Annotated in this window: 42 protein-coding genes (2 of these 42 running past the window's edge); 26 read left to right on the forward strand and 16 right to left on the reverse strand. The window is 64.0% G+C overall.

Annotated elements, in window-relative coordinates:
- The 3 genes in view from LXM55_RS00465 to LXM55_RS00475 are tightly spaced (at most 43 nt apart) and all read right to left on the reverse strand, a layout consistent with a single transcriptional unit that may run on beyond the window.
- On the reverse strand, positions 1-2,316 hold the 5' portion of the coding sequence (locus LXM55_RS00465) for an RHS repeat-associated core domain-containing protein (RefSeq protein WP_233317569.1). It extends 1,914 nt beyond the left edge of the window; 2,316 of the gene's 4,230 nt are visible here — the first part of the coding sequence; it begins with the start codon at positions 2,314-2,316; its stop codon lies beyond the left edge, outside the window.
- A gap of 43 nt (positions 2,317-2,359) precedes the next feature.
- The gene (locus tag LXM55_RS00470) at positions 2,360-2,809 is read right to left on the reverse strand and encodes a DcrB-related protein (RefSeq protein ID WP_233317571.1); all 450 of its coding nucleotides are present in this window, start codon (positions 2,807-2,809) and stop codon (positions 2,360-2,362) included.
- Positions 2,810-2,835: 26 nt separating this feature from the next.
- Entirely contained in the window at positions 2,836-4,824 is a 1,989-nt protein-coding gene (locus LXM55_RS00475) for a type VI secretion system Vgr family protein (protein WP_233317573.1), read from the reverse strand.
- 1,973 nt (positions 4,825-6,797) lie between these two features.
- Here LXM55_RS00475 and LXM55_RS32570 point away from each other — a divergent pair.
- The 7 genes from LXM55_RS32570 (at position 6,798) to LXM55_RS00510 (ending at position 13,209) form a co-directional block, all read left to right on the forward strand.
- Positions 6,798-7,445: a methyl-accepting chemotaxis protein gene (locus LXM55_RS32570; protein ID WP_442799729.1), complete on the forward strand. Its 648-nt coding sequence runs from the start codon at positions 6,798-6,800 to the stop codon at positions 7,443-7,445.
- Positions 7,446-7,591: 146 nt separating this feature from the next.
- Positions 7,592-8,653 (forward strand): glycosyltransferase, encoded by a 1,062-nt coding sequence (locus LXM55_RS00485; protein ID WP_233317578.1) that lies wholly within the window; start codon positions 7,592-7,594, stop codon positions 8,651-8,653.
- Positions 8,654-8,706: 53 nt separating this feature from the next.
- Positions 8,707-9,756, forward strand: coding sequence for a hypothetical protein (locus tag LXM55_RS00490; protein WP_233317579.1), 1,050 nt, complete (start codon positions 8,707-8,709; stop codon positions 9,754-9,756).
- Complete coding sequence (locus tag LXM55_RS00495; RefSeq protein WP_233317581.1) at positions 9,753-10,484, forward strand: diiron oxygenase; 732 nt, start codon at positions 9,753-9,755, stop codon at positions 10,482-10,484. Before LXM55_RS00490 ends, LXM55_RS00495 begins: the two co-directional genes overlap by 4 nt.
- Positions 10,481-11,572 carry a hypothetical protein gene (locus LXM55_RS00500; RefSeq protein WP_233317583.1) on the forward strand — a complete coding sequence of 364 codons (1,092 nt, stop codon included), beginning with the start codon at positions 10,481-10,483 and terminating at the stop codon, positions 11,570-11,572. Before LXM55_RS00495 ends, LXM55_RS00500 begins: the two co-directional genes overlap by 4 nt.
- Positions 11,573-11,609: 37 nt before the next feature.
- Positions 11,610-12,257, forward strand: coding sequence for a phosphatase PAP2 family protein (locus tag LXM55_RS00505; RefSeq protein ID WP_442799730.1), 648 nt, complete (start codon positions 11,610-11,612; stop codon positions 12,255-12,257).
- Positions 12,235-13,209, forward strand: a complete 975-nt coding sequence (locus LXM55_RS00510; RefSeq protein WP_233317585.1) for a fatty acid desaturase family protein — start codon at positions 12,235-12,237, stop codon at positions 13,207-13,209. The genes LXM55_RS00505 and LXM55_RS00510 overlap by 23 nt, the downstream gene beginning before the upstream one ends.
- A gap of 50 nt (positions 13,210-13,259) precedes the next feature.
- Here the strand turns inward: LXM55_RS00510 and LXM55_RS00515 are convergent, their stop codons facing one another.
- The 4 genes from LXM55_RS00515 to LXM55_RS00530 all read right to left on the reverse strand — a co-directional run bounded on the left by LXM55_RS00515 (position 13,260) and on the right by LXM55_RS00530 (position 17,935).
- Positions 13,260-14,999: a dipeptidase gene (locus LXM55_RS00515; protein WP_233317587.1), complete on the reverse strand. Its 1,740-nt coding sequence runs from the start codon at positions 14,997-14,999 to the stop codon at positions 13,260-13,262.
- Between the two features lie 210 nt (positions 15,000-15,209).
- Positions 15,210-16,454, reverse strand: coding sequence for a saccharopine dehydrogenase family protein (locus tag LXM55_RS00520; RefSeq protein ID WP_233317588.1), 1,245 nt, complete (start codon positions 16,452-16,454; stop codon positions 15,210-15,212).
- A 30-nt stretch (positions 16,455-16,484) separates the two neighbouring features.
- Positions 16,485-17,582 carry a carboxynorspermidine decarboxylase gene (locus LXM55_RS00525; protein WP_233317590.1) on the reverse strand — a complete coding sequence of 366 codons (1,098 nt, stop codon included), beginning with the start codon at positions 17,580-17,582 and terminating at the stop codon, positions 16,485-16,487.
- Positions 17,579-17,935, reverse strand: a complete 357-nt coding sequence (locus tag LXM55_RS00530) for a hypothetical protein (RefSeq protein WP_233317592.1) — start codon at positions 17,933-17,935, stop codon at positions 17,579-17,581. The genes LXM55_RS00525 and LXM55_RS00530 overlap by 4 nt, the downstream gene beginning before the upstream one ends.
- On the opposite strand from LXM55_RS00530, the gene LXM55_RS00535 reads away from it, so the two are divergent.
- From LXM55_RS00535 to LXM55_RS00565, 7 genes are all read left to right on the forward strand, one after another.
- Positions 17,934-19,250 (forward strand): flavin-containing monooxygenase, encoded by a 1,317-nt coding sequence (locus LXM55_RS00535; protein ID WP_233317594.1) that lies wholly within the window; start codon positions 17,934-17,936, stop codon positions 19,248-19,250. The genes LXM55_RS00530 and LXM55_RS00535 overlap by 2 nt on opposite strands.
- Positions 19,250-19,660: a RidA family protein gene (locus tag LXM55_RS00540; RefSeq protein ID WP_233317597.1), complete on the forward strand. Its 411-nt coding sequence runs from the start codon at positions 19,250-19,252 to the stop codon at positions 19,658-19,660. The genes LXM55_RS00535 and LXM55_RS00540 overlap by 1 nt, the downstream gene beginning before the upstream one ends.
- A 70-nt stretch (positions 19,661-19,730) precedes the next feature.
- A complete protein-coding gene (locus tag LXM55_RS00545; RefSeq protein ID WP_233317601.1) occupies positions 19,731-20,408 on the forward strand; it encodes a DUF1028 domain-containing protein in 678 nt (225 codons plus the stop codon).
- A complete protein-coding gene (gene argE / locus LXM55_RS00550; RefSeq protein ID WP_233317603.1) occupies positions 20,401-21,570 on the forward strand; it encodes an acetylornithine deacetylase in 1,170 nt (389 codons plus the stop codon). Before LXM55_RS00545 ends, argE begins: the two co-directional genes overlap by 8 nt.
- A 386-nt stretch (positions 21,571-21,956) precedes the next feature.
- Entirely contained in the window at positions 21,957-23,447 is a 1,491-nt protein-coding gene (locus LXM55_RS00555) for an aldehyde dehydrogenase (protein ID WP_233317605.1), read from the forward strand.
- Between the two features lie 90 nt (positions 23,448-23,537).
- Positions 23,538-24,986, forward strand: coding sequence for an APC family permease (locus LXM55_RS00560; RefSeq protein WP_233317608.1), 1,449 nt, complete (start codon positions 23,538-23,540; stop codon positions 24,984-24,986).
- Between the two features lie 2 nt (positions 24,987-24,988).
- Positions 24,989-26,401, forward strand: a complete 1,413-nt coding sequence (locus LXM55_RS00565; RefSeq protein WP_233317610.1) for an aspartate aminotransferase family protein — start codon at positions 24,989-24,991, stop codon at positions 26,399-26,401.
- A gap of 135 nt (positions 26,402-26,536) precedes the next feature.
- On the opposite strand, the gene LXM55_RS00570 is transcribed toward LXM55_RS00565, so the two are convergent.
- Positions 26,537-27,670: a branched-chain amino acid ABC transporter substrate-binding protein gene (locus tag LXM55_RS00570; RefSeq protein ID WP_233317612.1), complete on the reverse strand. Its 1,134-nt coding sequence runs from the start codon at positions 27,668-27,670 to the stop codon at positions 26,537-26,539.
- A gap of 120 nt (positions 27,671-27,790) precedes the next feature.
- Positions 27,791-29,047, reverse strand: a complete 1,257-nt coding sequence (locus LXM55_RS00575; protein ID WP_233317616.1) for a methionine gamma-lyase — start codon at positions 29,045-29,047, stop codon at positions 27,791-27,793.
- A gap of 124 nt (positions 29,048-29,171) precedes the next feature.
- On the opposite strand from LXM55_RS00575, the gene LXM55_RS00580 reads away from it, so the two are divergent.
- The 11 genes from LXM55_RS00580 (at position 29,172) to LXM55_RS00630 (ending at position 47,501) form a co-directional block, all read left to right on the forward strand.
- Positions 29,172-29,651, forward strand: coding sequence for an Lrp/AsnC family transcriptional regulator (locus tag LXM55_RS00580; RefSeq protein ID WP_233317618.1), 480 nt, complete (start codon positions 29,172-29,174; stop codon positions 29,649-29,651).
- Positions 29,652-30,043: 392 nt separating this feature from the next.
- Positions 30,044-31,426 (forward strand): TolC family outer membrane protein, encoded by a 1,383-nt coding sequence (locus LXM55_RS00585; RefSeq protein WP_233319004.1) that lies wholly within the window; start codon positions 30,044-30,046, stop codon positions 31,424-31,426.
- A gap of 76 nt (positions 31,427-31,502) precedes the next feature.
- Positions 31,503-33,653 carry a type I secretion system permease/ATPase gene (locus LXM55_RS00590; protein WP_233317620.1) on the forward strand — a complete coding sequence of 717 codons (2,151 nt, stop codon included), beginning with the start codon at positions 31,503-31,505 and terminating at the stop codon, positions 33,651-33,653.
- Between the two features lie 45 nt (positions 33,654-33,698).
- Complete coding sequence (locus LXM55_RS00595; RefSeq protein ID WP_233317622.1) at positions 33,699-35,111, forward strand: HlyD family type I secretion periplasmic adaptor subunit; 1,413 nt, start codon at positions 33,699-33,701, stop codon at positions 35,109-35,111.
- A 329-nt stretch (positions 35,112-35,440) separates the two neighbouring features.
- Positions 35,441-35,740, forward strand: a complete 300-nt coding sequence (locus LXM55_RS00600; protein WP_233319006.1) for a DUF5625 family protein — start codon at positions 35,441-35,443, stop codon at positions 35,738-35,740.
- Positions 35,741-35,874: 134 nt separating this feature from the next.
- Complete coding sequence (locus tag LXM55_RS00605) at positions 35,875-36,411, forward strand: DUF5625 family protein (protein ID WP_233317624.1); 537 nt, start codon at positions 35,875-35,877, stop codon at positions 36,409-36,411.
- Positions 36,412-36,615: 204 nt separating this feature from the next.
- Positions 36,616-43,269, forward strand: a complete 6,654-nt coding sequence (locus LXM55_RS00610; RefSeq protein ID WP_233317626.1) for a S8 family serine peptidase — start codon at positions 36,616-36,618, stop codon at positions 43,267-43,269.
- Between the two features lie 212 nt (positions 43,270-43,481).
- Positions 43,482-44,537: a sugar phosphate isomerase/epimerase family protein gene (locus tag LXM55_RS00615; protein WP_233317628.1), complete on the forward strand. Its 1,056-nt coding sequence runs from the start codon at positions 43,482-43,484 to the stop codon at positions 44,535-44,537.
- A gap of 21 nt (positions 44,538-44,558) precedes the next feature.
- A complete protein-coding gene (locus LXM55_RS00620; protein ID WP_233317630.1) occupies positions 44,559-45,446 on the forward strand; it encodes an alpha/beta fold hydrolase in 888 nt (295 codons plus the stop codon).
- Between the two features lie 144 nt (positions 45,447-45,590).
- Positions 45,591-46,190: a TetR/AcrR family transcriptional regulator gene (locus LXM55_RS00625; RefSeq protein ID WP_233317632.1), complete on the forward strand. Its 600-nt coding sequence runs from the start codon at positions 45,591-45,593 to the stop codon at positions 46,188-46,190.
- Between the two features lie 132 nt (positions 46,191-46,322).
- The gene (locus tag LXM55_RS00630; RefSeq protein ID WP_233317634.1) at positions 46,323-47,501 is read left to right on the forward strand and encodes a sugar transporter; all 1,179 of its coding nucleotides are present in this window, start codon (positions 46,323-46,325) and stop codon (positions 47,499-47,501) included.
- A gap of 176 nt (positions 47,502-47,677) precedes the next feature.
- On the opposite strand, the gene LXM55_RS00635 is transcribed toward LXM55_RS00630, so the two are convergent.
- The 7 genes from LXM55_RS00635 to LXM55_RS00665 all read right to left on the reverse strand — a co-directional run bounded on the left by LXM55_RS00635 (position 47,678) and on the right by LXM55_RS00665 (position 56,131).
- Positions 47,678-48,892: an MFS transporter gene (locus tag LXM55_RS00635; protein WP_233317635.1), complete on the reverse strand. Its 1,215-nt coding sequence runs from the start codon at positions 48,890-48,892 to the stop codon at positions 47,678-47,680.
- 3 nt (positions 48,893-48,895) lie between these two features.
- Complete coding sequence (locus LXM55_RS00640) at positions 48,896-49,675, reverse strand: ABC transporter ATP-binding protein (RefSeq protein ID WP_267924104.1); 780 nt, start codon at positions 49,673-49,675, stop codon at positions 48,896-48,898.
- Between the two features lie 47 nt (positions 49,676-49,722).
- Entirely contained in the window at positions 49,723-50,790 is a 1,068-nt protein-coding gene (locus LXM55_RS00645) for a FecCD family ABC transporter permease (protein WP_233317639.1), read from the reverse strand.
- Complete coding sequence (locus LXM55_RS00650) at positions 50,787-51,920, reverse strand: ABC transporter substrate-binding protein (RefSeq protein WP_233317640.1); 1,134 nt, start codon at positions 51,918-51,920, stop codon at positions 50,787-50,789. Before LXM55_RS00650 ends, LXM55_RS00645 begins: the two co-directional genes overlap by 4 nt.
- On the reverse strand, positions 51,907-52,788 hold the full coding sequence (locus LXM55_RS00655; RefSeq protein ID WP_233317642.1) for a PepSY domain-containing protein: 882 nt from the start codon (positions 52,786-52,788) through the stop codon (positions 51,907-51,909). Before LXM55_RS00655 ends, LXM55_RS00650 begins: the two co-directional genes overlap by 14 nt.
- 6 nt (positions 52,789-52,794) lie before the next feature.
- A complete protein-coding gene (locus LXM55_RS00660) occupies positions 52,795-55,026 on the reverse strand; it encodes a TonB-dependent siderophore receptor (protein WP_233317644.1) in 2,232 nt (743 codons plus the stop codon).
- A 202-nt stretch (positions 55,027-55,228) separates the two neighbouring features.
- Positions 55,229-56,131, reverse strand: coding sequence for an AraC family transcriptional regulator (locus LXM55_RS00665; RefSeq protein WP_233317646.1), 903 nt, complete (start codon positions 56,129-56,131; stop codon positions 55,229-55,231).
- Positions 56,132-56,506: 375 nt separating this feature from the next.
- Between LXM55_RS00665 and LXM55_RS00670 the strand changes: the two genes are divergently transcribed.
- On the forward strand, positions 56,507-57,671 hold the 5' portion of the coding sequence (locus LXM55_RS00670; RefSeq protein ID WP_233317648.1) for a (2,3-dihydroxybenzoyl)adenylate synthase. Its footprint extends 503 nt past the window's final position; the window shows 1,165 of its 1,668 coding nt (coding positions 1-1,165); its start codon is at positions 56,507-56,509; its stop codon lies off the right edge, out of view.

Consider the following 57,671-nt stretch of genomic DNA (forward strand, 5'->3'; position numbering starts at 1 on the left):
TACTTCTTCCAGCAGGCGGTCGCTGGCGTCGTAGCTGAAGCGGTAGGCCGCCTTGTTTTCGTTGAGCAGGGCCACCAGGCGCTGGGCTTTGTCGTACTGATAGTGAACCTGCTGGCCACGCGGGTCCTTGCGCTTGCTGGGCAGGCCGCGGGGCGTGCGCGCCAGGCTGGTGGTGTGGCCGTCGGCATTGGTGTGGCTGAGCAACTGGCCGAGGGCGTTGTAACGGTACTGGTCATGGGTACCGCCTGGGTGGTCGATGCGCAGCACTTCACCGTTGGCCTTGCGGGAGAGGCGCGTGGTGCTCTGCAGCGCATCGGTGATGCTCGCCAGGTGCAGGTGGGCGTCGTAGCCATAGCGTGTCAGTTGCCCGGAACAGTCCTGGTACTGCTCGATCTGCCCCAGGTCGTTCCACAGCAGCCGGGTGCTGTTGCCCAGCGGATCGATGCGGGTGTGGGGCAGGCCGGCGTCGGTGTTGAAAAACTGGCTCACCCGACCCAGCGGGTCGGTGCTGTCGAGCAGGTTGCCGCGGCGGTCATAGGTCCAGCGCTGGCAGCTGCCGTCGGCGCGCTCGATGGCGGTGATCAGGTCGGTGTCCAGGTGATAGCTGTAGCGGATCGAGCGGCCCAGTGGATCGGTTTCCTCCTCCAGTCGCGAGAGCTTGTCGTAGCTGAAGCTCAGGGTGCTGCCGTCGGGCAACTCCAGGCCGGTCATGTTGCCGGACTCATCGAGCTGGAAACGGTACTGCTCGCCGCCAAAGTCACGGCTGGCGATAACCCGCCGACCTTCGTTGTAGTCGATGCGTGCACTACGTCCGAGCACGTCTTTGATGTGGGTCTGGCGTTGTTTCAGGTCGTAGTGGAAGAGGTAGCGCTCACCGTCGCTGGTCCAGTGCTCGGCGACCCTGGGCCGGCCGTCGTTGAGGGTTTCCCAGCGGTAGTGACAGCGCAGGCCAAGGGCGTTTTCGTGGGCGACCATCAGGCCCTGGTCGTAGGCGAAGTTGCGCACCCGTTCGCCGTTGCGGTTGATGACTCGGCGCAACTGGCCGTTGGCGTCGTACTGGTAGTGCACCAGGGTCTCGACGGGCAGGTTGTCGACCACTCGTTCGACCCGACTCAGGCGCTGTTCATGCTGCTCGTAGCACAGGTGCAGGCGCATGCCGCCGGTGGCGCACAAATCGCTCAGACGCCGCTGATGGTCATAGCTGAAATTGAGGAAGTGGCCGAGGGCGTTTTCGATGCGCCGCAAGGGCGCTGGCTGGCCGTCGTTGGCCAGCTCACCGAAATAGAAGAAGGTGTTGTCCAGGCTTTGCAGCAGGTAGTGCCCACCTTCGGAGCGCACCACGAACAGTTGCTCGTCCGTCAGGTAGGCGCGTTCGCCGGGTTCCAGTTGTGGCAACGGCAGGTCACGCCCCTGGTTGTCGCGCAGGTACAGCTGTTGATCTTCCAGGCGCAGGCTCTGCTCCCAGGGCAGCACCCAGCCACGACCAAGCAAACCTTCATGGGTAATGTCACTGGCATAGAAGCGCGCCCAGGTGATGGGCATCAGCCCTGGCAGGCTGAAGTCGGTTTCACTTTCCTCCAGCAGCAGTTTGCGGCCACTGATGGCGTCCACCGGATTGCCAATCAGGCCGCCGGCCACGCGGCCAATGGCCGGGCCGATGACGAAGCGTCCCGCCAGCTCCCCGGCGACGAACCCGGCCGCGAATTTCAATGCACAAGGGGCGACCGCCTTCAGGCCGATCTTGCCGGCGGTCAGCGCCAGTTTCAGCAGCCCGCCAGCGGCGCCGGCCACGGCCATGAGGATATCGACCGTGGTGCGCAGCCACTCTGGAATCTCGTCTTCGATCTCCAGGTACTGCTCTTTTTCGGCCCCGATGAAAACGCTGTCCGAGCCGCTGTCGATCACGCTGCCACAGGTCAGCTTGTCGCCCTTGCGCGCCGCCGGCAGGCCGTTGATAAACACCTTGGCCGAGCCCTCCGCCACCATCGGCGGCACCGGATGCTTGGTGCAGATACCCAGGCTGTCCTGCACTTGCGCGGCATTCAGGCCATTGATGAAGACGTCCGGCGATCCGCTGGTGATGCCCCCGGCGGGGGCCTTGGACATTCGCCCTATGGCTTCGCCAGCGGAGGTCAGCGCCATGCCGCCGACACCCGCCAGCACCCCGGCCAGCAAGGCGGTGCCAAATCCGCAGGTGGCGACGGTGAGCACGGCTACCGCTGCAATCAAGGCGATCCCCAATGCCGCCCCCACCAGAAACCCCACCAGCGCGTTGCTGTGGGCCAGTTCGTCGTTTAACCGTGCCGCTTCAAACATGCTGGGCCTCCCAGGCCTCTCGTTCCTTGGGTGCGCAATGGCGTTAGGGCTTGGACGGGAGCGGAGGGTGGGCTTCAAAGCTCTCCAGGACCTCGGCCCACAGCTGATTCAACTGAGTGTCGAAGGGCTGCTGGCTGGTGGCCGAAAACACCAGCACACGCTGCGGCGTGACGATGAAGCCGGCCTGGCGCTGGTACACCGGACGGCCGTCGCTCTGGTAATGGGCGTCGACTTGCAGGCCCGGCACCGGGGACTGCTTCGAAAGCCAGACCTCTTGCAGGGCCTGGCGCTTGTATTTGCGCAACTTGGCGGCGATCAGGCCGACCTGGCGCTCGACGTACTCCGCCAGGCTTTCCCCGGGCAAGGTGATGTCCCGGGACAGGGTCAGACTGAAGGGCGCGGGCAGGGCGACGCCCGGGACGAACAGGTTGACGCTGCGGTCTTGAAAACCGCTGGGCAAGGTGAGTTTTCCTTCCTGGATCAGGTAGTCCATGGGTGTTTGCTCTGGGGAAGTGAAGGTCAGGAGGCGGCGGCTGGCGGTGGCGAGAAGGCGGACTCGACTCCGGCCTCGATGCTGCCTTTGACGCCATCCGCTTCGGGGCTCGTGGCGGCGGCGCCACCGGGCATGTTGATGTCCAGCTGGCCGCCGGTATTGATCTGCGCGTCGCCGGTCACCGAGAAGTTGAAGGCGCTGCCGTAGAGGTTGATTTCCCCCGTGGCCAGCATTTCGATCACGCTCTGGCCGCAGACCAGGCGTATTTTTTCCCCGGCCTCGATCAGGTACTGGGTGCCGATGCTGTCTTTCTTGGTGGCGCCGACTTGCAGGGTGTCGTCGACCTTGACCGTTCTCAGGCTGTTCTGGCCGACGCTGATGGTTTCGTCCTGGCCTACCGAGTGCACGCGATCGACGCCGACCCAATGGCTTTCGTTGTGCTTGACGGTGCAGTCCTGATCGCGCTGGGCGTGGATGTAGATTTGCTCCTGGCCGGCGCGGTCCTCGATGCGCAGCTCGTTGGAGCCATTGCCGCCCAGGCTGCTACGGGTCTTGAACACGCTGCGGGTCTTGTTCGCCGGCAGCGGGTAGGGCACGGGGGTGTGCTGGTTCGGCACGCAGCCGGTCACCAGCGGCTGCTCGGGGTCGCCACCGATAAAGCTGACCAGCACTTCCATGCCGATCCTCGGGATGATCACGTGACCAAAACCCTCACCGGCCCAGCTGGTGGCCACCCGCACCCAGCAACTGGAGAAGTCGTTGCGCTCGCCTTCGCGGTCCCAATGAAACTGAATTTTTATGCGTGAGAATTCGTCACACCAGATTTCCTCGCCGGCAGGCCCGGTCACCAGCGCGGTCTGGCTGCTCAGCCGAGGTTTGGGGGCCGGCTCGTCGGGCCGGAAGAAGGTCTCGCTGGGGATGGCGCTGAAACGGTTGCGGTAACCCTGGGTGAAACCGTCGCCTTTGCTGTCGTCGCTGGTGACCGACTCTTCCAGCACCTGCGGTTGGCGGCCTTCATGCTCAACGCTGACCAGCAGCCACATCTGGTTGTAGTCGCTGCGCGGGTGCTCGCTCAGGCTCACCAGATGGCCGCAGCGAAAGGTCGGCAGGTCACTCTGACCCTTGGCCAGCTGGTAATCGGTGCGATGGCCTTCAAGGGCGATCTGGCTCAGTTGCTTGCCTACTGCGCCGGTGCTGTAGCGGCCCGGGTAGCGATAGTCCTCCAGCACCGGAGTGGCCTCGCTGCGCACAGAGCTGTGCAGGGTACTGGGCACCGGGTCGAGCTGGGCACCGCTGGACGCGCTGCGCGGATCGGGCTTCTTCAGGTCGTAGTCGCGCCGGGCGACCTGGCTGGTGCGGGTGCTGAAACGCACCGCGAAATGGCTGACCACCGGGTCTTCGGCGGCCAGGCCGCTGCCTTGCTGATAGCGCGCGGTGGCCAGGATCGGGTAGTCGGTCTGGTTGTCGGAGAACACCAGCAGGTGCCGGTCGAGACTGTGTTCGTGGTGCCAGTGAATGCCGTCTTCGAAGCACAGGCGTTGCAGGAACTCAAAATCCGTTTCGCCGTATTGCACGCAATACACGCGGGGCAACGAGGGCTTGGGGGCAATATTGAAGCGGTACTGGTCGGCAAGAATGCCGTGCTCCTTGAGCACCTTGGCGATGATCTGCGGCACCGTCAGGTTCTGGTAGACGCGCTGGTTGTGGCGGTGCTGCAACTGGTAGAGATGGGGGCGCAGGATCAGTTGGTAGCGGGTCATGCGCTTGCCGCTGTCGCCGACCTCGATGTCGTCGATCAGGCCGTGAATGCCTTCGCCGTTGAGGCCGAACTGCAAACATGCAGGTTGGTTGAGCAGGCTTTCCAGGTCGACATGGGGGTTGTCCGAGACCAGTTCGACATGGATGGCATACAGCTCGCTGATGGCTTCGCGCCCCTCGAAGGCCAGCACCTTGAAGTCGTGGCGAACGGCAGGGATGGACAGCACAAAATGCGCGGTGTCGGCCGGCGCGAACATAGGCTCATCCTTAAGCTTGAGAGAGGCCAGGCCCGTGTCATACCCGACCCGGACTGAAGGTGGCGCTCAAACTAGCAAAGGCTGCGCAAAAAATAATATGAGACAAATCCGGAAAATAAACAGAATTTTCAGGGCTAGTTGTGAGGCTTTTCGAGGAAGTTCGTCGTGTGCCTCACCCACGGGACGTGATAGTGCGCCCAGGGGCCACGTTGCCCTCTTAGTGAGCACGCAGCACCTGGTGCACTTGTTCGGAACGCCAGCCGGCGCTCGGAGAATGTGTGAACAACCTCTGGCACCCGCAATGCCTGCCGGTAGCCGAAACGCTTCAGCCTCTTGAGGCGCTTGCAGGCCAACCCTGAACCCAGGTTTTCAAGCCGCGGCAATGGATAGCAAGCTTTCGAATTGGCGTAGTAATTGCCTTCAAGTTGGCTATCCGAATGTCGTACTTGGGGAAGTGAATGTCGCTATCAAGCAATTGCATGCCGTTGTCCTCCGCCGAAAAGCATTGGCTGCCCTGGTTTGGCAAGACCGGAAAACTGGCAATGGGCTGGTCCTGCCGACTCAATCGGTCTGCCTATCCGGTGATGGAACAGACCTTCGAGGCGATTGCCGACACTCGGGTAAAACTGTTGCAAAACTGGGCGCGGGAGCAGTGGGAACACCTGGCAGAGCTGGGAGCGGCCCTCAGCCGCGATGTCGCCCAACTCGCCCCCTGCGCACTGCTGGACAAGCTCGCCCAGGCCGAGGATTTTTCCGAGCTCTTTGTCGTGGATACAGAAGGCGCCATCATCGCTTCGACTTGGGGAGGGCATGGCCAAGGCCGTCCCTGCAATCCCAGGGCACTGGCCGAAGGTTTGAAGGCGCCGTTTCTCCACGGGCCCTACAGCGACCCGCTGACCCTGCAGATAGGCCCCTCATCCTCGCGCTTTCACGATGAAGTGACGCTGATGTTCTACCAGCCCCTGGAAGCTGACGGCAAAGCCCTTGGCTGCCTCTGCGGACGGGTGCCCAATGATGTCCTGGGTGACTTGATCCAACGTGAGGCCGGGCATATTTTCGCCGAGTCGGGGGACAACTACCTGTTCATGGTGCAGTCGCGTTTCGATCCGCAGGTCCTGCCCGGCATCGCGCTGTCACGCTCGCGCTTCGAGGACGGTACGTTTACCCGGGGCGAGAACCTCAAGACGGGGGTGCGCACGCCCTGGAAGACCGTGCAGGTGCTGCGCCACACTGAACTGGAATTGCGCTTCACCGACCCTGCGACCGAGCAACTGCACCCAGGCGTGCGGGAAACCATTCGCATGGGCTCCAATCTGTTCGTCACCTACCCAGGCTACTCGGACTACCGGCACGTTCCGGTGGTCGGCAAGGGCGTGACCTTGCAACTGCCGGGTTCGCCCGACCGCTGGGGCATGATGTGCGAAGCCGATCTGGAGGAGGTCTATCGACGGCGGTCGCTGGGGTACGGGCTGATGAAACCTTACCTGGCAACCATGGCTGGCTTGTTCGCGTGCAATTTCCTGGTCCAGCATTACAGCGGCCTGGAGCAGGGCCTGATCGATGCCGGCGAAAGCTTGAGCATGCTGGCGGCTGCGTTCTTGTTCAGCATCTTTGGCCCGAAGCGCCTGGCGGCGCGGCTGAATGAAATGACCGGGGTGATCAGGGCGATCGCCGAAGGCGAGGGCAATCTGCGTCAGCGCCTGGATACCCGGCGCATGGCCAACGACGAGACCGGTGACATGGGGCGCTGGATCAACAGCTTCATCGACCATCTGGATGCCGTCGTCGGGCAGGTGATCAAGGCCAGCCACAGCGTGGGCAAGACCAATCAACTGATGCTCGGGCGCAGCCAGGAAGCCAGCCTCACCAGCGGCGCAGTCGCCGATGCGGTGCATCGCATGATGCTCATCGTCGAAGAGCAACTGGGCGAGATCCAGCAGGCCTCGGCCAGCGCCGAACAGATGAAGCAGGCGATGGACGAAGTGGTCAGCCGGGCCCGCGAGCAGTTTCTCGCGGTGCAGGCGGGGACTCAGTCGATTCGCGATGTGGTGCAGCGTTCCTCTTCGAGCGTGCAACGGCTGGATAGCCGGATGGCACAGATCGGCAATATCACCGGCCTGATCAGCGACATTACCCAGCAGACCAACCTGCTGGCGCTGAACGCGGCCATCGAGGCCGCCCGCGCGGGCGAGCATGGCCGTGGTTTCGCGGTGGTGGCCGATGAAGTCCGAACCCTGGCGGCGCGCACATCGCGCGCCGCCGACGACATCCGGCAGATGGTCGAAGGCCTGCAGAGCGAAACGCAAAATGCCGTGAGTTTCATGGAAGGTGGCGTCACGGATGTCGATAGCAGCCTGCGTCTGGCTGAAGAGGCGTCTTCGGAAAACGTGCAGCTGCATCAGGCCGTGGAAAGCCTGTTCAGCATCATTCAGCAGCTCAACCAACGCAGCCTCGACTATGGCAGGACGATACGGCAGGTCGACCAGTCGTCCGCCCAGATGCGCCAGACGGTGATCGTGCTGCAGACCAGTGCCGAAACGGTCAGGCTGGACGCCAACAAATTGCAGAAGCTGGTGGGGTTGTTCGAGGTGAGCAACAACGCCCGGCAAACTGCAGCCTGAGCCGACTGCGCAAGCGATCACAGCGAATGCAACCGGCGTTTGAATAATCCCCGGAATAATGCTGTGATTGCGCCCCTCACGCCCCTGGGCGGCCCTGCTTTTTTTCGAGACACAGCGAAATGGATAGCCAAGAGACGACAACCGGGATGTCGCAGTTGCCTCCCGCCAGCCAATGGCGCGAGCGCCTGGAGGGCATCGCTGCCACCACCGCGCTGGTGTTGGAAACCAACAACCTGCGCGGCGGCAAGGATGCACAGGAAGCCCTGAACAGCCTTGAGCGCCTGATTGCCCGGCTGGCCCGGCAGAGCCTTTCACCCCAGTCTTTTGCCCAGTGGGTGATTACCCATGACGGCCTTGACCCCGCGGCGCGCCAGGCGTTGTGCGTGCTGGCCGGGCGCAGCGTGGATTTTGTCGAGATCGACGCCAGCACCGGCTATTACGACGCCAAGAATGTCGGCTTCGATGCGGTCGACCAGGAACGTTGCCAGTACGTGGTGTTCGCCGATGCCGACTGCCTGCCCGATGCCCGCTGGCTGGAACAGTTGCTCGTGCCTTTCGCGGCGGCTGATGCACCGGAGGCGGTAGCCGGGCGCACCAGCTACGCGCCCAGCGTCGCCGGCAGCGCGCTGACCGCCATCGACTTCATGTATTTCCCCAGCCCCTTGCGCCACGGTGCCACGCGTAATTTCTACGCCAACAACGTGGCCTTTCGCTGTGCCACCTTCGAGCAGTACCGCTACGAGCCCCTGGATGGCATCTACCGCGCCCACTGTCAGGTCATGGGCCTGCGCCTGCAGGCCGCAGGGGTGGCGGTGGCCTATGCGCCGGCGGCGCATACCGAGCACCGCCTGCCCGACCGCCAGGGCGAAGTGTTCAAGCTGCGCTGGCTGAGGGGCGGCGACAGCGTCGGCCTGACGCCGTACCTGGTGCGCGCCTACCTGCCGGGCTGGCTGCAGTGGCTCGGACGCAGCGGGCCGATCGGCCCCTTGTGCGTGATGGTCGGGCGCCTGGGCTACAGCTTGCGCGCCCTCAACCACCAGGACCTGCCGCCCCTGCGCGGGGCCCGGCGCCTGGGGGCGATGGCCATGGTCACCGCCATCTCCTTGCTCGACACCGCCGGTGCCGTGGTCCGTGGTTGTGGGTTGTCCATTGGCCGCTCCAGTGCCCGGCACAGTGAAGCGCTGTCCTACCACCGCCACCTGGACTGATCCACGTCGCGCCGTATCGTTGCACGCCGTTCGCGTGCCCGGAGGAAACCCCCATGCAGAACCTTTCGCTCGCCTCATTCGGCCGTTCCCTGGTGTGCCTGGCCGTGCTGGCATTGACGGCGCAGGCCCAGGCCACACCCGCTGAATTCAGCGGCCGCGGGGTGTATCACTTCGCCTCGCAAAGCGGTTGCGCGAGCGCCGCGCCCGACAGCGCTGCCCCCGGCAGCACCGGGCAGGACTGCAACCGCGTCGCCCTGGACGTCAGCGACGCGCGCGCCAGTGTCGATCCGCACACCCACGCCATCGTGATCGATGCCGACAGCACCCACGACAGCAAGACCGTGATCGGCGACATTCTGCTGCACGGCAGCGGCATCGCCAGCGATGGCCGGCGCGTGCCCCTGAGCCTGCAGGTGCTGTTGCGCCGTTCCGGCAGCGTGTGGAAAACCGACACCTACGTGCATGCGCCGGTGCGTGGCAAGTTCCGTGACATCAGCCTCGACCCTTATCAGATCAGTGTGCGCGAAGGCAGCGGCGAGCGGTTGCTGTTCAGCCCCGAGCAGGCGCGCAACGTATTGGCCCAGCCCTCGATTGCCGCGCGGCTGGCCAGCTATTTCGTGGTGGTGCGCCCCAGCGATGCGCAGAACCCGGCGGCCGACGACATCACCATCGGCCTGGGTGTCGGTCGCGTGTCGAAGTCGCTGATGCGCGCCAGCTTCAGCTCGAAGCAGCCGGGCACTGCAGCGCTGGATGAGGTGCTGGAGCAGGGCACCTGGAACCTGGACTTGCAGGCGCTGAGCGGGCAGATCCCGTTGTGGGTGGTGCGGCGCCAGCTGTTCGTCTTCGGCCTGGAGGACAGCCCGCTGCTCAAGGACGTGCGCCAGCGCGGCTTGAACAAGCACGACAGCCTGGAATTGGGCGCGGTCAACGGTCAGGGCTACCTGCGCTACAACGGTCAGGAAGAGCGCTTTCCCGGCGCCGCCGCCAGTGGCACGGCCTTCATGCGTGACAGCTTCATCGGCCTGATCCTGGCCTGGCACCGCCATTCGCATGCGGCCAAGGCCGCCACTGAGCGCGCCCGCGCCGCGCAGCCCGCGCAATGAGTGTGGGGGAAGCGCTCGGCCCGGCCGACTTCAGTTGCCTGAGCATGCCCGCGCCCCAGGGGCTGGGGGCCGTGCAGGCACGCTGGGTCGACCGCATCAAGCGCGCCGCGCTGCTGCGCCTGCACCGCAGCCCGCGAGGCGAGCGCCTGCTGTTGCGCATCTACCTGGCCGGTGAGGACGCCACCGAGCGGGCGCTGCTGGATGAGTTGCTGCCGCAATCACCGCCCTGGCTCGAACGCCAGGTGCAACAGCATCTGGCCGACGAGCAACGCCATGTGACCCTGTTTGCCGAGGCCCTGCGCGAGCGCGGCGACGATGCCCAGGCGCGCCTGGAGCCGGACTGGCTGAGCCGCCGCAAGATCCTGCGCTGGCAGCGCCTGGCCCATCGCTACGCGGGCCATTTCGAGCATGGCCTGCTGGTGCCGGCCTACGCCACCGGGCTGTGTGCCGAGCAGATGGCCGAACGGGTATTGAGCCGCCATTGCTCGGTATTGAGCAGCGGGCACGGCCTGTATCCGTTGTTGTCGCGGGTACTGGCGGACGAGAAGGCCCACGTGCGCCTGTGCGAGAACACCCTGCGGCGCATCGTGGCGCCCCATGAAGCGCCGCATCTGGCGCGTTTGCTCAAGGACATTCGTCGTGTCGATGCGAGCTTTGGCATCAGCGGCGCGCTGGCGATGTATGGCGCCGGCTGGCTGCTGGGTGGCCGGGGCAGCGCCGGTCGATGAGTTCACGGATTCTTTACCTGGCGACCGCCGACGCCCGCGGCCACCTGATGCGCGCGCAACTGCTGGTGCATGCCCTGCGCGCGGCCGGGGCCCAGGTCGAGGTGCTGACCACCTCGGACCAGGGGCGGGACTTTCTGCAACGCTTCGGCATTCAGGCGCAGATCCTCTCGCGCCACTATGCGGTGCAGTTCGACCGCGAGCAGAACATGCTGCGCCAGGCCACCAACCGCAATGTCGCCCATTACCTGTTCCGCCCCGGGCGCATGCTGCGCGATATCCTTGCCCTGCGGCGCCGGCTGCGCAGCGTGGACCTGGTGATCAACGACTCGTTTCACCCGGCGTTGCTGTACATGGGCATGCTGCCGGGCTGGCGGCGCCAGGTGGTGCACGTGTACGGGGCGAGCCTCAAGGTGGCGCTGCTGAACAATTTCAGCGGCCTGTGGCCGCGCCAGTTCGGGCGCTTGTTCGGCTGGATTGTCGGGCGCCAGATCAATGCCGCGCGGGCGCGCATCGAGCACGATTTCGCCTATGAAGTCGACGATGCCCGGGCCCCGGCGCTGTACCGTCTGCCGACCCCGGTGGCCCTGGCCGAGGCCTTGCCGGAGGCGGCCGCCGTGGGCGCCGCGGTGTACCTCAACCCGCACTTTCGCGAGCCGGCCCTGGCCGACGCCTTGAGCGCCGGCCTGGACGATGCCGGCCTGGAGGCCCACCGGGTGGGCGAGGGCTACGCCGGGCACGGCGGCTGGATGGGGGTCGACCCGCTCTGGGCCAGCCGCGCCGCGGGGGCGCAACTCTTGGTGTCGGCGCCGGGCATGGCGGCCCTGTCCATCGCCCGGGTCTACCAGCGGCCGATCATCCTGGTGGTCAGCGACCAGCCGGAACAGACCCGCAACGCCGCCCGGGCCGAGCAATTGCAGTTGCTGCACCGGGTGGTGACCTGGCGCGGCGACGCTGCCGACTTCCGGCGCCAGGTGGCCGAGGCCGCGCGGCAATTGAGCGCGACTGCGCCAGCGCCTGACAGGGCGTTGGGCAACCAGCGCGCCCAGGCGCGGATCGACGCCTGGGTCAGCCGCTTGCTCGGCGTGTGAGGGCGCCGTCTTGAAGCCTCAACTTCCCCCCGCCGCGATCAAGCGGGCCGCCACGACCCGCCCCTTGCGACGGCTGATCGCGGCCGTCCACTTTCGCCAGGCCCTGGCGGCGTTGGGCGGCCTGCTGCTGGGGTTGACGGTGTTCATCGGCCTGCAGCGCCTGGTTACGCCGCGCTACAACTGGGTCACGCCGCTGGATGAGCTGATTCCCTTCGTGCCTGTGTCCTGGTGTGTGTACGTGCTGTTCTTTCCCTTTGTGCTGCTGGCGGCGGCCTGCGCCAGCACGGCGGGCTTCAGGGCGCTGCGCAACGCCACCGGGATGGCTTTTGCCGTCGCGCTGCTGTGCTTCTGGCTGTTCCCCGAGGGGCTGCCCCGACCGGATATCGACGCCCTCGAGCCTGGCTTCCTGCAACAGCGGCTGAGCCGCATGTGGCAGCTGGACCTGGCGCGCAACGGCTTCCCCAGCCTGCATGTGGCGGTCACGTGCCTGGCGTGCCTGGCGTGCCGGGCGCTCTGGGAGCGCCCCTGCAAAGGACTCACCGCGGCCACCGGGCTGCTGATCTGCCTGTCGACCCTGACCCTCAAGCAGCACACGCTGGTCGATGTGCTGGGCGGCCTGTTTCTGGCCCTGGTTTGCGCCCTGGCCACCCAACGACAAGGAAATGCTGCCCGTGTCTCAGCCTGAACCCCGTGCCGGCGGCAATCGCGCGCTGCAGGCCTTCGCCCCTGGCGCCGAGCTGTTCGTACTCAAGCCCTGGATCGGTTGGCTGGCGCTGCTCGGCGACTGGGCGCTGATCGGCGTCGGCTTTGCCTGCGCGGCGCTCTGGCCGCACCCGCTGGTCTACCTGCTGGCCGCGCTGCTGATTGCCCGCAGCCAGTTGGCGCTGGCCGTGCTCATGCACGAAAGCGCCCACGGCCTGCTGCTGCGCGGGCAGACGGCCAATGACCTGGTCGGCCAATGGCTGGCGGCCGGCCCGCTGTTTCTGTCGCTGCGCACCTACCGCGCCGGGCACCTCAAGCATCACCTGCAACCGATGCAGCATGACGATCCCATCGTCGCGGTGTTCGGCCTGGGGGATTACCCGCTGCCCCGGGGCAAGCTGGTCCGGCGCTTGCTGGCCGACCTGTGCGGGGTGGGCTATTGCCTCAGCGCGCTGAGGTTCGCCCGGGGCGACTACCGCGCGGTCATGCCCAAGGTCGACAAGTCACCGCGGCAGGCGCTGGGGGAGGTGTGTTCGATGCTGGTCGGCAATGGCCTGCTGTTCGGCGTGTTGGCCTGGAGCGGCCACCCCTGGCTCTACCTCGGCTTGTGGCTGCTGCCGGCGATTACCCTGCTGCCGCTGCTGGGCCGGGTCCGGGCGATCATGGAACACGCTGGCCTGCCGGCCGCCGCCGACCAGAGCCGCAACGCCCGCAGCATCGTGCGGCCGAATGCGCAGACCTTCCTGTTCGGCCCCCACGCCATCCACTACCACATCGAGCACCACCTTTACGTGCGCGTGCCGTTCTACCACCTGCGCGGCCTGCACCGGCAACTGGCCGCGGCGCAGCTGTTGCCCGAGGGCAATCTCTACCAGGGGTACGGTGGGGTGCTGCGGGATGTCAGCGACCCGAACTGGACGTCCGCGGCGCGCTGAGGTGTGGGAGGAGGAACGGGCCCGCCAGAACGACGGGCCCGCAGTGGCGATCAGAGTGTGGGCAGCTGGCCGATACGGCCCATCATTTCGGTGACGATCTGCAGGTCCAGCAGGAATTGCTCCCGGGTCTTGAACTCGTTGTCGGTGTGGCCGGTGTACTTGACCTCGGGCCGCGCCAGGCCGAACTGCACGCCGTTGGGCAGTTCATGCACCGAGGTGGCGCCGGCGGAGGTGCCAAACTTATGCGCCATGCCCAGGTTCTCGCTGGCCACCGCCAGCAGCGCCTTGACCCATTCACCCTCGGGGTTGCGGTACATCGGTTCGGCAATCTTGGTGTCGATGTTCACCGCCACGCCGGTCTTCTTGCTCCAGGCCGCCAGCTTGTCGCTGATTTCGCCCTGCAGCACCTCCGGGGTCTTGCCCTTGGGCACCCGCAGGTTGACCGCCAGCTTGAGCGCCTTGTCATCCACGCTGACCAGGGTCAGGGAGGTGGTCAGCGGGCCCATGAAGTCATCGGAAAAGCCGATGCCGAGTTGGTTGCCCAGGTAGTCCAGGCCCCAGTTGTCGGCGGCGTAGCGCGCGGCGTCGGTGAAGGCGTTGTGCTTGAAGGCGATCTTGCCGTCCTGGCTGTTGATGAAGCCCAGCATCCGCGCCACCGGGTTGACCCCGGACTCGGGCTCGGAGGAGTGGGCCGAGACGCCGGTGACGGTCAGTAGCACGTTCTTGCCCTGCACCTTGGCCGCGACCTGGAAGTTACCGCCGTGCTGCTTGACGTATTCGGCGCCGGCCTTTTGCAGGCTGGCGGCCAGCGCCGCGGGCTGTTCGCTGACCAGGGTGGCCACCGAGGTCGACGGGATCTGGTTGGTCGCCAGGCCGCCGGTGAGGTGGGTGATCTCGGCGCCTTGGCCTTCAGCGGTGCGCCGGGCAAAGGTTGCCATCACCGTGCCGTAGCCTTTCTCGGCGATCACCACTGGGTAGCCGCCATCCAGCGCCAGGTTGTAGTGGGGCGTCGGGTTGTGCTCGAAGTAGTAGGGAATCGCGTCGCCACTGGTTTCCTCGGTGGTGTCCACCAGCAGCTTGAAGTGGCGCGCCAGGGGCAGTTGCTCTTCCTTGATGATCTTCATCGCGTACAGCGCGACGACGATGCCGTTCTTGTCATCCTCGGTGCCGCGGCCGTACATGCGGTCGCCGATCAGGGTGACCTTGAACGGGTCGAGGCGGGTGCCGTCTTCGAGCACCCAGTTTTCCGGGGTGACCGGCACTACGTCGGCGTGGGCGTGGATGCCGACGACTTCCTGGCCGGCGCCCTCCAGGGATATCTCGTAGACCCGGTTGTCGATGTTGCGAAAGTTCAGGTTGAAGGCCTTGGCCAGGCCCTGGATCTTCTCGGCGATCTTGAGGAACTCGGGGTTCTTGTACTGCGGCACGCCGTCGATGTTGAAGGTGGGGATGGCCACCAGCTCGCGCAGGGTTTCGGTGGCGGCCTTGCCGTACTTGATCCGGGCGTAGAGGCCCAGCAGGCGATGGATTTCGTTCTGCTGTTCGGCGCTCAGGGATTTTTTGTCGAGGAAGGCGGCGATGGCCGGCCCCAGGTTGGCGTTCTTGCCCGTTTCACTCTTGGCCAGGGCGCCGAGGAACTGGCGGAAGTCGCCGGCCGGGGCGTCGCTGAAGGTCTTGAGGATGGCCGCGCTTTGCTGCGGGGTGATGTTGGCTTGGGCACTGCTGGTGAACGCGGACAGGCTGGCGAGCATCAGGGTGGCCGCAGCCAGGTGCTTGAGAGAGAAATCCATTACGTAGGGCATTCCTTTGCAGGGAGTGAGTAGGAAATGTCTGATCGTTCAGACAGAAACCTGCTCAAGCTAACACTACGAAGGAGGAGGGCGGGAGCCCCGCCAGTGAGATCTGTCGCACAGAACGGCAAAAGCGACGCACTCTCGACAATGGCGAAAAGGCTGCCACAGCGGGCGCCGTTGTCGGCGCCCGCTGTGGCTGGAGCTAGATCAGAGGGCGGCGTCCCAAGGACGGTCGCCATGCTCGTCCTTGATGCGGGTCGGCAGGCCCATCTGGTCCAGTGCCTTGAGGAACGGCTTGGCCGGCAGTTCCTCGACGTTGGCCATGCGCTGCACGTCCCACTCGCCACGGGCCACCAGCAGGGCGGCCGCCACGGGCGGCACGCCGGCGGTGTAGGAAATGCCCTGGCTGTCGGTCTCGGCGTAGGCTTCTTCGTGGTCGGCCACGTTGTAGATGAAGACTTCGCGCGGCTGGCCATTCTTGCTGCCCTTGACCAGGTCACCGATGCAGGTCTTGCCGGTGTAGCCCGGGGCCAGGGAAGCCGGATCCGGCAGCACGGCCTTGACCACTTTGAGTGGCACCACTTCCAGGCCTTCGGCGGTCTTCACCGGTTGCTCGGAGAGCAGGCCGAGGTTGCGCAGCACGGTGAACACGTTGATGTAGTGCTCGCCGAAGCTCATCCAGAAACGCACGTTGGGCACGTCGAGGTTCTTCGACAGCGAGTGCACTTCGTCGTGGCCGGTCAGGTACAGGTTTTGCGAGCCGACCACAGGCAGGTCGTCGGTGCGCTTGACTTCGAACATGGTGTTGCTGGTCCACTGGCTGTCCTGCCAGCTCCACACCTGTCCGGTGAATTCGCGGAAGTTGATTTCCGGGTCGAAATTGGTGGCGAAATACTTGCCGTGGGAACCGGCATTGACGTCGAGAATGTCGATCGAGTCGATGCGGTCGAAATGTTCCTGCTGGGCCAGGGCCGCATAGGCGTTGACCACGCCCGGATCGAAGCCCACGCCGAGAATGGCGGTGACGTTCTTCTCCTGGCATTCCTCCAGGTGCTTCCACTCGTAGTTGCCGTACCAGGGCGGCGTCTCGCAGATCTTGCCCGGCTCTTCGTGGATCGCGGTGTCCAGGTAGGCCACGCCGGTATCGATGCAGGCACGCAGCACCGACATGTTGAGGAAGGCGGAACCGACGTTGATGACGATCTGCGACTCGGTCTCGCGGATCAGCGCCTTGGTCGCTTCGATGTCCAGCGCGTTGAGCGCATAGGCTTTTATTTCAGCGGGCTGTTTGAGGCTGCCCTTGGCCTTGACGCTGTCGATGATGGCCTGGCATTTGGAGATGTTGCGCGACGCGATAGCAATACGACCGAGTTCGTCGTTGTGCTGCGCGCACTTGTGGGCCACCACCTTGGCGACACCTCCTGCACCAATGATAAGAACATTCTTCTTCAATTTATTTACTTCTCCTCGTGACCTGTCCGCTCAGGAAAGGCTGGACAGGTAGTCTTCGAAACCAAACTCGCGCACCACGTCGATGCTGCCATCGAGTTGTTTCACGACAATGGACGGCATTTTCAGACCGTTGAACCAGTTTTTCTTGACCATGGTGTAACCCGCCGCATCAATGAACGACAGTCGATCGCCGATGGCCAGCGGACGATCAAATTGGTATTCGCCGAAGATGTCCCCGGCCAGGCAGGACTTGCCGCACACCATGTAGGTATGTTCACCCGCATTCGGTGACAGCTTGGCGTTCAGGCGATAGATCAGCAGGTCGAGCATATGCGCTTCGATGGAGCTGTCGACCACCGCCAGGTGCTTGCCGTTGTACAGGGTGTCGAGCACGGTCACTTCCAGGGACGCGCTCTGGGTGATCGCCGCTTCGCCCGGCTCCAGGTAGACCTGCACGCCGTACTGCTCGGAGAAGGCCTTGAGGCGCGCGCAGAAGGCGTCCAGGGCATAGTCTTCGCCGGTGAAGTGGATGCCGCCGCCAAGGCTGACCCACTCGACCTTGTGCAGCAGGTGGCCGAAGCGTTCCTCGATGGTGGTCAGCATCTGGTCGAACAGGCCGAAGTCGCCGTTCTCGCAGTTGTTGTGGAACATGAAGCCGGAGATCTGCTCGATGACCTGCTCGATCTTCGCCGGGTCCCACTCGCCCAGGCGGCTGAACGGGCGCGCCGGGTCGGCCAGCAGGTAGTCCGAGCTGCTGACCTGGGGGTTGACCCGCAGGCCGCGGACCTTGCCCGTGCTGGCGTCGGCAAAGCGCTGCAGCTGGCTGATGGAGTTGAAGATGATCTTGTCGCAGTTGGCGAGCATGTCCTCGATCTCGTCGTCGGCCCAGGCCACGCTGTAGGCGTGGGTTTCGCCGGCGAATTTCTGCCGGCCGAGCTTGAGCTCGTACAGCGACGAGGAGGTGGTGCCGTCCATGTACTGCTGCATCAGGTCGAACACCGACCAGGTGGCGAAGCACTTGAGGGCCAGCAGGGCCTTGGCGCCGGACTGCTCGCGCACGTAGGCGATCTTCTGCATGTTGCTCAAGAGCTTCTGCTTGTCGATGAGGTAGTACGGCGTCTTGATCATTTCAGGGTCTCCGGCAGGGCCAGCCAAAAAGGTACGCATTGTGCCTTCAGTGCCTCTAGATCGAAAGCTCGGAAATGCTTTTTCGCCGGGTAATCATCTGAAAGGCCCTGCGGACAGGTCTGATCGGCGATGCGCCGTTGCGCAGGGTTCATGCGCCAGGGCGGTGCGGGCCAGGCACGCCTTGCAGGCCCCGGGCTGCCTCGCTTTTTCTTATCCAGCGAGCACATTTTTAATATTTTTCCTTCGCCGACGTCTGTCGCACCATCTGTCGCATCCGACTTATCCCGGGTTCTGAACAGCGCGCGCCTGGCCTTGTGGCCGGTGCCAATCGTCTCGCAGAAGGGCACAGACATGACCGTAGAACAACCAACACAAGTGGACACCCTGGTGGTCGGCGCGGGGCAGGCCGGCGTGGCCATGAGCGAGCACCTGAGCAAGCTTGGGGTGCCGCACCTGGTACTGGAACGCAGCCGCGTGGCCGAGGCCTGGCGCACCGGCCGCTGGGATTCGCTGGTGGCCAACGGGCCGGCCTGGCACGACCGCTTTCCCGGGATGGAATTCGCCACCGCCGCCGATGCCTTTCCGGCCAAGGACCAGGTGGCGGACTATTTCGAAGCCTATGCGCGCCAGTTCAATGCGCCGATCCGCACCGGCGTGGAAGTGCGCAAGGTGCTGCGTAATACCGGGCGCCCCGGCTTCACCGTGGAGACCAGCGAGGGGGTGATCCAGGCCCATCGCGTGGTGGCCGCCACCGGGCCGTTCCAGCGCCCGGTGATCCCGCCGATCGCCCCCGAGAACGGGCGCCTGACACAGATCCACTCCGCCGAGTACCGCAACCCGCAGCAACTGCCCGAGGGCGCGGTGCTGGTGGTGGGGGCGGGGTCGTCCGGGGTGCAGATCGCCGATGAGCTGCAACGTTCGGGGCGTCGTGTGTATCTGTCGGTGGGCGCCCATGACCGGCCGCCGCGCTCCTATCGCAACCGGGATTTCTGCTGGTGGCTCGGGGTGCTCGGCGAGTGGGACGCCGAGATCGCCAAGCCGGGCCGCGAGCATGTGACCATCGCCGTCAGCGGTGCCCGCGGCGGCCAGACCATCGACTTTCGCGCCCTGGCGCACCAGGGCATCACCCTGGTCGGGCTGACCCAGGCCTTTGCCGGCGAGCACGTGACCTTCCGGGCGGACCTGCTGGACAACCTGGCCCGGGGCGACGAGAACTACCTGGCGCTGCTGGACGCGGCGGATGCCTATATCGCCCGCAACGGCCTCGACCTGCCGCTGGAGCCCGAAGCCCGCCGGCGCCTGCCGGACCCGGATTGCGTCAAGCAGCCGATCCTCGAACTCGACCTGCAACAGGCCGGCATCAGCTCGATCATCTGGGCCACCGGCTACGCCGTGGATTTCTCCTGGCTGCAGGTCGACACCTTCAGCGAACAGGGCAAGCCGTTGCACCAGCGCGGCGTGTCCCGCGAGCCGGGCATCTATTTTCTCGGCCTGCCCTGGCTCTCGCGCCGTGGTTCGTCCTTTATCTGGGGGGTGTGGCATGACGCCAAGCACATCGCCGATCACATCGCCACCCAGCGCAAGTACCAAGCCTACAGCGACACGCGCCACGCCTCGGCCCAGGCCGATGCGCCGGCCCTCAACCTCAGCCCCGTGGGAGCCCACTGATGCCTACGCATACTCGCATCCGCATGTTCAACACCAAGGACACCTACCCCAACCAGTCGCTGGACAACGACCTGTGCCAGGCGGTGCGCGCCGGCAACACGGTGTATGTGCGCGGCCAGGTCGGCACCGACTTCGATGGCCGGCTGGTCGGCCTCGGCGACCCGCGGGCCCAGGCCGAACAGGCGATGAAGAACGTCAAGCAACTGCTGGAAGAGGCCGGCAGCGATCTGAGCCACATCGTCAAGACCACCACCTACCTCACCGACCCGCGCTACCGCGAGCCGGTGTACCAGGAGGTGGGCCGGTGGCTCAAGGGCGTGTTTCCGATTTCCACCGGCCTGGTGGTCTCGGCCCTCGGCCAGCCGCAGTGGCTGATGGAGATCGACGTGATCGCGGTGATCCCCGAGTGACCGTTCTGCTCAAGGTTCCAGCGGCGTCGCGCCGCGCCTGCCATCGGGCCCCAGGGGCCAGGGAGTTCGCATGACTTTTTCCATCGTTGGACGCTGCGCCGAAACCGGTCAGTTGGGTATCGCCATCAGCTCTTCAAGCATCGCCGTGGGCGCCCGTTGCCCCTGGGTGCGCGCTGGAGTCGGCGCGGTGGCGACCCAGAACGTGACCCTGCCGGCCCTCGGCCCGCAGATTCTCGACCTGCTGGAAAGCCAGAGGCTCGACCCGGCCGATGCCCTGGAGCGGGCCCTGGGCCGCAACGGCTGGAGCCAGTACCGCCAGGTGACGGTGATCGACAACCAGGGTCGCACCGCGCTGTTCAGCGGCCAGGAAGCCCTGGGCCTGCACAACGCGGTGGCGGGCGAGCAGTGCGTGGCTGCCGGCAACCTGCTGGCGAGCCCCAAGGTGATCGAGGCCATGGTCCAGGCCTTCGAAACCACCCCGGGCCTGTTGGCGGAGCGCCTGCTGGCGGCGATGCAGGCGGCCATGGCCGCCGGTGGCGAGGCGGGGCCGGTGCATTCAGCGGCGCTGAGCGTGGTGGACGACCTGACCTGGCCCATCGTCGACCTGCGGGTGGACTGGGCCGATGCCGACCCCATCGGCCAGCTCGCCGGCCTGTGGCAGGCCTACCGGCCGCAGATGCAGGACTACCTGACCCGCGCCCTGGACCCCACGGCCGCCCCCAGCTACGGAGTGCCGGGCAATGAATGAGCCGTCCAGCCGCGAGCTGTTGGCGCGGCTGGTGGGGTTTGCCACGGTCAGCCGCGACTCCAACCTGGAACTGATCGGCTTTATCCGCGACTACCTGGCGAGCCACGGGGTGGACAGCGAGCTGATCTACAACCCGCAGCGGACCAAGGCCAACCTGTTCGCCAGCATCGGCCCCCGCGATCGCGGCGGGGTGGTGCTGTCCGGGCACACCGACGTGGTGCCGGTGGACGGCCAGGCCTGGAGCGTCGAGCCGTTTGTCCTCAGTGAGCGCGAAGGGCGGCTGTACGGCCGTGGCACCGCCGACATGAAAGGCTTTATCGCCTCGGTGCTGGCGGCGGTGCCGGGCTTTACCCGGCGTCGCCTGCACCTGCCGCTGCACCTGGCGTTTTCCTACGACGAAGAGGTGGGCTGCCTGGGCGTGCGACCGATGCTCGAACGTTTGCGGCAGCGGCCGCATCCGCCGCGGCTGTGCCTGATCGGCGAGCCCACCGAGCTGCGCCCGGTGCTCGGGCACAAGGGCAAGCTGGCGATGCGCTGCCAGGTCCGCGGCGCGGCCTGCCATTCGGCCTATGCGCCTTACGGGGTGAATGCCATCGAGTACGCGGCGCGGCTGATCGGCAAGCTGGGGGACATTGGCGGCCGTCTGGCACAACCCGAGCACCACGACCCGCGTTTCGATCCGCCGTTTTCCACGGTGCAGACTGGCACCATCCAGGGTGGCCGCGCGCTGAACATCGTGCCGGCCGAGTGTCAGTTCGATTTCGAGGTGCGCACCCTGCCGGGCTACGACGCCCAGGCCGTGGTGGAGCAACTGCAAGGCTATGCCGAAGCCGAATTGCTGCCGCAGATGCAGGCGGTACAGGCCGACACCGGAATCGACCTGCACCCCTTGAGCGCCTACCCGGGGCTGGCCACCGCCGCCGACAGCGAGGCCGCCGAACTGCTGGCGCTGCTCAGCGGCTCGCGGGCATTCACCACCGTGGCGTTCGGCACCGAGGGCGGGCTGTTCCATGAGGCGGGCATCCCCACGGTGGTCTGCGGCCCGGGCAGCATGGACCAGGGCCACAAGCCGGACGAGTTCATCAGCCTTGAGCAACTGCATGCCTGCGACGCCCTGTTGCAGCGCCTGGGCGACTGGCTGGAGCATCCCGCCCGAGCCTGATGCGGTTCCTGCACGTCGGCCAACGACGCGCGCGGCGCGGGGGGGCGGCGTAGGGATAGGGGAGGCAAGGCTTCTTGTGGTGAGGGAGCTTGCTCCCGCTCGGGCGCGCAGCGGCCGTAAAGCCTGAGTCCGCGATCCACCTGACAGACCGCGGATTCAGGCTTTGGGAAAGCTGCGCCTTCCAGCGGGAGCAAGCTCCCTCGCCACGGGGTTGTGTTCTTTCGCCGTTACCTAGGCTTTTGGGGGCGCCAAGCCGTCTGGTTGCAGAGCTTTTTCATGGGGCTGGAGCATATTTTTAGTATTTTTCCTCTGGCTCGCCGTGACGCACCATCCCTCAGGACCCAATAACCAACAGGCCGTCGCAACGGCCGACGAGGGAGTGCAGCGTGTTCGATCTCGGTGACTGGCAGCAACGAGCTGCCCAACAGACATTCATTGACCAGGCGCTGATCGGCGGCCAACGGATGGCCGCCCAGTCCGGCGCCACCTTCGATGCCGTCAATCCGGCCACCCATCAGGTGCTGGCCCGGGTCAGTGCCTGCGGCGCGGCCGAGGTCGAGCTGGCAGTGGCCGCCGCGCGCCGGGCCTTCGAGCAGGGGCCCTGGGCGCGCATGGCCCCGGTGGAACGCAAGAAAGTCCTGCTGCGCCTGGCCGAATTGATGCTCGCCCATCGTGAGGAACTGGCGCTGCTGGACTCCCTGAACATGGGCAAGCCGGTGATGGACGCCTGGAACATCGATGTGCCCGGCGCCGCCCACGTCTTCGCCTGGTACGCCGAAAGCCTCGACAAGCTCTACGATCAGATGGCCCCCGGCGCCCACAACAGCCACGCCAGCATTCGCCGCGAGCCGCTGGGGGTGATCGGCGCGGTGGTGCCCTGGAACTTCCCCCTGGACATGGCCGCCTGGAAGCTGGCGCCGGCCCTGGCGGTGGGCAACTCGGTGGTGCTCAAGCCCGCCGAACAGTCGCCGTTCTCGGCCCTGCGCCTGGCCGAGCTGGCCCTGGAGGCCGGCGTGCCGGAAGGGGTGTTCAACGTGGTGCCGGGCCTGGGCACCGAGGCCGGTCGCGCCCTGGGCCTGCACCCGGATGTGGACTGCCTGGTGTTCACCGGCTCCACCGAGGTGGGCAAGTGCTTCATGCAGTATTCAGCGCAATCGAACCTCAAGCAGGTCTGGCTCGAATGCGGTGGCAAGAGCCCGAACCTGGTGTTCGCCGACTGCCAGGACCTGGAGCTGGCCGCCGAAAAGGCCGCCTTCGGCATCTTCTTCAACCAGGGCGAGGTGTGCTCGGCCAACTCGCGGCTGCTGGTGCAGCGCAGCATTCATGACGAGTTCGTCGAGCGCCTCAAGGCCAAGGCCCGGGACTGGCGCCCGGGCAACCCGCTGGACCCGGCCAGCCGCGCCGGGGCCATGGTCGACGCGCGCCAGACCGCCCGCGTCATGGCCTATATCGAGGGCGCCCGGGAGCAGGGCGCGCACCTGGCCTGTGGCGGCCGCCAGTTGCACATCGACGGCAGCGACAACTACATCGAGCCCACCCTCCTTACCGGCGTGAAGCCGCAGATGACCATCGCGCGGGAAGAAGTGTTCGGCCCGGTGCTGGCGGTGACCCCGTTCGACGATGAAGAGCAGGCCATTGCCCTGGCCAACGACAGCGTCTACGGCCTGGCCGCGTCGCTGTGGACGGACGACCTCAACCGTGCCCATCGGGTGGCCCGGCAGTTGCGCGCCGGCACGGTGTCGGTGAACACCGTGGACGCCCTGGACGTGAGCGTGCCCTTTGGCGGCGGCCGGCAATCGGGGTTCGGGCGTGACCTGTCGCTGCATGCCTTCGACAAGTACACGCAACTGAAAACCACCTGGTTCCAGCTGCGCTGAGTGCTGCGCAGCCTCGACGGCGCCACCCGGGCGCCGTTGCACCTGCCGCTGTTGCGGCAGGCCCACAACAATAAGAAAGGAGTGCGTGCCATGACTGCAAATCTCTCCACGGCGGCCTTGAGCCCCGCAAGCAAGGGCGGCCTGCGCCGGGTCCTGGGCCTGGGCTCGCTGGTGTCGGTGGCCGTTGGCCTGGTGGTGTCCCAGGGGGTGATGGTGTTGATGCTGCAAGGGGCGGGGATGGCCGGGCTGGGCTTTTTCATTCCGCTGCTGCTGGCCTACCTGCTGGCGCTGACCTATGCCTTGTCGTTCTCCGAGCTGGCGCTGATGGTGCCCCGGGCCGGCAGCCTGAGCAGCTACACCGAGGTCGCCATCGGCCACTTTCCGGCGATCCTGGCGACCTTTTCCGGCTACATGGTGGTGGCGATGTTCGCCCTGTCCGCCGAGCTGCTGCTCCTGGACCTGATCATCGGCAAGGTCTACCCCGGGGTGTTGCCGCCGATGCTGGTGGCTTATGGGGTGCTCGGGCTCTTCACCTTGCTCAACCTGCTGGGCATCGACGTGTTCGCCAAGCTGCAGACGGTGCTGGCCGTGGTGATGGTGGTGATTTTGCTGACCCTCGGCCTGGGCGCCGTGAGCAGCGCCCAGGCGGACCTGCAACTGCCCCTGGACCAGGGCTGGAACCCCATGCAGGTGGGCGCGCTGGCCCTGGCGGCCATGGCCATCTGGGGCTTTGTCGGCGCCGAGTTCGTCTGCCCGCTGGTGGAGGAAACCCGCAACCCGGAGCGCAACATTCCGCGCTCGATGATCATCGGCCTGAGCGTGATCTTCCTGGTGATCACCCTGTACTGCCTGGGCGCCTTGCTGTGTGTGCCCCGGGCGCAGTTGGCCAGTGATCCGCTGCCGCATTTCCTCTTCGCCACCACGGTGTTCGGCGAGGCCGGCAAGCTGTTCCTGGTGGGCGCGGTGATCACCGCCACCTGCAGCACGGTCAACTCGTCCCTGGCGGCGCTGCCGCGGATGCTCTACGGCATGGCCCAGAACGGCCAGGCTTTCCCCCAGTTCAAACGGCTCAGCCCGCGCGGCCGCACGCCCTGGGTGGCGGTGCTGTTCGTCGCGGCGCTGACCGGCCTGCCAATCCTGCTGCTGGGCCAGGACCCGGACTCCATCAGCCTGCTGCTGTTGGCCGCGGCCCTGGCCTGGCTGCTGGCCTACATCGTCGTGCACATCGACGTGATCGCCTTGCGCCGGCGCTACCCCGATGCGCCACGGCCGTTCCGGTCGCCGTTCTACCCCTGGCCCCAGGTGCTGGGCGTCGTCGGCATGCTGTTCGCGATCTACCACGTGTCCCCGTCCCCGGAGATGACCGCGCGGATCTTCGGCAGCGCCGGCGTGGTGCTTGGCGTGATTTCGCTGATCGCCGTGGTCTGGATCAAATGGGTGATGCGCAAGCCACTGTTTGTTCCCGAGCCGCTGTTGCCCCTCGAACCGGGTCCCGCTGCAACCCCTTCCCTTGAACTCACTTGCCGTGCAGGAGAATGACCATGAGTGCTTCCAACCCTCAGCCAGACAACGCCCCGCAACGCAGTACCCAGGACTATCAGGCCGCCGACGCCGCGCACCATATCCATGCCTTCCTCGACCAGAAGGCGCTGAACGCCGAAGGCCCGCGGGTGATGGTCCGCGGCCAGGGCCTGCACCTGTGGGACAACGACGGCCAGCGCTACCTGGACGGCATGTCCGGGCTGTGGTGCACCAACCTGGGCTACGGTCGCAAGGACCTGGCGGCCGCCGCCAGCGCCCAGCTGGAGCAACTGCCGTACTACAACATGTTCTTCCACACCACCCACCCGGCGGTGGTGGAGCTCTCCGAGCTGCTGTTCAGCCTGTTGCCCGGGCACTACAGCCACGCCATCTACACCAACTCCGGCTCCGAGGCCAACGAAGTGCTGATCCGCAGCGTGCGCCGCTACTGGCAGATCCTCGGCCAGCCGCAGAAGAAGGTGATGATCGGCCGCTGGAACGGCTACCACGGCTCGACCCTGGCGGCCACCGCCCTGGGCGGGATGAAGTTCATGCACGACATGGGCGGGCTGATCCCGGATGTGGCGCACATCGACGAACCCTACTGGTTCGCCCACGAAGGCCACCTGACACCCGAGGAATTCGGCCTGCGCTGCGCCCGCCAGCTGGAAGAGAAGATCCTCGAACTGGGGGCCGAGAACGTCGCCGGCTTCATCGCCGAACCGTTCCAGGGCGCCGGCGGCATGATCTTCCCGCCAGACAGCTACTGGCCGGAGATCCAGCGCATCTGCCGCCAGTACGACGTGCTGCTGTGCGCCGACGAAGTGATCGGCGGCTTCGGCCGTACCGGCGAGTGGTTCGCCCACCAGCACTTCGGCTTCGAGCCCGACACCCTGTCCATCGCCAAGGGCCTGACCTCCGGCTACATCCCCATGGGCGGGTTGGTGCTGAGCAAGCGCATCGCCCAGGTGCTGGTGGAGCAGGGCGGGGTGTTCGCCCACGGCCTGACCTATTCCGGGCACCCGGTGGCCGCCGCCGTGGCCATCGCCAACCTCAAGGCCCTGCGCGACGAAGGGGTGGTGACCCGGGTCAAGCAGGACACCGGCCCCTACCTGCAGCAGTGCCTGCGGGAAGTGTTCGGCAACCACCCGCTGATCGGCGAGATCCAGGGCTGCGGGCTGGTGGCGGCCTTGCAGTTCGCCGAGGACAAGGCCAGCCGCAAGCGCTTCGCCAACGAGAACGACATCGCCTGGCGCTGCCGCACCCTGGGCTTCGAAGAGGGGGTGATCATCCGCTCGACCCTGGGGCGGATGATCATGGCCCCGGCGCTGGTGGCCACCCGTGGCGATATCGACGAGCTGGTGGACAAGACCCGGCGTGCGGTGGAACGCACCGCCGGGGAGATCGAGAACGGGCAGTTGCCGACGGCCTGAGGGCTAGCGCTGGATCGAGTGCGTTAAGTCTGCACTCAAGGGCGTGGTTTAAGCATTGCGCAGCGCCTCTTGCAGGCGTTGCACCTGCAAGGGGTCGGGCGCCGCTGCCCTGGCAGGCGGCGCCCGATGCCCGGCTTAGAGCCCGGCGTTTTCCGCCGCTACGCTCTTGGGCTTGCCGTAGTGCCATTCATAGACCACGAACTTGAAGTCCTTGAGGTCGCCTTTTTCGTCGAAGCTCAGATCGCCGGTCGGGGTCTTGAAGGTGCCCTTGTGGATCGCCTCGGCGACTTTTTCCGGGTCTTCGCTCTTGGCCGCGGCGATGCCCCCGGCAATCACTTCCACGGCCGAGTAGGACGGCAGCACGAACGGGCCGCTGGGGTTTTCCTTCTTGGCTTCGAAGGCTTCCACCAGGGCCTTGTTGGCCGGGTCCTGGTCGAAGGACTTGGGCAGGGTCACCAGCATGCCTTCGGAGGCGTCCTTGGCGATCTGCGAGATCGAGTCGTTGCCCACGCCTTCAGGGCCCATGAAGCGCGCGGTCAGGCCCTTTTCCTTGGCCTGGCGCAGCAGCAGGCCCATTTCCGGGTGGTAGCCGCCGAAGTAGACGAAATCGACGTTGGCCTGCTTGAGCTTGGCCAGGATCGACGAGTAGTCGCGCTCGCCGACGTTGATGCCTTCGAACATCGCGACCTTGATGCCTTCCTTGCCCAGGATGTCCTTGACCGAGCTGGCGATGCCTTCGCCGTATTGCTGCTTGTCGTGCAGCACCGCGACATTGGTTGGCTTGAGTTTGGCGATGTAGTGCGCCGCCGCCGGGCCCTGGGCGTTGTCCAGGCCGATGGTGCGGAACACCATCTTGTAGCCCCGGGCGGTCAGCTCGGGGCTGGTGGCGGCGGGGGTGATCATCACGATGCCTTCGTCTTCGTAGATGTCCGACGCCGGCTGGGTGGAGCTGGAGCACAGGTGCCCGACCACGAACTTGACGCCGTCATTGACCACCTTGTTGGCCACGGCCACGGCTTGCTTGGGGTCGCAGGCATCGTCGTATTCCACGGCCACCAGTTGCTTGCCGTCGACGCCGCCCTTGGCGTTGATCTGCTCGATGGCCATGCGCGCGCCGCTGAACTGCATGTCACCGTATTGCGCCACCGGGCCGGTCTTGGCCCCGGCGATGCCGATGCGGATGCTGTCGGCCGCCAGGGAATGGCAGGCCAGGCCGGCCAGGATCATGGCGCTGAGCAGTTGGGTGGCTTTGTTATTGATACGACTCATGGGTTGTTCCACTCCTGTGGGTTACGGTTCAAAGGGTCTTGCGGGTGTTGCCAGGCCTGCCATCGCCGAGCGCTGGCAGGGTGTTGTAGAGGGCTTGCCGGGTGGCCGTGTTGATCCGGCTCAAGGCAGGGCCTTGCCGGTTCCCGTCACGACCTCCAGGGCCGGGCGGGTGGCGGGTTCGGCGCTGGCGTCCAGGGCCTGGGCGATGTCGGCCAGCAGGTCGGCGATGTCCTCCAGGCCGGCCGACAACCGTACCAGACCTTCGGCGATCGCGTGTTCGGCCCGTTCCTCCGGGGTGTAGGTGGAGTGGGTCATGCTCGCCGGGTGCTGGGCCAGGGATTCGGCGTCCCCCAGGCTGACCGCGCGGCTGAACAGCCCCAGGGCGTTCATGAAGCGTCGGCCGCTGGCCAGCCCGCCCTTGAGCTCGAAGGCAATCATGCCGCCGGGCAGTTTCATCTGCTGCGTGGCCAGGGCGTGTTGCGCGAAGGAGGCCAGCCCGGGGTAGGCGACCGTGGCCACCGCCGGGTGGTCTTCGAGGAACCGGGCAATGGCCTGGGCGTTGGCGCAATGGCGCTCCATGCGCAGGGCCAGGGTCTTGAGGCCGCGCATCAGGAGAAAGGCGTCCTGCGGCGAGAGCACCGCGCCGGTCAGGTCCTTCAAGCCTTGCAGGCGAATGCGCTCGGCCAGGGCCTGGCGGGTGACCACGATGCCGGCGGTGATGTCGCCATGGCCGCTGAGGTATTTGGTGGCCGAATGCAGCACCAGGTCGGCGCCCAGCTCCAGTGGGCGCTGCAGGTAAGGGGTGCAGTAGGTGTTGTCCACCGCCACGATGAGCTGGGGATGCTGGCGCGCGATCTGCGCCACGGCGGAGATGTCCACCAGTTGCATGTTGGGGTTGGCCGGGGATTCGAAATAGATCATCCGCGTCGCCGGGCTGATGGCGGCCCGCAGTTCGCCCAGGTCGGTCAGGTCGACATGGAGCACCTTGACCCCGAATTCGGCGAGGCCGTGGTGCAGCAGGGCGAAGGTGCAGCCGTACAGGGTGCGGCCGACGATGATCTCGTCGCCCGGGCGCAGCAGGGTCCACAAGGTCGCGGCAATCGCACCCATGCCGGAGCCGAAGGCCACGGCCGCTTCGCCGTTTTCCAGGGTCGCCATGCGCGCTTCGAGCAACGCCAGGGTCGGGTTGCCGATGCGCGTGTAGAAGTAGCCGGGTTCTTCACCGGCAAAACAGCCGGCGCCGTATTCGGCGGTGGCGAAGGTGAAGGTGGAGGTCAGGTAGATCGGTGGGATCAGTGCGCCCTGGTGCTCCTGTGGGTTGTAGCCGTGATGGATGGCGCGAGTGGAAAAACCAAGGTCACTGTTTTTATTGTTCATGGTGAACACTCCCGGATTTGCTCTAATGCTATGCTCAAGTCCCGCGCAATAATTTCTAATCTGGCCCCTTAAAAACCGCTTGATTGGAATAAATAACCATAAAAACAAGATTAAGAGGCAAAACATGCCCGCAGCTCTGGATCGCACCGACAAAGCCCTGTTGATCGCCCTGCAAGACAATGCCCGGCTGACCAATGCCGAGCTGGCAGACAGCGTGGCCCTGACCACTTCGCCGTGCTGGCGCCGGGTCAAGCTGCTGGAGGAGAGTGGGGTGATCACCGGTTACCAGGCCATTCTCTCACCCAAGGCGCTGGGCTATGGCGTCACCGCCTTTGTCAGCGTGATGATGGAATCCCACTCCCGGGACACCGCCCGGGCCTTCGAGCAGCGGCTGCTGGAAATCCCGGAAATCATCGCCTGCCACAACGTCTCCGGGCGCTACGACTTTCTTCTCGAAGTGCTGGCCAAGGACCTGGAGTCCTTCGGCGAATTTGCCCGCGAAGTGCTGCAGACCCTGCCGGCGGTGAAAGAGATCTATTCGAGTTTTTCCTTCAAGTCGGTGAAGCCGTTGCGGCAGATTCCGGTGCTGCACCCCGGTGCCTGAGGCTGGGTGCGATCAATGCAGTTGATGTTCAGGGGCGAGTTGCGTTTGCGTCAAAAGGCGCATCGATAACGGGCCGACAGAGTGGGGGGCCAGTGCAACGAGCATGAGCCCGGGCTATGCCCACCCCTGCCACGTCGCGAACAGCAGAGATCTGCTCATCAATGACCCGCGAGGCTAGCTCTGTTGGGGTATATCGCCCGCGGCTGAATATAAGAAACGCCTTAATGCAAACGATTGGCAATCAAGTGCAAAATCTTTCACGTTGAACGTTACGTTATAACTAGTTTTATCAGTGGGTCATCAGGTCAGCACGTTGATCTGTTGAAGGACTTTGTACTTGCCAGTAGACATGGATTGTTATGACTCACTTCATCAAGGTCCGCTTGATCGCGATGGTGCTTTTTGCCGGTTTGAGTACTCAGGCGCTGTCCGCAACATTCTCTGAATCTGCCAGTTTGCTGAGCGTGTATCGATTGGCAACGACCCACGATATGCAGCTCTCGGCCGCACGGCATGATTATCTGGCACGGCGCGAAGCGGTCCCTCAGGCCTACGCTGGGCTGCTGCCACAACTGAGCAGCGGTGTTACCTGGGAGTCCACCCGGCTCAAGCGCGATGAGCCCGGTCTTGCTCGCAACCGCAGCGGTTCGGTGTTTCAGGCCAACTTGAGTCAGCCGCTGTTTCGAGTGGATCGCTGGTTTCAGTTGGAAGCGGCCGAGGCCGATGCGCAACAGGCTGAACTGGAGCTCTCGGCCAAGGAGCAAGAACTGATCCTGACTACCGCACAAACTTATTTTGAAACCCTCAGGGCGAGGGATCTGTTGGCGGTGGCTCATGCCGAAGAGGCGGCCTTGTTGCGCCAGTGCGAGCAAGCCGAAGGACGTTTGCGTAGCGGCGCTTCAAACATTACCGATGTGCTGGATGCTCAGGCAGCGTTCGATAACTCACAGGCCAATCGCCAGTTGGCCCAGCGTAAGCTTGAAGAGGCGTTTGAAGGCCTCTACCGACTGACAAGGCGCGAATATTCGTCGATCGACGGCATTACTCACCATCTACCGATCCAGGTACCGGAGCCCAGGGACGCTGAAGCCTGGGTCAAGCAAGCCCTGCAGCACAATTTATTGCTCCAGGCCCGTCATTTTGCGGTGGCGTCTGCCGAGCACACTCGGCGCCAGCGCAAAGCGCAATATGCGCCCACGGTGGATGCAGTAGCTTCCTATCGCAAGGGCGACAACGACCACTTCGGTTACAGCAATCCCACCGACTTTGGCCGTGATGGCTATCGTGGAAATGTTGCGCAAAGCAGCCTTGGTCTGGAGCTCAGCATCCCGCTGTTTTCAGGTGGCATGACTCGCTCTCAGGTCAGGGAGGCAACTGAGCGGTTGGCGCAAAGTGAAGATGAGCGAGAGCACCAGCGGCGCGAAGTGGTACTCAATACCCGCAACTATCATCGAGGGGTGAACTCTGCTGTCGAGCAGGTTATCGCGCGTCGGCAAACCATCCGTTCCAGTCAAGCTGCGGTACAAGCCAACCAAGTGGGGCGGGAACTGGGCTCGCGCAATATCGCCGATGTACTGAATGCCCAACGTCAGCTCTACAGCGTGGTTCGTGAATACAACCAAGCGCGTTACGACTACATCATCGACACCCTCAAATTGAAGCAGGCGGCCGGCACATTGAGCCCGACGGACTTGCAGAGCCTCTCAGCTTATCTGATTTCCGGGTATGACCCCGAACAGGACTTTCTGCCGCCTGACGAACAGGGCCGTTCCTGATTCAGCGTTCAGGTCGTGTGATCTTTTTTTCCAATAATTTTAATAAACATTCTGAAAAGCTACGCACGGAAGCATTATGAGTAATGACGCAATAAGCGCTGAGGCAGCCGAGCAATCCTCTGTGCTGGATACAGGCCTGATATGCCTGGCGATGCTGGCCCGGTTCTATAACATCGCCGCCTCTGTCGAGCAGCTTGCCCATGAGTTCGCCACCGACAATCGACTTTTTGCCGAACCGGAAATACTGCTTGCCGCCCGCAAGTTGAAACTCAAGGCAAAGTCGGTGAGGACCCGTTCTGTGCGGCTTGAGCACACACCCTTGCCGGCCATTGCCGTGGGGGTTGATGGTGGCTTTTTCATCATCGCGAAAATGGATCAAGGCCAAGTACTGATCCAGGATCCGCGTTCGGCGCGTCCTGAAGTGATAGACCTGCAAACCCTTGAAGAACGCTGGACTGGGCAACTGCTGCTGGTTCGGTCCAGCTCCGGGCTACTGGGCGAAACTTCGCGCTTCGACTTTACCTGGTTCATTCCCGCCATCGTCAAGTACCGCAAGTTACTGGGCGAGGTGTTGCTGGTGTCGTTCGCCTTGCAGCTCTTTGCCCTGATTACGCCGCTGTTCTTCCAGGTGGTCATGGATAAGGTGCTGGTGCATCGAGGCCTGACAACGTTGGATGTGATCGCTTCCGGGCTGCTGGCCATCGTGGTATTCGAGTCACTGTTGAGTGCGTTGCGCAGCTACGTGTTCTCCCATACAGCCAGTCGTATTGACGTGGAGTTGAGTTCCCGGCTGTTCCAGCATCTGATCAACCTGCCCTTGGCGTATTTCCAGGCTCGGCGGGTGGGTGACTCGGTTGCTCGTGTGCGGGAGTTGGAAAACATCCGCACTTTTCTCACTGGCAACGCCATCACCCTGGTGCTGGATGTGCTGTTCTCCCTGGTGTTCATTCTGGTGATGTTTGTCTACAGCGGCTGGCTGACCCTGGTGGTGGTTTTGTCATTGCCGTTGTATGTGTTGGTCTCGATGTTCGTGACTCCGCTGTTGCGTGCCAGGTTGCAGGACAGCTTCAGTCGTGGCGCAGAGAACCAGGCGTTTCTGGTGGAGACGGTCAATGGCATCGACACGGTCAAGTCCATGGCGGTGGAGCCCCAAGTAGCACGTAAGTGGGACAATCAGGTGGCGGCCTATGTATCAGCCGGTTTCAAGACACAGATCCTCTCGACCATCGCCAATGAAAGCGTCTCGCTGATCGGCAAGTTCGTCACCGTGGCCACCCTTTGGTTAGGTGCGCGGCTGGTGATTGAAGGACAGCTTTCGGTTGGAGAGTTGATCGCCTTCAACATGCTGGCAGGTCGGGTCAGTGGCCCCATCATGCGTCTGGCCCAACTCTGGACTAGCTTCCAGCAGACCGGCGTTTCGGTGCAGCGTCTGGGCGACATCCTCAATTCCCGCACCGAGCTTTCCCAGGCTACCCGCAGCGCGTTACCACCGTTGCAAGGACATATCGAATTCGATCAAGTGGACTTCCGCTATCGGGCCGATGGCTCGCAGGTGCTGCGCGGTATCAGCCTGGAGATCTGTGTTGGCGAAGTCATCGGTATCGTCGGGCGTTCCGGTTCTGGCAAAAGCACCCTGACCCGATTGCTGCAACGCCTCTATGTTCCCGAGCGCGGCCGGGTATTGGTGGACGGCATGGACCTGGCGCTGGCCGATGTTTCCTCATTGCGTCGACAGATCGGCGTGGTGCTGCAAGACAACATGCTGTTCAACCGCAGTATCCGTGAAAACATTGCCCTGACTGATCCCGGGGCTCCGCTGGAACTGGTGATGCACGCAGCGACCATGGCCGGGGCCCATGAATTCATCTTGGAGCTGCCAGAGGGCTACGACACCATCGTTGGTGAGCACGGTGCCTCGCTGTCCGGTGGCCAACGTCAGCGAGTGGCCATAGCCCGGGCCTTGATGGGCAACCCACGGATTCTGATTTTCGACGAGGCCACCAGTGCCTTGGACTACGAGTCCGAGCGGGTGATTCAGCAGAACATGCAGGGCATCTGTCAGGGGCGCACGGTGATCATCATCGCCCACCGCCTCTCGGCTGTGCGGGATGCCAACCGGATCCTGGTGGTGGAGCGCGGACAGATCGTCGAGCAAGGCAGTCATGCCCAGTTGCTGACGCTTCAAGACGGACATTATTCGCGTCTGTACTCGATGCAGCAGGGTTGAGGCGACAGGGATGGCATATATTTTGATTCAGGGAATCCGTACCGCATGAGCACCAACCTTTCATTATTGCAGCGCTACCGTGAGGCATGGCGTCAATCCTGGCAGCAGCGTCGATATATGGATGCGCCACGACGGTTGCCCCATGAAGCGCAGTTCCTGCCAGCGGCCCTGGCCCTACAGGAAACCCCGGTACATCCGGCGCCGCGGATCTTTCTCTGGAGCATCCAGGGCTTTGCCTTGCTGACCCTGCTCTGGGCGTGCATGGGCCACATGGAAGTCGTTGCTGTAGCTCCCGGCAAGATCGTGCCCAACGGTAAGAGCAAGCTGATTCAGTCCAGTGATACGGCGGTGGTCAAGGCTATTCATGTCAGCGATGGACAGCGGGTCAATGCTGGGGAGTTACTGCTGGAACTGGATCCGACCTCGTCGGACGCCGAGGTCAAGCGCCTCCAGGGCGACTTGCGGGCGGCACGTATTGATGACGCCCGCAGCACTGCGATGCTGGACGCTATCGTGCAACGGCAGGCACCGACCTTGTCGGGGACGATTAGCCAAGCAAACCCGGAGCAACTGCTCGATGCCCAGCGCTGGCTGACGGCGCAGTATCAGGAGTACAGCAGCCACCTCGACTTGGCCGATGCCGACATCCTCCAGCGCAGCGCTGAAATCCAGTCGGCCCAGGCCCAGGTAGCGAGCTTGCGCCAGAGCCTGCCAATCGCCACGCAACTAGCCGAGGACTACCAACGCCTGTTGCAGCAGCAGTATGTGAGCCGCCACGAGTACCTGGAAAAGGAACAGGCCCGGCTCGAACAACAGCGCCAGTTGCGTGTACAGCAGGCCGCGGTCTTGCAGTCATCGGCAGCACAAAGCGAAGCCCGAAGACGTCGCGAAGGCGTGGTCGCGCAAACCCGCCGCAGCCTGCTCGACCTGCAGCACGAGTCCCGGCAGAAAATCGCCAGCCTGGTACAGGAACTGGCCAAGGCCCGCTACCGGGCAACCCTGACCAGCCTCAAGGCCCCGGTGGATGGCACGGTGCAGCAACTGGCGATCCATACCGTGGGCGGCGTGGTCACTGCAGCCCAGCCCTTGATGGTGATAGTACCCAGCGACCAGCCGGTGGAGGTAGAGGCGATGCTGGAGAACAAGGATGTGGGTTTTGTGCATGTCGGTCAGGCAGTCACGGTCAAGGTCGAGACCTTCACCTTTACCCGTTACGGCACCGTCCAAGGCGAAGTCCTGAGCATCTCCAACGACGCCATCGAAGATGAAAAGCGCGGGCTGATCTACAGCAGCCGGATTCGCTTGGACTCCGATCATTTGCAGGTCAATGGCTTGAGTGTGGCGTTGTCTCCCGGGATGTCGGTGACTGCAGAGATTAAAACCGACCAGCGCCGGGTGATCGATTATTTCCTGAGCCCGTTGCAACAGCATATTGGGGAGAGTTTTAGGGAGAGGTAGTCACCCAGTATTCAGGTGTTTCGAGTTTTTAGTGGAAGGGTTGCCAAGGCGGCTGTATTAAGCAAAACGGCTGTTTTTTATTGGGAGGCTTTCAAGAGAGCATGCTTATTAAAGGCGGTGCTCTGTTAAAGATGGTTGCTGTGCTTGGTTGTGTTTTGTTGGCGGCGTGTATGGACTATGTCTTTATCGTAAAAACCTATCAATGTGTCCATGGCCAATCAGAGGGTTTAGACGCGGTTTTTGGTTAAAGAGGCGGGGGGTATAGAGTCGCATTTCTTTTTGTTAAACAAAGATATAACCGCGAGCCAATAGGGCTGGATATGGATATGATGAGGTCGAGAGAGAAATTATTTGGATGGGGGGATTCAGGGGGTGCAGTTCCGGTAAGGCTGAAAATAGTAAAGGGTGGGGAGGTTTTTCTATATGAGGAAATAATGCCCGATAAAACTTATTGGGCGCAAAGTCTTGAACGTGAAGGGGTGAGAATGTATGCGGCAGTCAGGCTGGTTGAGCGGTTGGAGTTGTCGCCAGGAAATTATTATATCGAGCTTGAGACGCTTGAGGATGTCGAAGCGTTTCGGAATGTTGAAGCTTATGTGGGTTTTTCTTGCTTTAATTCAAAGCATTAAATGAGTGTGGAGTGTGGATGGTTGTTCGAGGGTGGATCTTCTAGTATGCAGTGCTTGATTTATTTTGAGTTGCTTTATGTTTTCCATTAGAGGCGCCAGGGTAGTTAAGCTCTGGATCTTAAAAGGCGATGGAAATGAATAATGTTGTGCTTGGGCTCGTAAAGAAAATACAGCAGGTTGTTGTGCTTTTATGTTGTGTCCTGCTGGTTGCTTGTACGGAACCGCTCTCGATCATAAAACCTCTGGACGTTTCGAAAGTCGATCAAGTGGTTAGCTCCGAGTTTGAGGTTAAAAAAGCTGAAGGCTATAGGGCGGCATTGAATTTTATAATAGAAAGAGGTGAGTTTGGGGCGGTCGGTCAGCTTTCTCAGGAGCAAGAAGATGAACTGTGGGGGAACTCAAATAAGCCAGGGACATTGATTCCGGTTAAGTTTAAGTTGTTAAGGGATGGAGAGGTTTTTTTTGATCAGGAAATTGTGACTGATGGGATTTGTTGTTATCAGCGGTATGAGCATGAAGGAGAGATGTTTATTGCAAGAGTTAGGGTTGTTTGGTTCTTTTTTTTGCAGCCTGGAAAGTACCAGCTTGAGCTGAGAACTCTTGAGGGTTTCGAAAAATTTCGCGGTATAGAAACTTACATGGAGTTTTCTCGTTTCAGTCCTAAGCATTAAGTTGTGGAGTAAATGTTTTTACATGGGCGGCAGGTTGCGGCGAAGTCAAAGTGCTGTCGGTTTCTGTTGGGGGCGGCCGTTGTTTGGATAAGCTTGAGTTTGGCCTGAAGGCTAAGGAGGTTGCTTTAGAGAGTATGTGAATGTTTTGGTTTTTGTGTTGTGGTTTGAGAAATTAAGGGGTTTAAATAAAAAAGGATTATAAAGATGAGTAAGCAATTTTCTGTGACTTATAAGGTGGCTGAAAGAGGGGCGGAATACGTCCATTCTCAAGATAAAGGGAAGTACCAAGCGGGAGACGTTCAACCCTCGGTTGCCGGGCATATGTGGTATGTCTTGAGCGATGGTGAAGTCTCTTCGAGTTATGGGTTTGAGTCCAAAACTGGTTGGGTGAGAGATGATGGACATAAGTCTTTGGTAGATGATGTTGGTTTTAAAGAAACATCCTATGAAGTCACGATTCAATTGACTAAAGATCAGTTCCATAGATTAAGTGAGTTTTCCAGTAAGCCAGATGCTCATGGATTTAATACATCTATATACAACGCCTTCACCCACAGTTGCGTCGACTTCGCCTACGCCTCGCTTGAAGTCATTGGCTTTAACAACCAAGGAAAAGAGGGGAATCTGGTTCCGCGGCACAATATCGAGTCGCTGAATCAATTGCTGTTTAAACACGGCGCCAACATCATTCGCAACGATCTGACCCGTCACAAGGATTACTACGACGCCAAAGACGCTCGCCAATGCATCTGGCTTGAAGGCGCCTATCCTTTGCAATCGCCAGTCGAACCGTCAGAGGGTGCTTCCACTTCTAACTTGATCAACATCGACATCAATACTTCTCCCCAGCCACAGCAGCAGATCCACGGTGAAAGCAAGGCCCAGCAGGACGTGGCCAATGGCTATATCCAGCACTCGGCGACGCACAATATCTTTGCCTTGGGTGGCATTCTCAGCAAAACCGATTTCGCGTCCACCCAGATGGCTAGTCTGGCCGCTGGGGGGATCCGTCCGGGAGCCATGCAATTGGACCCGAACGCTCGGCCGAATGCTTATCTTTCGCAGTTCTACGAGGCGCCAGACAGCAGTAAGCCGGATTTCAGTCTGCGCAACGCGGTGACCCTGAACGGTCTGTCCGCCATGACCACTTTCAATACCTATGTCGACCCGCTGCTGCTGGATCTGACGGGGCAGGGCGTGGGCATGACCGACCTGCAGGATGGGGTGCTGTTCGACACGGATCACAGTGGCACCCTCAAGCGCACCGGGTGGGCCGACCGTTCCACTGGCATTCTGGTGATCGATGATGGCAGCGGCCAGATCAAGGACGTCAGCCAGATGTTCTCCGAGTACTACGGCGGTCGTCAGGGCGTGGGCGGCGCGGCCGGGGAAGTGCGGTTCAAGGACAGCTTCGCCGCCTTGGCCAGTGAAGACGCCGATGGCAATGGCGTGATCGATCAGCGCGACAGTATCTGGAGCCAACTGCGGGTCTGGGTCGATGGCGATCATGATGGGCAAAGCACCGCAGGGGAGTTGAAGACCCTGGCCGAGCTGGGCGTCACCCAGATCAACTTGCGCACCGAGAGTACCGACGGTGAGGTGCGTAACGGCAGTAAGGTCCTGGCCCGGGGTTCCTTCATCATCAATGGCATGACTCGCGAAGCACTTGCCGTGGATTTTATCGGCGACTCGGTGAGCAGCACTCTGGTGAACCAAGGCAAGGGCACTCAGGTCACCTCGACTTTCGACGGCATCACGACCACCGCTTATGCCAGCCACAGCAGTGTCGGGCAAACCCTGGACGCCACCGCGCTGGGCGTGACAAACCTCTATGGCGGCAGCGGTGATGACATCCTGGTCGCGGCGCCCACCGGCAGTTGGCTGGTGGGTGGCGGTGGCAGCAATACCTATCGGGGTTCGGCGGGCGATGATGTGTTTGTCATCAGTGCCTCGGATGATGTGCGCAACATCCACGGCAATGGCGGGCGTGACACGGCGATCGTCGTGGGCGCGCAGGGCGTGGTGCTGAACATGGCCCAGGCCGGCCTGACCATTGCCCAGGGCGGTGCGGGCAATGACCTGCTGGTCAGCGGCGGCGCTTCCAGTGCCTTTATCAAGGGCGGTTCCGGCGATTCGACCCTGATTGGCGGCGCCGGCAATGATGTGCTGGTCGGCGGCAGCGGGCGCAACACCATCATCGGTGGCACCGGCAAGGCAGTGATCTATGCCGGACCGCAAGGCGATACGATTCATGCCTCCGAAGGCGGCAGCCTGATTTATGCCGGTGGCGGTGCTGATCGCATCTATGGCGGCGACGGTGACGATGTGATTGAAGTGGGGAATGGCAATGCGCAGATCGATGGCGGCGGAGGCATCAATCTGGTGACGTTGCACGGTACTCACGGCGACTATCTGATCACTCGCACCGGCGATGGCTATCAGGTTGCCGACAAGGTTGCCGGGCGCGATGGCACGGTGACCTTGAAAAACATTCAGAAACTCAATTTTTCCGATATTTCGGCCGTCGACTTGCAGACCCCGAACGCCATGCCCGTGGCCGATACACTGACCCACAACCTACAGGGTCAAGTTTTTGATCGTACTCAGCCGCATCTGATCGCTGCCGCAAGCTTGCTGGCCAACGATCAGGTGCTCAATAGTCAGGGCGCGTTGCGCATCGCTCAGGTTGGCGATGCCATTGGTGGCACGGTCAGCCTGACGGCTCAGGGGGATGTGCTGTTCACTCCCGACCGGCATTACAGTGGCTTGCTTAGTTTCAAGTACGGTGTGGTGGATGCAGCAGGCAACGCTTCGGCACTGGTGGTCGACCTCAACAGCGGAGAGTCCGCGCCGATGAGGGCCACGGTCACCTTACTGACGCCAGAAGTGCCGCTTGATCCTTTGGCGGCGCAACAGTGGTACTTGAGTGACAGCTATATTCTGCCGGTGTGGAAGGACTACACCGGAAAGGGTGTGCGAATCGGCCAGTTTGAACCGGGTGGTCAGTTTTCTACTGCGCCGGAAATCTTCGATATCGCCCATTCCGATCTGGCATCGAACGTGGATCGGGCCTGGCTGCAGACGCAGCGGGACAATGGCACGCTGCCGGGGTTGGTGTCCAACCACGCGACGATGGTGGCTGGGGTGATGGTGGCTGCTAACAATGGCAGTGGTGCGGTTGGTGTTGCCTACGATGCGACGCTTGGTGGTCACTACCTGGCCAACGATGGTGCTGACTTGAGTGGTTTGGGCAACATGGTCAACTACGACGTTGCCAACAACAGTTGGGGGTTCGAGCACGACTTTGTCTTGAGCAACCTGCAACAGGGACAGATCAATACGGCTTCCGCATTGCTGCTCAACGCTCAATATGCAGCTCACAACGGCCGTGGCGGATTGGGTACGGTGATCGTCGCTGCGGGTGGCAACAGTCGCGCCAATGGCGGGAGTGCTCAGGGGTCGCTGACTAACAGCAACCGTTATTCGATCCAGGTGGGAGCGATCAATGCCCAGAGCGATCTGTCCACCCTGCAGATTGGTTTAGCGCCGTTCTCCAACCCCGGGGCGAGCTTGTTGGTATCGGCTCCCGGGAGCAACGTGGTGTCTACCAGCCACATGCTGAAAACTGAACGTGGTTCGACCTTCGGCAATGACTACACGAGCATGCAAGGCACCAGTTTTGCGGCGCCGATTGTTTCTGGAGTGGTGGCCCTGATGCTCCAGGCCAACCCCAACCTGGGATATCGCGATGTGCAGAAGATCCTCGCTCTGTCAGCCCGCGGTGTTATTGATCCTTCTACCCAGTGGCGTGATAACGGTGTCCGCAGCTGGAATGGCGGCGGTATGCACGCCAGCGACGACTATGGGTTTGGTCAGGTAGACGCACGAGCAGCGGTGCGCCTGGCCGAGTCCTGGATGAGTCGGAGCACAGGTGAAAACGAAGAGGTCCTGAGTGCGTCCAGTGGTGTACTGGGCAAGACACTGGAGGCGGGGAGGCAGCTTGAGTCTTCCATCACCATGAGCGCGGGCGTGAATGTCGAGCATGTCGAAGTCGATTTCGACGCCCAGGTCGGCCGCCTAGGCGATCTCAGTCTCAAGCTGATTTCACCGGATGGGACCCAGAGTATCCTGCTCGATAGGCCGGGGAAAACTCCCCAGGGATCTCCAGGGGCCAGTGCGAGCGATGCCGGCAGCACGCACTCAGGCAACTTCAAGTACACGTTCATGACCACCCACAGTTTCGGTGAGCGTTCATCAGGCAAATGGACCTTACAGGTCAGCGACGTCGTTTCTGGCCTGCCCGTGACCATCAATAGCTGGTCATTGCGTCTGTATGGCAGCAAGAGCAGTGCTGATGACATCTATTTCTATACCGATGAATACAGCAATGTTTCTGGAAAAGCTGATCGAGGGGTATTGGACGATGCGCTCAACGGCACAGTTGGCGGGCGAAATACCTTGAACGCCGCAGCAGTTTCGAAGGATACCTCGGTGAACCTGCTGACGGGCGTTGCCAGCATTGGCGGCACCGCATTGCAGGTCAGGAGTCCGTCGACCATTCACAACATTCTCACTGGCGATGGCGATGACACGCTGATTGCCGGCCCCGGCAATGCGCTGCTTGATGGCGGGCGTGGCAACAACCTGCTGGTGGGCGGTGCCGGTAAGGATGTGTTCGTAGTTCATCGTCGAGAGGCGGGTCGCGATGTCGTCAGCCACTTTGAGGCGCAGCGTGGCGAAGTGATCAATCTGGTGGGCTTTGTCGGCAAACAATTCAAGGACCTGATCTTGGTCCAGCAGGGCGCAGACGTAAGGGTCGAGTTGGGTAACGATCAGCGTATCGTGCTGAAGAATCAGAACTGCAACAGTCTGGGAGCGCAGCATTTCCAGTTCCAGGACACCTTTACCGCTCCGGCGGCCTACGTTGACAGTTACGCGTCACACGAGCCGATCCAGGAGAACCTGGGCACCGTGATCCTCAACGGTGGTGGCAACCAAGTCCGCCTGAGTAGCAATGCCCAGGGGCAAATGGTGTTTTCGTTGGGGGGCAAGGTCTATAGCCGCGACAGCGCCGCCTCGGATGTATTTATCGTGGCTGCTCAGCCTGGGGCCAAGAACTACGGGAACGCGCTGCGAGGCTTTCGGCACGGGATCGACAAGATCGATCTGCGCCAGATCGGTGTCAGTGACTACAGCCAGCTATCCATCACCAAGCAGCAGCGCGGGATGATCAATGGCATCGCGCAGATTCATGGGGTGAACCTTGCGATCAACCTCGCAGCGGCAACGCAACTGTCCATCAATCTGCTATATCTCGATGCTCTGGAGGTTGCACAAATCGGTGCCGGAGATTTTATCTTTGCCGAAAAAGGCGCCGTTGGTGACGCGGTGTTTGCCGCAGTAATCAGGCCCCAGGCCGAGACTCCAGTGCTGGTAACGCCGCAAGTTCTACCTCACAGCGTGGTGCCAACTATCGAGCCGATCATGGTGCCGGAAGTAACGATTCCTCTGAGCGAACACAAGACTACTGAGCAAATCCTTGCCGAGCGTGAGCAAAAGTCTGGGGAGTCACAGGCTCGTCCGCCCATCAGCGTGCCGGAAATGGGCGGAGCCAAGCCAGGCTTGATCGGGGAGGAAGAGGTAAGGTATCAGCCGGTTAAGCCCGTTCAGGTACAACCGATAGTCGTGCCTGATGCGCCGGTTGTTGAAATGACTCAGCCGGGGCTTGAGCCGCATGAGCGAGAAACACCTCCGGTTATTTCGTGGGAACCACTGCAGCCGGATCGTTGGTCGACAGAGCTGGACAGGCCCCAAACGCCGGCCTCGGGCGAGTGGGCTGCCGCTAATGACGATGTCATCGAAAGCCTGATCATCGACGACTTCGGCAGAATCGTGACCCTAGACGACAAGAGCCGCAAGATCGAGGTGGAGGCTTTCGCGGTCACGGTGATTGCCGGCAACGGTGATAACCACGTGACGGTCAATAGCTCCATGACGGACGTTGTTCTCGGCGATGGCAACAACCTGATCGCAGGCAAGGCTGACACCATCACATTGGGCCATGGCAATAACCGAATCACTGGCGAGCCCAGAACCATCCAGGCGGGGGACGGTAACAATCAGATCACCGGCGAATTCAGAAGCGTCAAGGTCGGGCACGGCGACAATTTGATTGCTAGCGAGGGCTACGCCAGTCGCGTCACTGCGGGTGATGGCAGTAACCAGATCACTGGCGAGTTTGCCGCCATTACTGCGGGCGATGGCAATAACCGCATCGCAGGTGAGATCGACAACATCACGCTGGGGCATGGCGATAACCTGATTGCCGGCAAAGGCTATGCCAGGGCTGTCACCGTGGGTGACGGCAACAACCAGATCACTAGCGAGGCCCGAACTATCAACGTGGGGCATGGCAATAATCGTATTACCCATATGGGGCGGTCAGGGCCAAAGATCACCTTGGGGGACGGCAACAATATAGTTTCGGTGAATGGCAGCATGGCTCAGGTGCAAGTGGGGCGAGGCGCTAACGATATCGAGTTCAACGGGCGGGTGGGGATGTTGCAGTTTACTCCCGACGTGACTCAAGACCGTTTGTGGTTCCAGCATCAGGGGCAACACTTGGGTATCTCGGTCATCGGCTCGTCACAACAGGTAACTCTGCGCAACTGGTACGCGGACACGCCGAGACGACCGACGAATATCGAGGCTGGTAATGGCCAGCGCCTGTTTGGTGACTATGTCGAGAATCTGGTCCAGGCCATGGCGGCCTTTGCACCGCCAGCGCCAGGAAGCACGACATTCGATACGGCTGTGCAGCAGGCCTTGCAACCGGTACTTGCCGCCAACTGGCACTGACACCAGGTTTTATCCTGAGCGGACCCGCGATCTTGATCGCGGGTTTTTTTTGCCTTGCCGGGCACTCGCCTGTCCGATCGGGGCCTTTGCTCGCCAGCCAGCTCCCATGGCTAACCCGGCCGCCAGAAATGGTTTTTCTGCACGGCGATGATTGACGCGGCAAGAGCGCATCCCTATTCTTTGTTGACCAACAAAGAATAGGGAGCAATTCGATGAAAACCCTCAAGGGCCCCAGCCTGCACCTGGCGCAATTCAGTGCCGACAACGCGCCATTCAACAGCCTGCCGGCGATGGCCCAATGGGCCGCCGACCTGGGTTTCAAGGCGCTGCAGATTCCCGCCTGGGATGCGCGTTTGTTCGATGTCGCCACGGCGGCCGAGAGCCAGGACTATTGCGATGAACTCAAGGGCCAACTGGCGCAGAAGGGCCTGCAGATCAGCGAGCTGACCAGCCATATCTTCGGCCAGCTGGTGGCGGTGCACCCGGCCTACGACGCGATGTGCGACAACTTCGCCCCCGAGGCGCTGCGGGGCAAGCCTCACGCCAGAACCGAATGGGCGATAGCGCAGATGAAGCTTGCGGCCAGGGCTTCGCGGCACCTGGGGCTGAGTGAGCTGGGCACCTTTTCCGGGTCCCTGGCCTGGCCCTACCTGTTTCCCTTTCCGCAGCGCCCCGAAGGCCTGATCGAGACGGCGTTCGAGGAACTGGCGCGCCGCTGGCGGCCGATCCTCGATGAGTGCGACGAGCAGGGGGTCAACCTGTGCTACGAAATCCACCCCAGCGAGGACCTGCACGACGGCACCAGTTTCGAGCGCTTCTATGAATTGGTGGACCGTCACCCACGCTGCAACATCCTCTTCGACCCCAGCCATTTCGTGCTGCAACAGCTCGACTACCTGAGCTACCTGGACATCTACCACGAGCGCATCCGCATGTTTCACGTCAAGGATGCCGAGTTCAATCCCACGGGGCGCCAGGGCATCTACGGCGGCTACAGCTCCTGGGTCGAGCGCGCCGGGCGCTTCCGTTCCCTGGGCGACGGCCAGGTGGATTTCAAGGGGATCTTTTCCAAGCTGGCGCAATACGACTACCCGGGCTGGGCGACCCTGGAATGGGAGTGCTGCCTCAAGGACCAGGAAGACGGCGCCCGGGAAGGCGTGGCGTTCATCAACCGCCACATGATCCAGGTCACCGAGCGGATCTTCGACGACTTCGCCGGTGCACAGATCGACCGCCAACAGATCAACACCATGCTCGGCATGGCCTGAACCCCTCATCGAGAACACCCCATGAATGCTTTGACTGACAACACCCAGGCCGACACCGACGGCCTGACCCATCGCTATGTGCGCATCGATGGTCAGCGCGTCCACTGCGTCAGCGCCGGCAGTGGCCGCTCAGTGCTGCTGATTCCCGGCTGGCCGCAGACCTGGTACGCCTGGCGCGGGGTGATCCGGGCCCTGGCGGCCCAGGGCTTCCAGGCGATCGCCGTGGACCCGCCGGGCAGCGGCCAGTCCGACCGCCCGGAGCAGGGCTACGACACCGGTCATGTGGCCGAGGTGCTGCACCAGGTGATGCTGCAACTGGGCTTTGCCCGTTACAGCGTGGTCGGCCATGACGTCGGCATGTGGATCGCCTACGCCCTGGCCAGCGACCGGCCGCAGGCGGTGGAGCGCCTGGCGCTGACCGAGGCGGTGATCCCTGGTCTGGCGGAGGCGCCGCCGATTTTCGTGGCGCCGGAGCAGAACATCTTCCTCTGGCACTTCATGTTCAACCAGTTGCGGGACTTGCCCGAAGCGCTGATCGCCGGGCGCGAACGGGCCTACCTGAGCTACATCTTCGACCACTGGTCCCATCGCCGCGAAGCGGTGGCCGCCGAGGTCTACATCGACGCCTATGCGGCGCCGGGCGGGCTGCGGGCGGGCTTCGCCTACTACCGGGCGATTCCCGAGACGGTGCGCCAGAACCGCCTGCGGGCCCAGCGGCCACTGGCGATGCCGGTGCTGGCGATCGGCGCCGAACACGCCACCAACGATGCGCCGCTGCTGACCCTGCAAGGCCATGCCAGCGACCTGCGCGGCGCCATAGTGCCGGACTGCGGGCACTTCATCATGGAAGAGGCGCCTGAGGAGTTTCTCGCGCTGTTGCTGCCGTTTCTGCAGGAGGGCCGTGACTGAGGCACGGCGCAGGCCAGGCCGCGGGCACGGAAAATGGCCGCGGCCGGCACAAATCTAATATCATTTCGTCCCGGCGCGCTGCGCCAACCGGCTGTTCGGCCTGCGCCGAACGCCTTCCTTGTCCAGACGAGATACCCGACCCCCATGGCTGGAAGACCCCGCGAATTCGACCGCCACCAGGCGCTGCGCCAGGCGCTCGAACTGTTCTGGCGCCGTGGTTTCGAAACCACCTCCATGGCCGACCTGGTGGTGGCCCTGGGCATTGCTTCGGCACGCATCTATGCCGCCTTCGGTTCCAAGGAGGCGCTGTTTCGCGAGGCCATCGAGCTGTACGAAAGCCAGGAAGGCGGCTTCGCCGACCTGGCCCTGCAGGAACCCAACGCCTACCTCGCCATCGAGCGCATGCTGCAGGACGCGGTGGCGCTCTACACCCGGCTGGGCGGTCCCCACGGCTGCATGGTGGTGGCCTCCGCGGTGAACTGCTCAAGCGACAACGACAGCGTGCGCGAATGGCTGGCCGAGCATCGCCGGGCGCGCACCGCGAGCATCATCCAGCGCCTGGAAGCGGCGGTGCAGGCGGGTGAATTGCCCCGCCACGCCGATGCAACTTCCTTGGGGGATTATTACTCTACGGTGCTCCACGGGCTCTCGGTGCAGGCCCGCGACGGGGTCAGCGCGGCGCGCTTGCTGCAGGGCGTGGCGCTGGCCATGCAGGTCTTTCCGGGCGGCGTCCAAGGGCGCTGAGGCGGCGCCCGGCAGTGGTCCGGGCAACTGGCTGGGTTCCGCAACCCGGGGGCCTGGAAGGCTGGCCCGGGTTGTGCATTTTTTATCGGGTCCTGGACCTGTTCCATCATCGAAAGAGTACGACGCCCCCCCATGAGTGATTCCGCGGCGACACCTCAAGGCAACTGGCAGCCGGTCATCGCACTGGCGCTGGCGGCCTTTGTCTTCAACACCACCGAGTTCGTGCCGGTGGGCCTGCTCAGCGCCATTGGCGCCAGCTTCGACCTGCCCACCGAGCGGGTCGGGCTGATGCTGACCATCTACGCCTGGATCGTCTCCCTGACCTCGCTGCCGGTGATGCTGCTGACCCGCAACGTCGAGCGGCGCACGTTGCTCACGGTGCTGTTCGGGCTATTCATCGTCAGCCATGTGTTCTCCAGCCTGGCCAGCAACTTCGGCCTGCTGATGCTCAGTCGCATCGGCGTGGCCCTGGCCCATGCCCTGTTCTGGTCCATCACCGCATCGCTGGCGGTGCGCCTGGCGCCTGCGGGCAAGCAGGTGCAGGCCCTGGGCCTGCTGGCCACCGGCACCTCGCTGGCCATGGTCCTGGGCATTCCCCTGGGGCGCTTGCTGGGCGAAGCCCTGGGCTGGCGCACCACCTTTGGCGTGATCGCGGCCATGGCCGGCTTGCTGGTGCTGTGGCTGATGCGCACCTTGCCGCTGCTGCCCAGCCAGAATTCCGGTTCCCTGCGCAGCCTGCCGCTGCTGTTCAAGCGCCCGGCGCTGGTGGCGATCTACGTGCTGACGGCGCTGGTGGTGACGGCGCAGTTCACCGCCTACAGCTACATCGAGCCCTTTATCAAGGTGGCGGCGGGCCTGGGCGGCGAGGTGGTGACCCTGGTGCTGCTGGTGTTCGGCGGCGCCGGCATCATCGGCTCGCTGCTGTTCAGCGTCCTGCACCGCCACAGCCCGCAGGGCTTCTTGCTGACCGCGGTGCTGTTGCTGGCGCTGTGCCTGAGCCTGCTGTTGCCGCTCAATGGCCACGTCTGGTCGCTGGTGGCGCTGAGCGTGGTCTGGGGCATGGCGATCATGGGCTTTGGCCTGGCCCTGCAATCCAAGGTGCTGGTGCTGGCGCCGGATGCCACCGACGTGGCGATGGCGATGTTCTCCGGGATCTACAACATCGGCATCGGCGGTGGCGCGCTGCTGGGCAGTTGGGTCGGCGGGCAGTTGGGGTTTGCCTATGTCGGCCTGGCGGGCGGCGCCTTGGCGAGCCTGGCCTTGCTGCTGTACAGCCTGGCCCTGCGGCGCATGGCCCGTCCCAGCGTGTAGCCGCTGCCGCAGGCTGCGAACGGCTCCGTAGGAGACGCGGCAGCCTTGAAGGCGCCGGAGGTTCGGCGGTCGATCGCCAGGCAAGGTCCTGCGGACCTTCGCGCAGCCTCGCCAGAGGCTCGGCAGCGGCTACAGTGCGCAGGGTTTCGGGAACGCGCGTCGTCCGCCTGCCAGGGTTAGCGGCGTTGGGCGTCGGGCCAGCAGGCCACCAGCACCAGCAGCAGCGCCGCCAGCAGGTAGGGCAGGCGCGGTTCCAGCCCGTAGATCAGGGTCCCGGCCAGGGGCCCGACCACCACCCCCAGGCCCTGGGCCGCGCCGACGGAACCGGCGGTGGCGCCTTGTTCGGCGGTGTCCACCGCGTTGCTGGCCAGGGCGGCGAACGAGGGGAAGATCCAGCCCATGCCGGCGGCCGAAACGAAAAACCCCAGCCACAGCACCCAGGCGTGGGCCGCGACAATGCTCGCGGCAAAGCCCAGCGCCGCGACCAGGGCGCCGATGCGGATCATCCGCAGCGGCGGCCATTCCAGTTGGCGCACCAGCAGTTGCGAGGCGATCAGCGCCACCCCGACCAGGGTCAGGGCGATGCCGGCGGTCTGCGCCGCGTGCGCCGGGTCCATGCCCAGGCGGTCGAGGGCGAAGAAGCCGACGGTGATCTGCGCCATGGCCACGCACAGCATGGCGACGAACGCCACCACCAGCGGCCGGCGCAGGCGCGGGTCGTCCAGGCTCACCGATTTGGGCGGCTGCTTGAGGTGCAACTCCTGGCGCGGCAGCCGTGCCTTGAGGAAGGCGAAGCCCAGCAGCGGCAGCACGGCCATCACGTAGAACGGCAGGCTCAGGCTGTGGCGCGCCAGCAGCGCGGCAATCGCCGGGCCCAGCACCAGGGCGCAGGCGTTGGCCGCCCCCAGGGACGCCATGGCCCGGGCCCGGTGCTCGGGCTCGATGTTGTCGGCGATCAGCGCGTAGCCGCCCACCGGGATCGCGGCATAGAACACCCCGATCAGGCCCCGTCCCAGCAGCAGCCCGGCAAACGCCAGCAGCGCCGAGGGCAGGGCGTGCAGCGCCACGTCGATGAACAGGCTGAGGGCGGCAAAGGCCAGAGTGAAGCCACCGGTGCCCAGCAGCAGGATGCGCCGCCGGCCGAGGCGGTCGCTGGCTCGGCCCCAGGGCCGGGCCAGGAGCATCCAGATCACCCCGGAAACGGTCACCGCCATGCCCGCCTGCCAGGTGGCCAGGCCGAGAATCCGGGCGATCGGACCGATCAGCGAGACAAAGGCCATCATCGCCATGGTGCAGGCCAGGTTGGCCACCAGCAGGGGCCGCAGGTCGAAGGCGGGCGTGGCGTGGGGCGTTGACAGGGTGTCGAGGGGCAGCGGTTGTGTGTCGCTCATGAGTTATCCCTGGGCTGAGTGAAAGGGCAGGCGGCCGTCGACCATCACCAGCGGTCGACCGCGCACCTGTTCCAGGCGGCCGTCGACGCCATAGACGTCGCGCAGTAGCGGTTGGTTGATGACCTCCAGGGCCGGGCCGGCGGCGGCCACGGCGCCGTTGTGCAGCACCACCACCTGCTGGCTGAAGCCCAGGGCCAGGTTGATGTCGTGGACCACCACCAGGGTGATCAACTGGCGCTCGCGGGTGGCCCGGGTGATGGCGTCCACCACCTGGCACTGGTGGTACAGGTCCAGGGCGCTGGTGGGTTCGTCCAGCAACAGCACCCGCGGCTGGCGCACCAGGGCCTGGGCCAGCCCCACCAGCTGGCGCTGGCCGCCGGACAGGGCGTCGATCGGGCGGTCGGCCAGGGCGGTCAGGTCCAGGTCCTGCAGCACCTGTTCGACCCCATGCAGCACCGCCGCACTGGGCCGGCCAGGGGCGAAGCCGGCACCGCGATGCCCGGCCATGGCGGCGCTGAGCACCGCTTCGAAGGCGCACAGGCGGGTGCGTTCCGGCAGGCTCTGGGGCAGGTAGACGATGTGCTGCGCGCGTTCCACCTGGGGCAGGCGGTTCAGGTCGACGCCATCGAGCAGCACCTGCCCGGTGGTTTTCTGCAACCCGGCGATGCCCCGCAGCAGCGTCGACTTGCCCGCCGCGTTGGGGCCGATCAGCGCGGTCACGCTGCCGCTGGCCAAGCTCGGCAAGGCGACGTCACGCAGCACCTGGCGGCTGCCGTAATGCATGTTCAGGCCAGCGGTGCACAGCCCGGACGTGGAACAGGCGGTAAGGCTCACAGGACACCTCGACGGTTGCGCATGACAATGGCCATGAAAAAGGGAATGCCCACCAGGGCGGTGACGATGCCCACCGGCACCAGCACCCCGGGAATCAGCGTCTTGCTGGCGATGGAGGCCATGGACAGGATCAGCCCGCCGCTGAGCACGCTGGCCGGCAGGAACAGCCGGTGGTCCTCGCCCACCAGCAGGCGGGCGATGTGCGGGGCGATCAGGCCGATAAAGCCGATGGTGCCGACAAAGGACACCGCCAGCGCCGACAGCAGGCTGATGCGCAGCAGCGCCAGCAGGCGCAGGCGGCCGACGTCGATGCCGAAGCTGCGGGCGCGTTCCTCGCCCAGGGTCAGGGCGGTCAGGGCCCAGCTCTGGCGCAGGGAAAACGGCAGGCACAGCGCCAGGGCCAGGGCCAGCAGCGCGAGCTTTTCCCAGGAAGCGCGGGCCAGGCTGCCCAGGGTCCAGAACACCAGTTGCTGCAGGCTGTCCTGGGTGGCGACGAACTGCAGCAGGGCCACCAGGGCATTGAAGGCGAACACCAACGCGATACCGAACAGCACCAGGCTCTCGACGCCGAAGCCGCGCCAGCGCGCCAGCAGGTACAGCAAGGCCACCGAGGCCAGGGCGAACAGAAAGGCGTTGGCCGAAATCAGGTACTGCGCCGGCACCCCGGGAATGCCCAGGCCCAGGACAATCGCCAGCGCCGCGCCGAAGGCCGCGGCGGCGGACACGCCAAGGGTGAAGGGGCTGGCCAGCGGGTTGTCGAGCACGGTCTGCATCTCGGCCCCGGCCAGGGCCAGGGCCGCGCCCACCAGCACCGCCATCAGCGCGTAGGGCAGGCGCACGTTCCACACGATCACCGCCTCGACCCGGGGCATCGAACCCGGGTCCCAGAGCACCTGCAGCAGGCGCGAAAGGCTCATGCCCGAAGGTCCGGTCGTAATGTCCAGGGCCAGGGACAGCAGCAAGGCCAGGGCCAGCCCGGACAACAGCAGCACCCGGCGGCCATGGCGTTTGCGGTAATGCCCGCTGGCGATGCTGTCCTGCACCTCGGTGGCGGCCCGGGTCATGGTTGCAGGCTCGTGGCGAACACGCCGCTGGCGGGAATCGGCATGAAGCGCTGGTACAGCTCGCGGCGGGTCTGGTCCGGGTCCAGGTCCTTGAACAGTTCCGGGTGCAGCCACTTGGCCAGGGCCTGGATCGCGATCAGGTGCTCCGGCGAGTCATAGAAGATGTGCCACAGGCCATGCACATGGCCCTGGCGCACCGCCCGCAGCTCGTTCAGCGGCGGGCGCTGGGCGGCCTGGCGCAGGCTGTCCCGGGCCTGCTGCAAGGTCGCCGAATAGCCCAGGGTCACGCCGCCCTGGCCGGCGGCGAAGACCCCGGTGGCGACGTACACGTCCGGGTCGCTGGAAAGGATGTATTCCACGTTGAGCACCCCAATGGGTCCGGGGATACGCCCGTCGGCGATGTTGCGCCCGCCGACCAGCTTGATCATCTCGCCGAAATTGCCGGTGCCCGGCGAGCCGCAGCAATCCTGCAGCCCGGCGAGCATGTCGATGAAAATCGTCGGCTGCTTGAGCGGCGCCGCCTTGGCCAGGGGCTCGGTGACCCGGGCCAGGGCCTGTTGATAGAACGCGATGAAGGCCTCGGCCTGCTGCTCGCGGCCCAGGGCCTGGCCCAGCAGGCGTATGCTGGGCACGGTGTTGCTCAGCGGGTGGTCGCTGAAGTCGACGAAGATCACCGCCACCCCGGCGGCTTCCAGCTGCTTCACCGCCTCGCTGTCGGGGCTCGGCCCGTGGCCGCCGCTCAGGGCCATGATCGCCAGGTCCGGGTGCACCGCCAGGGCCTTTTCGACGCTGAAGGTCTCGGCGGACGTGCCGCCCACCAGCGGCACTTTTTCGGCCTGGGGGAAGGCCTGGTGATAGGCCTCGTAGCCCTGCACGTCGAGGCCGCGAAAGTCCCCCTGCCAACCGGCGAGACGGGCGAAGGGGTTCTGGCCTTCGAGCAGCGACAGCGAGTAGATCATCCGCCCTTCACCCAGGAGGATGTGCTCGACCTTCTCTGGCACCTGGACCTGGCGCCCGGCCAGGTCGGTGAGGGTCGCGGCGCTGGCCGTGGTCGCCCACAAAAGGCCCAGGGGCAGCAGGCCGAGCAGCAGCCCGTGGCGGGCGCGGCGCAAGAAATCACGGTGTGTCATGTAAGGTTTCCTTGAACGATTGAACGGCCCGGCGGGCGACGCGCTTGCGCCACCACAGCAGCAGGCCGGTGATGTACAGCAGGGGTAACGAAAGGCCGCAGGCAAACGCCAGCCAGGCGCCGGGAGCCCCCAGCAGCAGGTGCCCGTGGGCGGCGGAGAACAGCGGCTTGAGCGCCATGGGCTGGGCGCCGGGCCAGGTGAACAGGTCGGGGCGCGCCAGCCAGGCGCCGCTGCCGGCGATCAGCAGCAGCGGCAGGCACAGCCACGCGGCGGCCAGGTTGTGCCATTCGCGCAGGCGTCGGCTGCCCCGGCTGCCGGGGCGCAGGCTGGCGGCTTTCCACCAGTTGCGCCGGCCCGGCCACCACAGGTACAGGCCGCTGCCCAGCGAGCCCAGCAGCACCAGGCCACACAGCAGCACCAGGTTCGCACCCAACGCCTGCGGCAACAGCAGGCCGCGGTGCAGCGCCACCAGCTTGGCCAGCCACAGGTCTTCGAAGACGAAGAAGCCGCGGGGCTCGCCGTTGTAGGGATCGATCATGGCGATGCCGGTGCCGGGGCGCTCCTTGAGGGCACCGAAGACGATCACGTTGTCCGATTCGAGAAAGCCCTGGCGCGGTGGCGCCGCGCCGAAGACTTTCTGCAACTGCGGGTAGGCGCTGCTGGCGGCGCTGATCCAGGCGCTCTGCTCAAGAGCGGCGCCGTGTTCGCCAGGGGCCAGTTGCAGCATCGGCGCCCCGACTTCCCAGCGCAGGATCGGCCCCTTGAGCTCCAGCAGCGAACCACTGAGGCCCAGCAGCGCCAGGAACAGGCCCAGGCTCAGGGCCAGCCAGCGATGCAGGCCGAGCCAGATGTCACGCAGGCGCAGCACGGCGGCTTACCAGCGGTAGCGCAGGCTGGCGATGACGCTGCGGTCATAGCCGGCGCTGCAGCTGGTCAACGAGCAGCCTTCGTAATAGCGCTTGTCGGTGAGGTTGGTAGCATTCACCGCCAGGCGCAGACCCTTGGCCGCCGGGATCAGCTTGTCAAAGTCGTAGTGCACCGCCGCGTCCAGCAGGGTGTAGGAGGGCACGCTGACGGTGTTGGCGGCATCGGCCTCGGTGGAGCCGATGTAGCGCACCCCGGCGCCGAAACCGAGGCCGCTCAGGGGGCCTTCGGGCAGGGTGTAGTCGGCCCACAGCGAGGCCATCTTTTCCGGGGTGTCGGTGGGGCGCTGGCCTTTCTCCAGCGGGTTGTTGCTCTTGCTCACCTCGGCGTCGTTGTAGGTCAGCGCCGCCAGCAGGTCCAGGCCACGGGCCAGGCTGGCCTTGCCTTCGAGTTCAATGCCGCGCACGTTGATTTCGCCGGTCTGGAGCTTGTTCAGGCGTTGGGCCGGGTCGGTGGTCAGGACGTTTTCCTGGGTCAGGTCGAACAGCGACAGGGTGATGTAGCTGTCGATGCCCGGTGGCTGGTACTTGACCCCCACTTCCGACTGCTTGGCGCTGGTGGGCTTGTACGGCGTGCCGTAGAAGTTGGTGCCCAGCACCGGGTCGAACGAGGTGGAGTAGCTGATGTAGGGCGCCAGGCCGTTGTCCGCCAGGTACACCAGGCCGGTGCGGTAGGTGAACTTCTCGTCGTTCTGCTTGCTGCCGCTGTCGTTCATGCGGTTGTCGGTACGGGCGCTGGAGCGGTCCTGGCGTCCGCCGACGGTGAGCACCCAGTGCTCGTCGAAGGTGAACTGCTGCTGGGCATAGACCCCGACCTGATCGGCGCGCTGCACGGTGTTGGTGAACGGCGTGCTGGGGTCGAACACGCCGCCATGCACCGGGTTGTAGATGTCGATGGGCGAAGCGCTGCCGCCGCGCAGGTAGTAGTCCTCGCGGGTGCGCCGGTAGTCGACCCCCAGCAGCGACAGCATCTGCGTGCTGCCCAGGTTCCAGCGGGCCTGGGCGTTGTTGTCCAGGGAGTAGGTGTCGCCGACGATGCGAAAGCGATAGGCGTCGCGCTTCAGGGTGCGCAGGTCCGACTCCAGCGACATGCCGCTGGCGGTGTTGGTCAGCAGGTTGACGTGGCCGTAGCGGGCGCTGGAGTTGAGGCTCCAGACGTCATTCAGGCGGTGCTCCAGCAGGTAGCCCAGGGAATACTGGGTGCGGTCGTTGTCCAGCCCCGGTTCATCGAGGAAGACGTTGTGCTTGACCTTGCCATTGGGGTTGCCGAGCAGGGTGCCGCGGGCCGGCAGGAACACCCTGGGGGCGCCGAACGCATCCTGGGTGTAGTCGGCCAGCAGGGTCAGGCGGGTGTCGTCGTTGGGCTTCCAGGTGAAGGAGGGCGCGAAGTACTGCTTGTCGTCCTTGATGTGATCGAACTGGGTACCGCTGTCGCGTTCCAGCCCCACCAGGCGGTAGAGGAACTGCCCCTCATCGTCCAGCGGGCCGCTGAAGTCGAACTGGCCCTGGGCCCGGTCGAAACTGCCGCCCTGGATCTGCACTTCATGGAAGGGCTGTTCCAGCGGGCGCTTGCTGATCTGGTTGACCACGCCCCCCGGCGAGTTCTGGCCGAACAGCACCGAGGCCGGGCCCTTGAGCACGTCGATGCGCTCCAGCCCATAGGCTTCGACCTTGGGCCAGGCCTGGGCGGTGTTGCCCTTGAGGCCGTCGCGCAGCATGCCGGTGGTGACGTCGAAACCACGGATCGAGATCGTGTCGAAACGCTGGCTGGCGGCGGTGGTGTTGGCCTGCACCCCGGCGGTGTAGCGCAGCGCCTCGTTCACCGACTGCACTTGCTGGGCGTCCATCTGATCGCGGGTGACCACGGAAATCGACTGCGGAATTTCACTCAGCGAGGCGTCGGTCTTGGTCCCGCTGAGGCTGCGCTTGGCCACGTAGCCGCTTTGCTGGCCGGTGGGGGAGTCGACCTGGGTGGCGCTGATCACGCTGGTGTCCAGGGTCAGCGCCGGGTCCTTGTCGGCCTCGCCAGTGGCGGCCTGGGCGGCGCCGGCCTGAGTCAGCGACAGGCCCAGGGCCAGGCCGTGGATCAGGTACGCCAGCGGGCTGCGGCGCAAGGCCGGACGCGAGACCAGGCCATTGACCGGCCAACCTGAGGTGTTTCGGTGCGCAACGCGGCTACCCATGCTTCACTCCGTGATGGGGATTAAATGAGAATGTAAACGTATCTCATTTGTGAGCATGGGTTGCGGGCTAATACTTTGGCTTGAGCGACCATTTCTTTCGTTTGCGGTACCGCGCGGGGAGGGGGCCAGGGCAACCGGCACAAGGTTCGAGGCCGACAGGCCGCGGCCTTCTGCAACACCAGCGATTCAACCCTGCGGCGCTTCAACGCAACGACTTGGGCGACACCCCGAAGCGCTTGCGAAAGGCCGTGGAGAAATGCGCCGGGCTGTAGCCGACCCGGTAGGCCGCGCTGGAGACATTGGTCTCGCCGCTGGCCAGCAGGCGATAGGCTTCGCCCAGGCGCTGCTCCTGCAGGTAGGCATAGACGCTGGTGCCGAACACCTGGCGGAAACCGGCGGTGAGCTTGCGCGGGTTGAGGCCGACCTGGCGCGACAGCTCCGACAGCGAAGGCGAATCCTGCAAGGAACTGAGCAGCAGGTCACGGGCGGCATGGATGCGTTCGATGTCCGCCGAGCTGCACGGGCTGTCCTGCAGTGGCCTGGACTCGGCCTGGGCGAGGATGCCCTCGACCCCCAGGGCGGTCAGCTCCAGGGCCTTGCCGCCCAGGTAGAAGGAGCGGGTCGGGCCTTGCAGCGGGCAAGTGAAAATCTGCTGCGCCAGGGCCAGCAGCGGTTTGCTCGCCGGCTGGCAGAACAGCATGGGGCCGCCGCCGCGCTGATCGAGCAGGCGCTCGGGCTCCAGGCCGACATTGCGGATCGAGGGAAAATCCAGCTGCACCGTGGTGTAGCGCACCGGCACGCCGCTGGCGAACAGGTGGTCGCCGCAGTGTTCGCCCTGGTTGGCCACGGCGCACAGGGTGGGCCCGCGGATCTCCACTTCCGGCTGGCCCTCGACCCGGCAATTGAGCTGGCCACTGAGCACCAGGATGATTTTCAGACCTTGCCAGAGCGGCTCCTGCATCCACATCTGGCTGTCCATCAGCACGGTCCCGGTGGACAGGGTGATCTCCGGGACGACCGCGGCCGACCCGGCAGGCTGCGGGTTGGGAAAGTGCAGGGTGAAATCCCTTTTGACAGGCTGCGGCGCAGCGTTGGGGCTGAGCATGGCGAACTCCCTGTGGACCTGAAAAGAGGCCATACGCTAGCAGGAAAATGCTTTTCTGTAATTAAGAATGATTATCCTTTAGCTTCCGGGCCCCATCCCATCGGGCTTTGCGCGGGGCGCGCCGCGCAATCAAAAGAAAAAGCCGCGCAAACGAATGTCCTGCCGATTGCCGGGTCCGGCAAATTGCCTATTAATAATCACTCTCATTTCCAGGCACGACAGCCCTCCATGGATGACCCTTTGCCCGACAGCGCCGCAGGACCGCCGGCGACTCTTCATTCCCGCCAACCCTGACGGCGGTTTTCCAGCTCATTCCAGGGGCCTGAGATCTCAGGTCCAGGGCCGCTTTTTGCGTAAAAAAACTCAGGAGACAGCATGTCCATTTTCGATGACCTCAAGGATTGCCCCTCTTGGCCCGACGACTTCGCCCAGCGTTACCGCGAGGCCGGCTACTGGCGCGAGGAAACCTTCGGTGACCTGCTGCGCGGCGCCGCCCGGGCCTTTGCTGAGCGTGAGGCGCTGACCGTGGGCGAGCAGCGCCTGAGCTACCGGCAACTGGACCTGCGGGTCGACCAGCTGGCCGCCGGCCTGTACCGGCTGGGGCTGCGGGCGGGTGACAACGTGGTGCTGCAACTGCCCAACAGCGCGGCCTTCGTCGAAGTCTGCTTTGCCCTGTATCGCCTGGGGGTAAGGCCGATCTTCGCGCTGCCGGCCCACCGGCACCTGGAAATCGGCCGCTTCTGTGAGTTCGCCCAGGCCCGCGCCTACTTCTGCGCCGACCGCGAGGGCGGCTTCGACTTCCGCGCCATGGCCCGCGAGCTCAAGGCTGGCCAGCCACACCTGGAATGGGTGCTGGTGGCCGGCGAGGCCGAGGAATTCACCGCCCTGCACAGCCTGTATGACGACAGCGCCTCGCGCACCTTCCCGGCCCCCAGTGCCGACGCGGTGGCCTGCTTCCAGCTCTCCGGCGGCTCCACCGGGGTTCCCAAGCTGATACCGCGCCGCCACCACGAATACCTCTACAACCTGCGGGCCAGCGCCGAGCGCTGCGGCCTCTCCGAGGCCAGCGTGTACCTGGTGGCGCTGCCCATGGCGCACAACTTTCCCATGTGCTGCCCGGGGTTCATCGGCACCTTCGCGGTGGGCGGGCGGGTGGTGCTGAGCCCCTCGCCGAGCCCGGAAGTCTGCTTCGAGCTGATCGAGCGCGAAGCGGTGACCCACACCGCGCTGGTGCCGCCCCTGGCCCTGGTCTGGCTGGAAGCGGCCCAGGCCCGCGGGCGTGGCCTGGCGCCGTTGCAACTGCTGCAAGTGGGCGGGGCCAAGCTCAGCTTCGAGGCGGCGCGCCGGGTCGAGCCGGTGCTGGGCTGTCGCCTGCAGCAGGTGTTCGGCATGGCCGAGGGGCTGATCTGCTACACCGACCCCGAGGACCCACCGCAGCGGGTGCTGCACACCCAGGGCCGGCCGCTGTCGCCGGCGGATGAAATCCGCGTGGTGGACGAGCACGAGCAGCCGGTGCCGGTGGGGCAGGTGGGGCAGTTGC

This window comes from Pseudomonas sp. Au-Pse12 (genome assembly GCF_021341665.1).
Taxonomy (GTDB): Bacteria; Pseudomonadota; Gammaproteobacteria; order Pseudomonadales; family Pseudomonadaceae; genus Aquipseudomonas.

Coding starts and splice junctions, on each gene's coding strand:
- LXM55_RS00470 (WP_233317571.1), bottom strand. CDS start 2,809: ATGGACTACCTGATCCAGGAAGGAAAACTCACCTTGCCCAGCGGTTTT.
- LXM55_RS00475 (WP_233317573.1), bottom strand. CDS start 4,824: ATGTTCGCGCCGGCCGACACCGCGCATTTTGTGCTGTCCATCCCTGCC.
- LXM55_RS32570 (WP_442799729.1), top strand. CDS start 6,798: ATGGACGAAGTGGTCAGCCGGGCCCGCGAGCAGTTTCTCGCGGTGCAG.
- LXM55_RS00485 (WP_233317578.1), top strand. CDS start 7,592: ATGTCGCAGTTGCCTCCCGCCAGCCAATGGCGCGAGCGCCTGGAGGGC.
- LXM55_RS00490 (WP_233317579.1), top strand. CDS start 8,707: ATGCAGAACCTTTCGCTCGCCTCATTCGGCCGTTCCCTGGTGTGCCTG.
- LXM55_RS00495 (WP_233317581.1), top strand. CDS start 9,753: ATGAGTGTGGGGGAAGCGCTCGGCCCGGCCGACTTCAGTTGCCTGAGC.
- LXM55_RS00500 (WP_233317583.1), top strand. CDS start 10,481: ATGAGTTCACGGATTCTTTACCTGGCGACCGCCGACGCCCGCGGCCAC.
- LXM55_RS00510 (WP_233317585.1), top strand. CDS start 12,235: ATGCTGCCCGTGTCTCAGCCTGAACCCCGTGCCGGCGGCAATCGCGCG.
- LXM55_RS00515 (WP_233317587.1), bottom strand. CDS start 14,999: ATGGATTTCTCTCTCAAGCACCTGGCTGCGGCCACCCTGATGCTCGCC.
- LXM55_RS00525 (WP_233317590.1), bottom strand. CDS start 17,582: ATGATCAAGACGCCGTACTACCTCATCGACAAGCAGAAGCTCTTGAGC.
- LXM55_RS00535 (WP_233317594.1), top strand. CDS start 17,934: ATGACCGTAGAACAACCAACACAAGTGGACACCCTGGTGGTCGGCGCG.
- LXM55_RS00530 (WP_233317592.1), bottom strand. CDS start 17,935: ATGTCTGTGCCCTTCTGCGAGACGATTGGCACCGGCCACAAGGCCAGG.
- LXM55_RS00540 (WP_233317597.1), top strand. CDS start 19,250: ATGCCTACGCATACTCGCATCCGCATGTTCAACACCAAGGACACCTAC.
- LXM55_RS00545 (WP_233317601.1), top strand. CDS start 19,731: ATGACTTTTTCCATCGTTGGACGCTGCGCCGAAACCGGTCAGTTGGGT.
- argE (WP_233317603.1), top strand. CDS start 20,401: ATGAATGAGCCGTCCAGCCGCGAGCTGTTGGCGCGGCTGGTGGGGTTT.
- LXM55_RS00560 (WP_233317608.1), top strand. CDS start 23,538: ATGACTGCAAATCTCTCCACGGCGGCCTTGAGCCCCGCAAGCAAGGGC.
- LXM55_RS00565 (WP_233317610.1), top strand. CDS start 24,989: ATGAGTGCTTCCAACCCTCAGCCAGACAACGCCCCGCAACGCAGTACC.
- LXM55_RS00570 (WP_233317612.1), bottom strand. CDS start 27,670: ATGAGTCGTATCAATAACAAAGCCACCCAACTGCTCAGCGCCATGATC.
- LXM55_RS00575 (WP_233317616.1), bottom strand. CDS start 29,047: ATGAACAATAAAAACAGTGACCTTGGTTTTTCCACTCGCGCCATCCAT.
- LXM55_RS00580 (WP_233317618.1), top strand. CDS start 29,172: ATGCCCGCAGCTCTGGATCGCACCGACAAAGCCCTGTTGATCGCCCTG.
- LXM55_RS00585 (WP_233319004.1), top strand. CDS start 30,044: ATGGTGCTTTTTGCCGGTTTGAGTACTCAGGCGCTGTCCGCAACATTC.
- LXM55_RS00590 (WP_233317620.1), top strand. CDS start 31,503: ATGAGTAATGACGCAATAAGCGCTGAGGCAGCCGAGCAATCCTCTGTG.
- LXM55_RS00595 (WP_233317622.1), top strand. CDS start 33,699: ATGAGCACCAACCTTTCATTATTGCAGCGCTACCGTGAGGCATGGCGT.
- LXM55_RS00600 (WP_233319006.1), top strand. CDS start 35,441: ATGAGGTCGAGAGAGAAATTATTTGGATGGGGGGATTCAGGGGGTGCA.
- LXM55_RS00605 (WP_233317624.1), top strand. CDS start 35,875: ATGAATAATGTTGTGCTTGGGCTCGTAAAGAAAATACAGCAGGTTGTT.
- LXM55_RS00610 (WP_233317626.1), top strand. CDS start 36,616: ATGAGTAAGCAATTTTCTGTGACTTATAAGGTGGCTGAAAGAGGGGCG.
- LXM55_RS00615 (WP_233317628.1), top strand. CDS start 43,482: ATGAAAACCCTCAAGGGCCCCAGCCTGCACCTGGCGCAATTCAGTGCC.
- LXM55_RS00620 (WP_233317630.1), top strand. CDS start 44,559: ATGAATGCTTTGACTGACAACACCCAGGCCGACACCGACGGCCTGACC.
- LXM55_RS00625 (WP_233317632.1), top strand. CDS start 45,591: ATGGCTGGAAGACCCCGCGAATTCGACCGCCACCAGGCGCTGCGCCAG.
- LXM55_RS00630 (WP_233317634.1), top strand. CDS start 46,323: ATGAGTGATTCCGCGGCGACACCTCAAGGCAACTGGCAGCCGGTCATC.
- LXM55_RS00635 (WP_233317635.1), bottom strand. CDS start 48,892: ATGAGCGACACACAACCGCTGCCCCTCGACACCCTGTCAACGCCCCAC.
- LXM55_RS00640 (WP_267924104.1), bottom strand. CDS start 49,675: ATGCATTACGGCAGCCGCCAGGTGCTGCGTGACGTCGCCTTGCCGAGC.
- LXM55_RS00645 (WP_233317639.1), bottom strand. CDS start 50,790: ATGACCCGGGCCGCCACCGAGGTGCAGGACAGCATCGCCAGCGGGCAT.
- LXM55_RS00650 (WP_233317640.1), bottom strand. CDS start 51,920: ATGACACACCGTGATTTCTTGCGCCGCGCCCGCCACGGGCTGCTGCTC.
- LXM55_RS00660 (WP_233317644.1), bottom strand. CDS start 55,026: ATGGGTAGCCGCGTTGCGCACCGAAACACCTCAGGTTGGCCGGTCAAT.
- LXM55_RS00665 (WP_233317646.1), bottom strand. CDS start 56,131: ATGCTCAGCCCCAACGCTGCGCCGCAGCCTGTCAAAAGGGATTTCACC.